34 protein-coding genes (1 of these 34 cut by a window edge) are annotated in these 46,932 nt (G+C 28.9%); 14 read left to right on the top strand and 20 right to left on the bottom strand.

From position 1 onward, the window contains the following. From R7X45_RS01275 to R7X45_RS01235, 9 genes are all read right to left on the bottom strand, one after another. Positions 1-316 (bottom strand): P110/LppT family adhesin N-terminal domain (locus R7X45_RS01275; protein ID WP_318055622.1); only part of this gene is annotated, 316 nt, incomplete at its 3' end. 22 nt (positions 317-338) lie between these two features. Beyond that, complete coding sequence (locus R7X45_RS01270; protein ID WP_318055621.1) at positions 339-3,239, bottom strand: P97 family adhesin; 2,901 nt, start codon at positions 3,237-3,239, stop codon at positions 339-341. 367 nt (positions 3,240-3,606) lie between these two features. Next, positions 3,607-5,451: a dihydrolipoyl dehydrogenase gene (gene lpdA, locus R7X45_RS01265; protein ID WP_318055620.1), complete on the bottom strand. Its 1,845-nt coding sequence runs from the start codon at positions 5,449-5,451 to the stop codon at positions 3,607-3,609. Further along, a complete protein-coding gene (locus R7X45_RS01260; RefSeq protein ID WP_069099451.1) occupies positions 5,451-6,380 on the bottom strand; it encodes a 2-oxo acid dehydrogenase subunit E2 in 930 nt (309 codons plus the stop codon). Before R7X45_RS01260 ends, lpdA begins: the two co-directional genes overlap by 1 nt. Positions 6,381-7,243: 863 nt before the next feature. Then, positions 7,244-9,574, bottom strand: coding sequence for an ATP-binding cassette domain-containing protein (locus tag R7X45_RS01255; RefSeq protein ID WP_318055619.1), 2,331 nt, complete (start codon positions 9,572-9,574; stop codon positions 7,244-7,246). Beyond that, positions 9,574-10,614, bottom strand: coding sequence for an ABC transporter ATP-binding protein (locus R7X45_RS01250; protein ID WP_318050895.1), 1,041 nt, complete (start codon positions 10,612-10,614; stop codon positions 9,574-9,576). The genes R7X45_RS01255 and R7X45_RS01250 overlap by 1 nt, the downstream gene beginning before the upstream one ends. Beyond that, entirely contained in the window at positions 10,614-11,771 is a 1,158-nt protein-coding gene (locus tag R7X45_RS01245) for an ABC transporter permease (RefSeq protein WP_318055618.1), read from the bottom strand. Before R7X45_RS01245 ends, R7X45_RS01250 begins: the two co-directional genes overlap by 1 nt. Further along, entirely contained in the window at positions 11,758-12,804 is a 1,047-nt protein-coding gene (locus tag R7X45_RS01240) for an ABC transporter permease (RefSeq protein ID WP_318055617.1), read from the bottom strand. Before R7X45_RS01240 ends, R7X45_RS01245 begins: the two co-directional genes overlap by 14 nt. Before the next feature lie 2 nt (positions 12,805-12,806). Then, on the bottom strand, positions 12,807-15,617 hold the full coding sequence (locus R7X45_RS01235) for an OppA family ABC transporter substrate-binding lipoprotein (protein WP_318055616.1): 2,811 nt from the start codon (positions 15,615-15,617) through the stop codon (positions 12,807-12,809). 1,228 nt (positions 15,618-16,845) lie between these two features. Between R7X45_RS01235 and R7X45_RS01230 the strand changes: the two genes are divergently transcribed. The 7 genes from R7X45_RS01230 (at position 16,846) to R7X45_RS01200 (ending at position 23,352) form a co-directional block, all read left to right on the top strand. Then, on the top strand, positions 16,846-17,514 hold the full coding sequence (locus R7X45_RS01230) for a 3-keto-L-gulonate-6-phosphate decarboxylase UlaD (RefSeq protein ID WP_252262882.1): 669 nt from the start codon (positions 16,846-16,848) through the stop codon (positions 17,512-17,514). Continuing rightward, positions 17,489-18,385, top strand: a complete 897-nt coding sequence (locus R7X45_RS01225) for an L-ribulose-5-phosphate 3-epimerase (RefSeq protein WP_303438236.1) — start codon at positions 17,489-17,491, stop codon at positions 18,383-18,385. The genes R7X45_RS01230 and R7X45_RS01225 overlap by 26 nt, the downstream gene beginning before the upstream one ends. Then, complete coding sequence (locus tag R7X45_RS01220; RefSeq protein ID WP_318055615.1) at positions 18,369-19,091, top strand: L-ribulose-5-phosphate 4-epimerase; 723 nt, start codon at positions 18,369-18,371, stop codon at positions 19,089-19,091. Before R7X45_RS01225 ends, R7X45_RS01220 begins: the two co-directional genes overlap by 17 nt. Beyond that, positions 19,075-19,953, top strand: a complete 879-nt coding sequence (locus R7X45_RS01215) for an HAD family hydrolase (RefSeq protein WP_318055614.1) — start codon at positions 19,075-19,077, stop codon at positions 19,951-19,953. The genes R7X45_RS01220 and R7X45_RS01215 overlap by 17 nt, the downstream gene beginning before the upstream one ends. Further along, complete coding sequence (locus tag R7X45_RS01210; protein WP_318055613.1) at positions 19,946-20,476, top strand: MPN499 family protein; 531 nt, start codon at positions 19,946-19,948, stop codon at positions 20,474-20,476. The genes R7X45_RS01215 and R7X45_RS01210 overlap by 8 nt, the downstream gene beginning before the upstream one ends. A gap of 96 nt (positions 20,477-20,572) precedes the next feature. Then, positions 20,573-22,120: a hypothetical protein gene (locus R7X45_RS01205; protein WP_318055612.1), complete on the top strand. Its 1,548-nt coding sequence runs from the start codon at positions 20,573-20,575 to the stop codon at positions 22,118-22,120. 5 nt (positions 22,121-22,125) lie between these two features. Continuing rightward, positions 22,126-23,352 (top strand): YbhB/YbcL family Raf kinase inhibitor-like protein, encoded by a 1,227-nt coding sequence (locus R7X45_RS01200; RefSeq protein WP_318050524.1) that lies wholly within the window; start codon positions 22,126-22,128, stop codon positions 23,350-23,352. Positions 23,353-24,100: 748 nt separating this feature from the next. On the opposite strand, the gene mnmA is transcribed toward R7X45_RS01200, so the two are convergent. Together mnmA and R7X45_RS01190 are read right to left on the bottom strand one after the other, a co-directional pair. Continuing rightward, positions 24,101-25,216, bottom strand: a complete 1,116-nt coding sequence (mnmA, locus tag R7X45_RS01195) for a tRNA 2-thiouridine(34) synthase MnmA (protein ID WP_318050525.1) — start codon at positions 25,214-25,216, stop codon at positions 24,101-24,103. A gap of 17 nt (positions 25,217-25,233) precedes the next feature. Then, complete coding sequence (locus R7X45_RS01190) at positions 25,234-26,106, bottom strand: MAGa3780 family membrane protein (protein WP_318050527.1); 873 nt, start codon at positions 26,104-26,106, stop codon at positions 25,234-25,236. A gap of 296 nt (positions 26,107-26,402) precedes the next feature. Here R7X45_RS01190 and R7X45_RS01185 point away from each other — a divergent pair, with 296 nt between their 5' ends. Beyond that, a complete protein-coding gene (locus R7X45_RS01185) occupies positions 26,403-26,831 on the top strand; it encodes a DUF3899 domain-containing protein (RefSeq protein WP_044285954.1) in 429 nt (142 codons plus the stop codon). A gap of 153 nt (positions 26,832-26,984) precedes the next feature. Continuing rightward, a complete protein-coding gene (locus R7X45_RS01180; protein WP_318050528.1) occupies positions 26,985-28,895 on the top strand; it encodes an Mhp366/Mhp367 family surface (lipo)protein in 1,911 nt (636 codons plus the stop codon). A gap of 58 nt (positions 28,896-28,953) precedes the next feature. Here the strand turns inward: R7X45_RS01180 and R7X45_RS01175 are convergent, their stop codons facing one another. Together R7X45_RS01175 and nadE are read right to left on the bottom strand one after the other, a co-directional pair. Then, complete coding sequence (locus tag R7X45_RS01175; RefSeq protein ID WP_044284181.1) at positions 28,954-29,682, bottom strand: YebC/PmpR family DNA-binding transcriptional regulator; 729 nt, start codon at positions 29,680-29,682, stop codon at positions 28,954-28,956. Next, the gene (gene nadE / locus R7X45_RS01170; RefSeq protein WP_318055611.1) at positions 29,683-30,423 is read right to left on the bottom strand and encodes an NAD(+) synthase; all 741 of its coding nucleotides are present in this window, start codon (positions 30,421-30,423) and stop codon (positions 29,683-29,685) included. A 93-nt stretch (positions 30,424-30,516) separates the two neighbouring features. On the opposite strand from nadE, the gene R7X45_RS01165 reads away from it, so the two are divergent. Further along, positions 30,517-30,984 (top strand): hypothetical protein, encoded by a 468-nt coding sequence (locus R7X45_RS01165; protein ID WP_318055610.1) that lies wholly within the window; start codon positions 30,517-30,519, stop codon positions 30,982-30,984. 858 nt (positions 30,985-31,842) lie between these two features. Here the strand turns inward: R7X45_RS01165 and R7X45_RS01160 are convergent. Together R7X45_RS01160 and R7X45_RS01155 are read right to left on the bottom strand one after the other, a co-directional pair. Next, positions 31,843-33,027, bottom strand: coding sequence for a hypothetical protein (locus R7X45_RS01160; RefSeq protein ID WP_318055609.1), 1,185 nt, complete (start codon positions 33,025-33,027; stop codon positions 31,843-31,845). A 1,401-nt stretch (positions 33,028-34,428) separates the two neighbouring features. Then, a complete protein-coding gene (locus R7X45_RS01155) occupies positions 34,429-35,280 on the bottom strand; it encodes a hypothetical protein (RefSeq protein WP_252262868.1) in 852 nt (283 codons plus the stop codon). Between the two features lie 123 nt (positions 35,281-35,403). Between R7X45_RS01155 and R7X45_RS01150 the strand changes: the two genes are divergently transcribed. After that, a complete protein-coding gene (locus R7X45_RS01150) occupies positions 35,404-36,099 on the top strand; it encodes a hypothetical protein (protein WP_318055608.1) in 696 nt (231 codons plus the stop codon). Between the two features lie 251 nt (positions 36,100-36,350). Here the strand turns inward: R7X45_RS01150 and R7X45_RS01145 are convergent, their stop codons facing one another. From R7X45_RS01145 to R7X45_RS01135, 3 genes are all read right to left on the bottom strand, one after another. Next, entirely contained in the window at positions 36,351-37,469 is a 1,119-nt protein-coding gene (locus R7X45_RS01145; protein WP_303536079.1) for a hypothetical protein, read from the bottom strand. A gap of 59 nt (positions 37,470-37,528) precedes the next feature. Further along, a complete protein-coding gene (locus tag R7X45_RS01140; RefSeq protein ID WP_318055607.1) occupies positions 37,529-38,398 on the bottom strand; it encodes a hypothetical protein in 870 nt (289 codons plus the stop codon). A 255-nt stretch (positions 38,399-38,653) separates the two neighbouring features. Further along, the gene (locus tag R7X45_RS01135; RefSeq protein WP_252262864.1) at positions 38,654-39,772 is read right to left on the bottom strand and encodes a hypothetical protein; all 1,119 of its coding nucleotides are present in this window, start codon (positions 39,770-39,772) and stop codon (positions 38,654-38,656) included. Between the two features lie 270 nt (positions 39,773-40,042). Between R7X45_RS01135 and R7X45_RS01130 the strand changes: the two genes are divergently transcribed. From R7X45_RS01130 to R7X45_RS01120, 3 genes are all read left to right on the top strand, one after another. Beyond that, a complete protein-coding gene (locus R7X45_RS01130) occupies positions 40,043-40,237 on the top strand; it encodes a hypothetical protein (RefSeq protein ID WP_318055606.1) in 195 nt (64 codons plus the stop codon). 180 nt (positions 40,238-40,417) lie between these two features. After that, a complete protein-coding gene (locus R7X45_RS01125; protein ID WP_318055605.1) occupies positions 40,418-41,611 on the top strand; it encodes a DNA cytosine methyltransferase in 1,194 nt (397 codons plus the stop codon). Positions 41,612-41,628: 17 nt separating this feature from the next. After that, complete coding sequence (locus R7X45_RS01120; RefSeq protein WP_318055604.1) at positions 41,629-44,652, top strand: DUF262 domain-containing protein; 3,024 nt, start codon at positions 41,629-41,631, stop codon at positions 44,650-44,652. 182 nt (positions 44,653-44,834) lie between these two features. Here the strand turns inward: R7X45_RS01120 and R7X45_RS01115 are convergent, their stop codons facing one another. Then, on the bottom strand, positions 44,835-46,208 hold the full coding sequence (locus R7X45_RS01115; RefSeq protein ID WP_318055603.1) for a leucyl aminopeptidase family protein: 1,374 nt from the start codon (positions 46,206-46,208) through the stop codon (positions 44,835-44,837). Positions 46,209-46,379: 171 nt separating this feature from the next. Then, positions 46,380-46,932: the 3' portion of a tRNA (guanosine(46)-N7)-methyltransferase TrmB gene (trmB, locus tag R7X45_RS01110; RefSeq protein WP_318055602.1), read on the bottom strand. The gene runs 53 nt beyond the window's last position; the window shows 553 of its 606 coding nt (coding positions 54-606); the start codon falls outside the window, past its right edge; its stop codon occupies positions 46,380-46,382.

Here is a 46,932-nt window from a genome sequence, read left to right as displayed (position 1 = left end):
AGTCAATTGCATTATTTAAGTCAAAATTATATGCAGTATCAAAATGCAAATTTAGCGCATCAGAAGCACTTAATTTTTTAGCAAATTTTGACTTAAGTTTTAAATTAGCAACTAGGCTGTCGAATTCGGTTGTGTTAAATTCTGAATTAACATTTAGATTTGTAGCATTAGCTAGTTTTTCGTCAAATTCTGATAATTTTGAATTATAATTTTTTGACTGTAAGGAGATTAGATACGGAACACTGGCAGAAATACTAACGACCGCGCTAACTCCTATAATCGCAAAAATTATATGATTTAATTTAAGTTTTTTCATAATAATTCCCTTTATAAGTTTATTATTTTAACAATAAAGAGCTTGTGTGCTCCATGATAATAACGCGGATAGGCTGACTTGAGAGAATTTTAGGATTATTTTTATCATAAAGATATAAAAATAAATTATATTGCACCCGGTTTCCAGTGTTAGTAATTTTCTCAATTACACCGTTAATGTCACCGTCGGTAGTAGTTTGCATTGATGCGTCTGCTGTGCCTGTTGTTTGATTCTGTTTTGCTTTTATTGCATAGCCTAAATCTAAATCTTTGTGTTCAAAGGCTAAATAACTGGTAAAAGGTAGTTTTTCTACTTCTTTATCAACAGATACTAGCTCGTTTTCCTTTGATTTTGAGGTCGCGAGTTTGATTTGAGCTTTAAAATCCTCAAGATCTTTGCTTGACAAGAAAACTATTTGTGAATTTGGTGAAAAAGTTGAGGCAATTTCATCTAATTTATCAACTTCATCACTTAAAAGTTTATTTTCAGAATTGATTTTTAGTTCAATTTCTGATTTTTTTGTTTGATAAATAACGCTAGCTAGGTCACCTTTTTGATCAACTGGACCAATATTGTACCAATATTTTACTTTTAATTTTTCGGCATCTGGTTTTTCTAAAGCATCAACATTTGTTAAATTAGGTTCCAGGCTAAATTGAATTTTGTAATTAAAATCCTTTCCAAAATTACCAGTAAAAAGTTTTTGGCTCTTTTGTTTTGAATAAGCTAATGAATAAAAAGCTGCAAGAAAATCGGTAAGATTTTCAATATTATTTTTACCTTCTGTGCTTGAAAAATCAGGTTTAGTGATTTTATTTGATTGTAATTCGATTTGTTTTATAAAATATTCTGGACTAAAAGATGAATTTGTTTTCATCAAATTAAGAGTATTTTTAAGCTCATTACTAATGTAAAAACCATTTTCAAATGGTTTATTTAAATCTAAAAAACCATAGTTAAATGAAAAAAGTCAAACTGTTGGCTCGGAATTTTCATTATCAATTTGACCACGTGGTTGTTTTGTAGGCTTAATTTCAATTTTACTTAATTTTTTGAATAATTCATTACTATTAGAATTTTCTGGCCAGTTTGTTTCAGAACCTATTAATCCAAAATGTTTAAGATAATTAAACCAATATTTTGCGACAAAACTAATGTCCTTTTTTGATAAAAATGACAAAAATTGTGAAATTTTCTCGTCGCTATTAAAATAATTAGAATAAATTGATGTTATACCTTTTGAGGCTGCATCATCAACATTTGAGTTTTTAATTAAATCTTCAACAGTCGGTAAATTATAACTATCAACCATTGATTTTAATTGGGTTTCGTCAAATCTAAAGCCATAATAACGGGAATTTTGAAGAACTTTTTTTAATTTATCGAAATTATTTGACTGAATTAGTGCTAATAATTCATCTTTTGGAATTCCTTTTTGACTATTTATTGGAACAGATTGTTGGAGATTTGGTTGAATAACCAAGCTACTTTTCTTAACTGAAGCTGCAAAATCAGGATCATTTTGAGCTAATATTTCAAAATTTTTAATACTTTGAGAAAATTTTTTTGTAGCAACAATTTTATCATTTCTTTTATCTTTTATAACAATATCACCATTAATTTGCGCAACAACATTGTTATCTTTGAAATCTAAATTGACTTGTTCAGTATCCAGTTTGATTTGAACATCTAAAAATTTTGAAATTTGACTAAAATTTAAATTTTCTAGTTTATTTTGGAATCTAATTTTTGATATCAGGGGTGTTTTTACAATTTTTTCAATAAGTGAATTAAGAAAATCAGCGCGATTTTCTTTGGTTGCAAAAATTTCATTATTGTAATAATTTAGAAAATCTCACCCTGTAATTAAAGTTGAATTATTTTGACTAAAATTATTTATTGCAAAATAATCACTGTCAGAAAATTCACTTAAAACAATATCATCACTAATTGACTTATCAAGGAAAGAATCACTTAAATTGAGTTGAGTCGTAAGGAAAAATTTGGAATCCTTGTTGATATCAGCAGCAATTTCCTTTGAAAAATCAGAAGAAAACTGGGCAACAAAGGTCAATTTATAAACCCCGGGCGTTGCTGTTTTTACTAAATATCGATCAGTAATAATTTGGTCTTTTACCAAATTTATATCATAGCGAGGTTTTTGAATACCACTTTCAGACTCAAAGTAAAAGCTTTTATTGCTAAAAATTTGTGAAATTATCTCATCAAGGTTGAAATATTTGCTAATAATTTCTCTAGCCTCAGTGTCATTTTTTGCGCTATTAACTTCTTTTTGGAAATCTTCAACTGAAATTAACTTTGTTAATTCTTTTTTAAAAGAAAAATTAACCTCACTATTTGTGTAAGGTCTTAATTTCTTGAGCTTGTCTTCTGAATAAGTTGAAAAATTAGAAAGTGAATAATCTGGAACATAATTATAGGCAACTTTTTGTTTAAATAAGTCAGAAATTGCTGTTTTATTGTCATCTAGTTTTTGTGAAACTCGCCAAAAAACCTCGAATGTTTGCTCATTATCGTCAGGTTTGATATCAAAAATTTCTAGTTTGAAAGGTTTTCAATTATGATCGGTTGAAAAATTAACGGGAATGCTAGAGTTATTAGTCTGGTAAAAATCAAAAAAATCTGCTAAATCAATGTCAGTTTTTTTGGTATTATCGTCGTTTAAAAGTTTCTTTTTTAGATCTAAATAGTCTGAATTAGCATTTGAATATTTATCCTTTATACTAATGAAAGAAATTGATTTTGCTTGGTTTTGCACATCAATTCGCGGGTTTTTTAGTTCTAAATTTGCAAAAACAACTAGCGGAACAGCAATAATTGCTCCACCAGCAAGAGTGCTTAGACCTAAAAGAAAAATATTTTTTTTAGTTAGTAGTTTTTTAGTGATTGTACTCTTCGACACACTTCCTCCTAAGTTTTCTATAAAAAATTCTAGCAAAAAAAAAAAAAAAAAGAAATTTAGTAAAATAGCATATTTATTCCAGAATATTTCAAAAATGTCTATCAAAATGAAACAATGCAAATTTAGAGTTGAAGACAAATTTAAATAGGTAAAAAATTGACAATCTAAAGGTTAAAAATTAAAATTTTGCATTTTGCACAAGAATTTGGGCAAATTTACAAAAAAACAACAATAAAAAGATAAACAAAAATCAAAACGGCTTAAAATTTTTGGTTTTTTTGCATTAATTTAAAAAAAAGGAAATTAAATCAATAATTTCCTTTTTTTGATGTTTTGAAGAAATCAATTGAGTTGACTGATTTTGATTTTATCTTTTTAGTTTTGCTTGTGCAGCGCGAGCTGCTTCTCAAATTACTTCGCTATAAGTAGGGTGTGGGTGAATTGCAGCTGCAAGTTCATGAATTGTTACTTCAGCATCCATTGAAACGACAATTTCTGAAATCATATCAGTAGCTACTGGACCGATAAAGTGAGCACCAAGAATTTCACCATATTTTTTATCAACAATTAATTTAGCAAATCCGTGGGCATCTCCGGCAGCAATTGCTTTACCAATGTGAGCAAAACTAGCTTTTCCAACTACAAAATCATAACCTTGTTCTTTTGCTTGTTCTTCAGTTAGACCAACTGAAGCAATTTCAGGGTGAGTATAAACGCAAGCTGGAACGGTTTTATCGTTATATTTTTCACCTTTTCCGGTTATTGTACTTACTGCAACAACAGCATGACGATAAGCAACATGGGCTAGCATTGCTTTTGCACTAAGATCACCAATTGCATAAACTCCGTCAACATTTGTTCTGCATTGGTCATCAACGATAACACTTTTGCGAGCATCAAGTTCAACTCCAACTTCGCTAAGACCTTCAGAATTTGGCTCACGACCGATGCTTACTAAAATTTTATTAGCGCTAATTTGTTGTCTTTTGCCGTCAAGTTCGTAAATAATACTATCATTTTCATAACTAATAATATTAGAATTTAGGACAACATTAACACCACGGTCAGTTAAGTTTTTTGTAATAATTTGTGAAATTTCACCATCAAGGTTTGCTAAAAGTCTTGGAAGATTTTGTAAAATTGTTACCTTAACTCCAGCAGCGACAAAAATTTGGGCAAATTCAACACCAATAACACCGCCACCAATTATTACAATTGAACTAATTTTTTCTTCAAGATTAATTGCTTCTTTTGAAGTTAAAATTTTTCCAGATTGGTAACCTTGTTCAAAACCAGGTAAATTCAATTTACGGTCACGTGATCCAGTTGCAAGAATAATATGTTTTCCACGATAAACTTTATCTTCAACTGAAATTTCGTGCGCACCTAGGAATTTGGCTTCGCCAAAAATGCTTGTAGCTCTTGCAGATTTTACAATTGCCTTAACTCCGCCAACTAATTTGTTAACAACTTCAGTTTTTCGTTGGTGCATTTTCTCTCAGGAAATTTTTACATCAGTTTTTCCTTCAAGACCATAGTCACTAAAGTGAGTTACATAATCAAGAACTTCGGCAGTTTTTAACATTGCTTTTGTTGGAATGCAGCCAACATTTAAACAAACACCACCTCAATATTCTTTTTCAACAATTAGAGTTGATAAACCACTTTTACCAGCCTCAGCAGCAGCAAGATATCCACCAGGTCCTGAACCGATAACAATTACATCAAATTCTTGGTCAATTTTACCTTGGTAAACTTTGCCAGTATTTACAGAAGAGGCAGGTTTTTCAGGTGCTTTTTCAGCTTTTGGCGCAGGAGTTTTGGCTGGTTTTGCTGTTGATTTTTTTGGACCAAAATCAAAACTTAAAAGATCATTGCTTACTTTTACTTCACCAACAACACTTGCTCCACTTGCTTCTTCTTCCTTTTTCTCTTCAGTTTTAACTTCTTTAACTTCGGCAACATCGCTATCACCTGATCCATCATCAATATAATAAATTTCTTGACCAACGTGAATTGTGTCACCTTCAGCCATTAAAACTTTAACAATTTTTCCGGATTTTGGCGAAGGTATGTCAGCCGTAATTTTGTCAGTTTCAACTGAAAACAACGAATCACCTTCATTTACTTGGTCGCCTTCTTTTTTGTAAATTTGGGCGACTACTCCTTCATGGAGCCCTTCTCCAATGTCAGCAAATTTAAATTTATACATTATAAAATTCCTAAAATTTCTGGTTTTTCTAATAATTCTTTAACTCTTGCGGCAAAACGACCAATTGTTGCTCCATCAATTCAACGGTGATCGGCTGCAACTGTTAGATGCATAATTTTGGCTGCAACAATTTGTCCATCTTTAACTTCGGCAGAATCAATAATTGCACCAACTCCAGCAATTGCTAGTTCTGGATAATTAATTACCGGAACACCATAAAGAGAACCAACAGATCCATAATTAGTAATAGTGAATGATCCGCCTTGCATTTCGCTTGGTTTGATTTTACGCTCACGAGCTGCTTTGGCTAGTCGAACAATTTCACTGGCAATTTCAACGATTGAAAGAGTTTGGGCATTTTTTATTACTGGAACCATAAGACCAGCTTCAGTATCAACGGCCAAACCTAAGTTTATAGTATCAGGATAGACAATTTCATTTGCAGCTTCGTCGTATTTTGCAGCAATAATTGGGTATTCACTAAGTGCAATTAAAATTGCTTTTGCAATAAAAGCTAAAAATGTTAATTTTATCCCAGTTGTTTTTTGTACTGATTCTAAAACAGATTTACGAAGTTTTCAAAGATCTGTTACGTCAATTTGGTTTACTAAATTAACGTAAGCCACAGAATTTCATGAATTTGTCATTGCTCTTGCAATCGCTTTACGGATTGGAGCAATTTTTTCGCGTCTTCCATCTAGTTTTGATGTTGGACTTACTGTGGTTGTTGAGGCTGGTTGGGTTTTTGGAGTAGGAGCCTCAACTTTTGGAGCTTCGACTGCAGGAGCAGGCGAAGATTTTAGAGAATTTAGATAATTCTCAACATCGGATGACTCAATTTTTCGTCCTTCAATTTTAAGGTCAGCAAGATCGATATTTGCTTGCTTAGCCATCGCTCTTGCTTTTGGGGTTGCTAAAATTTTTGACATATAATTTCCAAACTAATAATTTAAAATATAAAGATTTTCGGGTTGTCTAGATAAAAAAATAAAGATACTTAATTAAAAATACAACAATTAATTATACATTAAAAATTGGCAAAAAAAAGAATTTTTTCAAATTTTCCAGCATAAAAGTTTTTTATTAACAAAAAAGTTTAGTATTTTAAATTTTTAGACTAAAAATCACTTATTTTTGGTTAGTTTTACCTTAAAAAGCAAAATTATGAAATTTTTAAACTACTTTTTTAGCTAAAACACCGGCAAAAATCAATTTATGGACTAAATAACAAAATCATGAAAAAATACAACTACTATTTAAACTCAATGCAAATAGAGAACTCTTTTTATTTAAATTGAGCCTAAAAAAATATGTGAAGTTTTGAAAGAACCAAAAGAAAAAGCCTTAAATTTAAAGATTTCTAAACGGGTAAATTTAAGGCATTGCATCATATTTAAAAATATGATGGAAAATTCGCAATATTTAATTTTTTCAAACTAAAAACATAATCAAATCCTCCCTAATTCAATATCAATTTATCAATTCATTCTTAGTGTTGTTTATTATAACATATTTTTTTCTTAGACCAAACATTTTTTTTTTTTTTCAAAGGGTTAATTTTAAAATAATAAAAATCCCCTTGGTTAAAACTCAAGGGGTAATTAATTTGTTTAATTAATCTATCTATTAAGGTTTCTTTTTGTGAATGTTAAATTCTTTGAAGATTTTCCAAAAGCACTGCTAGTAAATCCGCGGTTGCGGGCTTTTTTAAGATCTAAAGGGTCAAAAATAATGTTAGCAAAGTTTAGTATTTTAAATTTTTAGACTAAAAATCACTTATTTTTGGTTAGTTTTAACTTTTTTTTAATGTTCAAGAATCAAGTTGTTTTTTTGTGCCATAGACAAAATGGTTTTGGGTCAGTTTTAATTCTTCAATAACATTCGGAAATTTTTGCTCTTCAAGGTAAACATTATTAAATAAAATTGGACTAAACGGAATGTGCGCGTTTGAAATTTTCGGGATTGAATTTAATAAATTAATTGTATAAGGATGAGTTGGATTTTGGAAAATTTCGTCAGTTTTACCTTTTTCAACAATTTTGCCAGCATGCATAATTAAAACTTCATCAGCAAGATATTCAACAACAGAAAGATCGTGGGCGATAAAAATTAAGGAAAGATTTTTTTCTTTAACTAATTTTTTTAACAAGTTAATAATTTGTGCCTGAATTGAAATATCCAGCGAAGCAATTGGCTCATCGGCAATTATAACTTTGGGCTCAACAATTAAAGCCCGGGCAATTGCAATCCTCTGACGCTGACCGCCAGAAAACTCGTGCGGATAACGGTAGGCAAATGAGCGTAAAAGTCCAACATTTTCAAGTGCTTCATAAATTAGTTCGCTCAGAATAAATTTCTTAATTGAACGCTTTAGTAAGAAAAATGTAGGCGCTTTTTTGATTCCATAAAAAAGTTGAATGTTTTTATAAACATTCCTAATGTTGATTTTTTCAACATTAAGCGTCTTGATTATGGCAATTTTTTCATTAAAACGGTTGTCAATGTTTCGAATTTGGTCGCTGAATTGACCAGTAGATTTAATTTTTTCAATAAATTTTTGGTGAATTGCAAGAACTTTTTTCTCTAAGAGCGAAATTTTGCTAAAAAAATCAGTTTGGGTCTGTTTTTGAAAGTTTATTTCTTTGATTTGCTCGCTAAGTCAGTTGTTGTAATTTTGAATAAATTCGTTTTTAATTGTATCATATTCGACTTGTTTTTTGGCCAAAATTTCTTCTAATTTTGCAAGTTTTTCAATATTTTCAGTGCTGGAATTTCCCCTTTCTTTATTAACAGTGTAAATATTTTTAAATTGGAGATATTTTGTTCTAAAGTTGACTTTTTGGCCAAAAATTTGCTTGTTTTTCTTTGCGCTCTCAAGGAAGCTATTTAATTCAAGTTTCAAAAGATGTTTAGAAATTTTAGCACGAAAATCTTTTGTGCTCATGTAATTTTTGGCATTAGTTTTGTCAAAAATTACGTTTTTATAAGTTTCTGACATCGTTTTTTTGAAATTATTCAAAATTTCAATGATTTTCTCAATTTGGCTGATTTCCAAAAAGGAAAATAAATTTTTTTCTCAGATTTTTCGACTGTGATGAGCTAAAAACTTGCTAATTTGGCGGTTAATTATTGCTTGTTTTTTATAAAAAGAATATTTTTGCAAATCCTTTGAAGTTAGGGCATTATTATTTGCAATTTTGTACTCATAGAAAAATTCGGCAATATAAGATGAAACAAGGTTGTTTTGATTTGTGAATTTAAATAGTTCTTGGGCGGCCTCTTTTTTTAAATTAATCCCTAATTCATTGAGTGTTTTTTTGAAAAATGATTTTTGTGACTTAATTAGTGATCTTAGGTCTTCGACATCTTTGAGTGCCTGGCGATATTCGGCCTCAACTTTTGCCTGCTCTTTTTTACGGTAAATTTTTTGAATTTCGTAAAAATAATCGTGTAATTTGGCCACATTTTCATAAGCTAAATTATAAATACTTGCCAAAAGTTTTTGTTTGCGTTCAAAATAAAGTAAATATTGGCCAAAAAATTCGTTATTTAAATTTTGATTGCCACTTTCTGGACTAAATTTTTCAAGTTCATCTTCAATTATTTTAATTTGATCTTGTCAGTAGGCAAAAAATTGCTCGAGTTCGTGGTTTTGGCCTTGGAGCATTAAAAGCTCAATTTCAAGGTATTTTTTTTCAAGAGTTCGCTTAAAATGAAAAATTAAATCATTTCAGTCAAGAAAAATATCTTTCATTTTGGCTTTAATTATGCCGTTAATTACGAGTGTTTCTTTTAAAATTGAGTAAATATTTTTTTGCTTATTTAGCGAAGAAAAAGGATCTTGAAAAATCATTTGCATGTTTTTTCTCAAAAACAGGTTTTGTTTGCGGGATAGTTTTTTACCGGAAATAATTTGACCCAAAAGTTGAACTTGACCACCAAAGTTTTCATAAAGTCGAACAAGACAGCGACCAATCGTTGTTTTTCCTGAACCTGACTCGCCAATAATGCCTAAAATCTGGCCTTTTTTTAGCAGTAAATTAATTCCATCAACTGCTTTGACGGTTGCAAATTTGTTTATAAAATATTTTTCTAATTTTTTTGTCTGTAATGCAATTTCCATTATAATACTTCTTTAAATAATTTTATTCTCATTTTTAATTCAGGATTTAGTTCAACTTTTGGTGCAGACGGATGTAAAAGTCAAGTGGCGGCATAGTGGCTCTCAGAAATTTTAATAAGTGGCGGCTCTTTTTCAAAATCAAGTTGCAAAGCATATTCATTTCTTGGGGCAAAAGGGTCTCCGGCTGTTAGATGTCTTAAATCGGGCGGGCTTCCACTAATTGTATAGAGTTCTTCTTTTTTGGAACCCTCAGGAATTGCCGAAATTAGCGCTCAGGTATAAGGGTGTTTTGGGTTTGTAAAAATATCTTGGCGAGTTCCTTTTTCAACAACACGGCCAGCATACATTACATAAATATAGTCACAAAATTTCGCAACTATTGAAATATTATGGGAAATAAAAATAATTGAAACTTTATATTGATGGCGAATTTTATCTAAAAGCGCCAAAACAGAAGACTGGACTGTTGGATCAAGGGCGGTGGTTGGCTCATCGGCGATAATAATTGAAGGTTGAGCGGCGACTACCATTGCAATTACTACCCGTTGTTTCATTCCACCAGATAAAGTATGAGGATAAGAATAAAAGCGGTCTTTTGCATTTTCAAGTCCAAAAGATTCAAGCAGCTTAATTAAAAAGTCAATTTTTTCTTGTTTTGACTTAAAACGCTTGTCCTTTTTAAGACCATCAAGCAATTGTTTGCCAATTGTCCGAGTTGGATTTAGGGCAACCAAAGGGTCTTGAGGAATATAGCCAATTTTGTGACCGCGAATTTGGCGTCACTGATAGTCTTTTTTGAAATTTGCGACATCAAGGCCGTCAATTTCCATTTTTGTAGCAGTAGTTTTTGCAAAGTTATTAATTCCTAAAAGTGACCTTGAGCAGACAGACTTTCCTGAACCTGACTCGCCAACAAAGGCAACAATTTGACCTGAATAAACGCTAAGATCAATGCCTCTGATAACTTCAAGATACTGTTTTTTGCCGGTTTTGAAACTAACACGAAGATTTTTTACGTCTAAAATACGTTTTTTTTCCATTATTTTCTGCCTCCAACACGAGGATCAAGTGCATCATGAATTCCGTTGGCAATAAATCGACTTGTAACCGCTAAGGCAACCAAAACCATTGAAGGTAAAAGCAGTGCAATTGGATTTTTGTCAGCCAGCGGAACTGAAGAGTTAATAATTAGTCCTAAATTTGCTGATGACTCAGGTCCTTCTTGTAAAAATCCAAGGAAAGCAAGTGATGCGATTGTTGAAATTGATGAAAAAATACTTGCAATGAAAGTTGAGAGTAATTTTCCGAGAATATTTGGCAAAATGTGTGAATAAATTTGTCTGAATTTTGAAGCTCCAATTACTTTTGCGGCATAAATATATTCTTCGTCTTTGACAATAACAGTATAGGACCTTGCTTGATAAGTTGGAATTGTCCAGCCTGTAAGCGACAAAAGAATAATAATTGTGATTGTATAGGGTCCTCAGATTGCAATGAAAATAATAAAGATTATAATTCAAGGAATTGCGCCAAAAATGTCAATAATTCTAAGCACAATATTGTCAATTCAGCTTCCAATGTGATAGCCAAGATAAGTTCCTAGCACAATTCCGATTAAAAATTGAATTAAGGCAATAAGTACTGAAATTCCAAGTGCATTCAGGGTTCCTTGTCAAGTTCTGAGTCAAATATCTCGCCCAAATTGGTCAGTTCCAACTAGTGAAATAAAATTTTTACCATTTTCAAGTGCACTCATGACTTGATAAGGATTGACGTTAATTTCTCAACGGTTTGGGAATAATTCTTTTGTTGAACCTTGAATTAAAGTGATATTTTTTTCAACCTCAATTGCCCGGATTTTCTCGAGAATATCGGTTGAAATTGTTGTTTTTATTGTCCCTAAAGTGCTTGGCAGCTGTTCATAAACTAGCGAAGGATCGGCACTTGAAATTGGCTTATTGACACTGTACGGGCTAAAAATTATTGTAAAAATCGCAATAATTAAAACACTAAGAAATAAAAGCGTGGAAATAAGTGAGATTTTTGATTTAAAAAATTTTTGGACTGTATCTTTTCAGAGTTCAACAATTTTTCCTGTTACTTGGTAGTTTTTTTCTGAAAAACTCGCTAATTTAAGGAGTTTTATCTGGTTTTCTTTCAGATTATATTTTTGGTTAAATTCTTTAGGATCGAGCATTTTTTTCCTCCGCAGGTCGATAATTACGTGCTTTTCAATTTTTAAGTCGTGCTCAATAACTTACTGGTGAGTCTTGGCCAAAAGAAATTCGCGGATCCATAAAAACATAACTTAAATCACCAATAATATCAACAACTAATGAAAGCGAAGTAAAGAAAATAATTGAAAACATTGAAATATTAATCTCACCATCAAAGGCAGCACTAACTAAAATAGTCGAACTACCGGGAATTCGGAAAAACTGCTCGAGGACAATTGAACCTGAAAGGAGAATAATATAAGAAAAAATCAAAGATCTTACAAGCGGAATTGCTGCGTTTTTTAGGACATATTTGAAAAAAATGTCCAGTTTTGAAAGCCCTTTTGCCTTTGCAATCAAAATGTATTCAGAAGACAGAACACTAATAACTTGGTTTCGAACTAAAAAAACATAGCCTGCAATTGAAGTGATCGTAAAGACAAAAATTGGCGGCAAAAGTGAGGCAAATGAAGTTAGACTCCCGTAGGTTTCGGCATCTTTAAATTCAAAAGGAAGTCCAATTTTAATTGCAATTAATACAACAAAAGGTGCAAGGACAAACGATGGAATTGCAACAAAAAAAGTTGAAATTCCCGAAATTGCCGCATCTTCAAGTCGATCACGCCGATAAGCAGCAATTGTTCCAAGAACTAGTCCTAAAGTGCTACTTATTAAAAAAGAAGGCAAAGAAACTAAAATTGTATAGCGCAGTGGCATAAAAAATAATTCAGGAATTTTGCCATCTTCGCCAGTTTTAAAACGGGTACCAAAGTTTCCTTGAAAAATATCGGCCGTATAATAAGCTAGTCTTGTCAAAGTCGGCTGGTCAAAATAATATTTTGCGTGTAAATCAGCGATTTTTTTGGCCTGATCGGTCCCTTTTGCGCCTTTATCTATAACATCACCAAAAGGATCAGGCGAAAAATTAGCAAGTAAAACAAAAACTAAAACATAAATTGCCACAAAAGTTAAAAGCGCAAGTCCTAACCGTTTGAGAGAATATTTTAATATCATTTTTAATTGGTTCCTTTTTTATTAAGGTTTTGGAATTTTTCTTTGAGTGGCTTAATTGTAATCATGTCCGGCGGAACATAACCTGAATAAGTATTGTTTGAATATGGAATTGAAATATTTGGATTTTCTAAAAATGCATATGGCGTTGAGGATGCTACATTCAAAAGATCATTAAGTCCAAATCCTAAAAGTGAGGTTAATTCGGCAGTTAATTTAATCAGTTCTTCGTCAGAATTTTCTTCTTGGTAGGACAGGTTAAAAATTGCTGACTGGGCGCTAAAATCAAAAGAAACCTTGTCTTTCACGTCCTTTTTTTCGTTAATTTGGTCAACAAAAGTCTTGTATTTCATAACTTTTTTAGTTGCATCTTTTGGATCAGGTCCTTCTTTGACTTCACCAGTAAAAAAATAAGTAAGATCAGGCGCCAAATGCTGATCTGTTGCACCAAAATCTGGCGCATTTGGCGCATCTTTTCAGTCTTTAAATTCTCTTATATAACCTTTTTGGGCAAATTTGTCAAAAAAATCTTTAACAGCAAGGGCATAACGATAAATATGTGGATAGGATTTTGCAATTTTGGACTCTGGACCTAGGGCATAAATAGCTGAGAGCATTGCATAACCCACGCCATTTCGCTGAATTTTACCGTCTAAAACTGTACCAATTCCGTCATAATCATAATGCCAACCACCAAAATCAAGCCCGCCAGTTCGTGTTAGTAAATAATTTAAACGGCGAGTTCTGTCTGTCACTGGCCAAACTACCTTAATTTTTAGCCGCGGATCAAGATCCATTATCGCCTTTACGCCGTTATTAATTGCGGCAATTTGTTTGTCGGAAGAATTTACATAAAAACTGTGGTTAGTTCATTCAACCTTTTGGTCAGCAGGAATGTTATTTTTGGCATAAAAATCATCAAGGAGCGCTTTCATACGTGCTTTTAGCACTTCGAATTGAGGCGCCTGGAATTGTTTAGCGGCATCATTGACATTTTCAAAATTTTTTTTCTTCTCATCTTCGGGAGTTTTGGTATAATATATTTCCCCTGTTTGATCAACGAGTTTAATTGTATTTGCTTCTTGGTAAAAATCGCGGGGCGTTTTTGAATCTGGCTTTGAGGTAATTTTGTTGTCAGCAGAAACAAAATTGTATCAAGCCAAACTTGAGTTTGAAATTGATTGGGCTGTTGTGTATAGATTTCAGGCATTTGCAATTATTTGCCGAAATTCAAGACTTGGACCTGAAATGAGATTTTCAACAATTTTGGCATTTCCTTTTGCAATGTCAGCAAGTGAAACGCCAAAATTTAATTTTGCAAAATTATCATTGAATCCATAGTATTTTTCATCAAAAGCCACGCCAACTTCCGGTCTAAATTCTTGTTTTAGCGAACCTGGAACAAGTATAGAATAATACCATTTGTGCAAATCATCTTTACTTTCTGCTTTTTTTAGTTTTCAGCCGTATGTTTCTTGATCACCTGAGACTAAATTTTTAATTGAATCATTTAGCGTGTCAAAGCTGATAGCCAATTGTGTCTGTTCGCGATAAGAGTTGAATTTTGCATTTTCAAACGCCGAAGGACTGCTATATTTAGAATAAAGAGTAGTAATTTTGTTGAAAATGTAAGGTAATTGCTCTTTTCAGCCAGTTCGTGGGTAATATTTGTTGATTTTTCAAGTCTCACGATGAGTTTCCTGACTAAGTTGGGTATAAGGTGAGACAAAAAGCTGATCTTTGCGGAAATCTTCGCCATACCAGTAGGCTCCATATTTAAGTGCTTCGCCAGTTTCGCCAAAACGACCTGAAGGTTTTCCGTCTTTTATAGTTTGAGTTTCACTGTTTCGTTTGTCGATAAATCCAGAAGGCGCCGGATAAATCATCCCGCCAAGTATTGACTTTTGGTAAAATCCGTTAAAAAATACTTTGTCTTTTGAAGCACCTTTGTAAAAACTTACCGATTTTTGTCCTTGAAAATTAGCGTTTTTGCCTTTGTATTGTTCAATATATTTATTTTCATCGTCCAAATCAGCCAAATCTAGTCCAAAAAGATCTAATAAATACCAGTTAATAAGAGTATTTGTAAAATATGTTGACTTTGGATCAAAATTAGGAATTTTTTTCTGAGCTTCTTCGTCAATTTTTTTGCTTCCGCCAACGCTTGCCCGGTATTGTGGATCTGAGAGTCTTTGGGCTTTAAATCCGTAGTAATAATCCTCAGGTTTTAGCGTATATTGGCTTGGATTTCCTTGATAGTCTACCCATTTTACGTCATTTTTTAAGAAAAAATGAATTGATTCAGCCTCATCAAGTGCCTGAACAAAAAAGTCAGAATTAATTGAATTTTTTTGGTCTGATTTTAATTTAATAACAAGCGAATTGGTGGTCTGACCAGGTTCAAGATAGCCTTTTTCATGAGCATCACTGTCAAAAACTAGCTCGCTACCGTCTTTTTTTCGTACTACAATCGCGGCGGCATTAACAAAAGACTCATAACTATATGTCGGCTTTGTAATTGAGTAATTAAAACTTTTGTCTTGTTTTTCTTTTGATTCATCACTGATTCCATCTTGTTTGATTTCAACGCTATTTTCATAAACAGTTTGGACTAAAAAAGAAGCCGTATAATACGAACTAGCAATTGAAGGCGAGGTAAAAGTGTTAGTTCAAGTTTTAAAAGCGCCAGGAGCTGAAGTTTCAGAATTAACAGTCGTAATTCATTCTTGCCTTTCTCAAGCGGGTTGAATTGAGCATGAAACAAAAACTGCCGTGCTGAAAACACTAAGTACTGAACCGATAAAAAGTTTTTTCATTTCCCTCCTTTTTTAAAAACAAAAACTACTATCTTTTTCGATAGTAGTTTTTGTTTTTTTATCCTATATAACTTAATGTTATGAACAAATTGAGTCAAAAACTACTATTTCAAAGAAAATGGAAAACTTAACATTAAAATTATTAATAATGTTAATTTTGTTTTCTCATGCTTTTTTAATAGAGTTTTTTGATTGCATTATTTTTCCTTGCTAGAAATTATACACTTTTTTTAAAAATAAACAAACAAAAAAATATTTTTTTTGTTGAGCATAAAATCTAGATACATATATAATAAATATAAATTATATATATGATATTTTTGACTTTACTGTTTAGCAAATCTGCCTGTAAAAAATTAGTTAAAAAAATACTTTAGTCAAAAAACTAACCACTGCGTTTTTAATGATTAATAAAAAATTGCTCTAATGTTTCAAAAATTTAAATCGTGATTGATTATTTTCCGAGTTTGGCGGTTTGATGCCAAAAATTCACTTTTTAGTGAATATAAATATGCAAAAATACCAGTAAATCCGTGCTTTTTCGCCCTAAAATCTAAGTTTTATTATTTTAAAATTAAGCATTTTGCAAAAAAAAAAAAAAATGCTTGGTCAAAAATAAAATTATGTTATAATAACATTCACTTAAGAATAAATTAATAAATTTTGATATTGAATTAGGGGGAATTAATTATGTTTTTTGTCTAAAAAATCAGACATTGCGAATTTTGCATTATATTTTTAAATATGATGGTATGCCTTAAATTTGACCGTTTAGAAATCTACAAATTAAGGCTTTTAATTATGGCTCTTTCAAAACTTCACATATTTTTTTAGGCTCAATGTAAGTAAAAACGAGTTTTCTATTTGCATTGAGTTTAAATAGTAGTTTTATTTTTTTGTGTTTTTGTTATTTTATCCATAAGTTGATTTTTGTGAGTGTTTTAGCTAAAAAAGGTAGTTTAAATATTTCATATTTTACTTTTTAAGTTAAACAAGCACCCAAAACCGGACATTTTTTTAAGATTGTCTCATCAAACTGGCAAACTCGGGAAATTAGTTTAAAAAAATACTTTAGCCAAAAAACTAATTAGTATTTTTAATGACCGACAAAAAAATGGACTAATTTTTCAAAAATTTGAATCACTATCGATTGTTTTGCCAAAAATGATCTAAAAATCATAAAAAAATGTATAATTTATATATAAATTTATAAGGAAAGGAATAAAACATGGCACTACCACTTTTACAAATTGCTCTTGATAATCAAACTATTGAAGAGGCGATATTGTCTGCAAAAAAAGCAGAAAAATATATTGATGTTATTGAAGTTGGAACAATTTTACTAGCTGCTGAAGGTAAAAAAGCTATTTCTGAACTTCGAAAAAATTTTCCTGATAAAATAATTGTTGCTGATGGTAAGATCGCTGATGCTGGAAACATTTTTGGAAAAATGTTTTTTGACTCAGGTGCTGATTTTACAACTGTAATTTGTGCAGCTGAAACTCCGACGATCAAAGATTTAGTCAATCTTTCTCATGATTATAGTCAAAAAATGGGCAAAAACCTTGAAATTCAAGTAGAAATGACAAATAATTTTACTTGAGAACAAGTTCAAGACTGAAAAAACGCAGGTGTTCCTCAGGTTGTTTGACACCGTCCGCGCGATTCGCAAGCAAGCGGGGTTAAATGAGCCCAAAAAGATATTGATATTGTAAAAAAACTCGCTGATTTAGGCTTCAAAGTTACAATCACTGGCGGAGTTGAAGTTGAGGATATTAAATTATTTAAAGATATCCCGATTTACATTTTTATTGCCGGCCGTTCAATTCGTGATGCTGCAAATCCTGAAGAAAAAGCAAAGGAATTTAAGGATGAATTTAAAAAATACTGAAATTAATTTTCCTTTAGGAATTTACGAAAAAGCGATTGATAAACGTTTGACATTTGTCGACAAAATTAAAGTAGCAAAAAAAGCCGGATTTGATTTTATTGAAATGTCTGTTGATGAAAGTGATGAATTTGCTGCTCGTCTTGATTTTTCTAAAAATCAAATTAAAGAAATTCGTGATGCTTTATTTGAAAATGATTTTTATATAAATTCTTTGTGTTTATCATTGCACCGAAAATTTCCTTTTGGCGCAAAAGATGAAAAAATTCGCCAAAAAGCGCTCGAAATTATGGAAAAAGCGCTAATTTTGGCAAAAAATCTCGGAATTAGAATTATTCAACTTGCTGCATATGATATTTATTATGAACAGCCTCATCCTGATTCTGAGATTTTTTTCATTCAAACAATGAAAAAAATTGTTCAATTAGCAAAAAAATATAGTGTCACAATTGCTTTTGAATCAATGGATACAAAATTTGCCGGAACAATTTCAAGACTACTTTATCTTCAAAAACAAATCGGCTCAGGCGTGCTTTTATACCCGGATTTAGGTAATTTATCCCGTTTTTCAAATGATTTAGAAGCAGAAATCAAACTAGGAAAATCAGAAATTGTTGCCTTTCATTTCAAAGATACTCTTCCTGGAATTTTTAAAAATCTTGAGTTTTCCCAAGGTGATGTCGATTTTGTTTCTGCTTTTAGCTATATTTTAAAAGCCCAAATTGCCGTGCCTTTTGTAATTGAAATGTGACACAAAGAAGAAAATTTTGACCAAAATTTGCCACTTTCTGAGAATATGGCAAAACAAAGCCAAATTATCGCAAAAGCACGTGATTTCTTTATTGAAAATTTAAGGATTGCTTATGAAAATCAAAGATAGGGAAGAATTAGTTTTACTGCAAAAACAAGTTTTAGAGGCTAATCTTTTATTATATAAGTCAAAATTAGCGCTTCACACTTGAGGAAATGTTTCGGCCATAAGTTCAGATCGCTCATATTATGTAATTAAACCTAGCGGAATTTCTTATGAAAAAATGAAATATTCAGATATGGTTCCTGTTGATCTTGAAAATAATGTTCTCGAAACTGATTTAAATCCTTCAAGTGACACACCAACTCATTCACTTCTTTATAAGGCAGATCCGCGAATTAAGGCTATCATCCATACTCACTCACCTTTTTCAGTGGCCTGAGCCCAAGCTGGCAAAGAAATCCCTGCCTTAGGAACAACGCATGCTGATAATTTTTATGGTTCAATTCCCTGCACAAATTCATTAACTGACGAACAAATTAATGGTCAATATGAACACAACACTGGTGTTGTTATAGTTGATCATTTTAATAAAAATAATATTGATTTTATTGCAACTCCGGCCGTTTTAGTAAAAGAACACGGGCCTTTTTGTTGGTCTAATAAATCTGCAGAGGACGCTGTTAAACTCGCTATGACTCTTGAAGAAGTAGCAAAAATGGCGTTTTATACAAAACAAATAAATCCTGATCAAAGTCAGGCTAATATTGTTTTACAAAAAAAACACTATAACCGAAAACATGGTAAAAACGCATATTATGGACAAAAACAATAATACTATCAAAGAAAAATTAAAAAATATCGAAAATTTTGTTTTCGATCTCGATGGAACTCTGTTAAAATCTGATCACCAAATCAGCCCAAAATCTATTGAAACAATAGAAAAATTAAAAAAAGATGGCAAAAAAATTATTTTTTGCTCAGGAAGACCTTGATATTTTATAAAAAAATATTATTTTGCGCTAAAACCAGATTTTCCGATAATAAGTTGCAATGGTTCGCTGATTTATGACTATAAAAATGAATCTGTTGTTTTTAGTAAAACTTTTAGTCCAAGTCAAGTTTTAGAAATTTTTAAGAGCCTAGCCAAAAATCAAGTATTTTTCTTGATTTATACAACCAAAAATATGCTAGCTTTTAGCCAAAAACAAACAACATGCCCGTGATTTTCTTTCCTTAAAAACGAAAATGAAAGTTTTTCTGAAGCTGAAAAATTGCCTTTAGAATTTTACGACTATGAAAGTTTATCTCAAAGCGAAATTTCTAGCCTTGACGTGGTAAAATTTTTGCTCATTAAACGAGATAGTAACCCTGAACTTTTTGAAAAATCAATAGAAGAACTTAAAAATGTTGAGGGAATTTATTTTGTTCAGTCGCAATCTTCAGTAATTGATATTATGATTTCTGGTTCAAACAAAGGTCAAGGACTAAGTTATTTAGAGCAAAATTATGGCCTAAATCTCGATAAGACTTTATCTTTTGGCGATGCAAAAAATGATATTTCAATGTTTGGCCAAACTAAACTGGCTATTGCAATGGGCCAAGCCGGCCAAGAAGTAAAACAACATGCTGATTTTATAACAGATTCAAATGATGCCGAAGGAATAGCAAACTTTTTTTCAAAATATTATGGCTAATATCCGATTAAGAGAAAAAATTTCAAAACTTATTAAAATAAAAGTTAACCACTTATCAGATGGATATTGACTTGTTCCTAGTTTTACTAAACTTTTCTCGCCAAGAATGACGGCTGTTGTTATAAAAAAGGCAAAAACCTTGGAAGAATTAGTCGAATTTAACGACTTTTATAAAAAAGAACTAATCTTTAGTTTTAACGGCGATTATAATTTTTATAATTTTAATATTCTGATGAAATTACGTAAAATTGATTTTCGTCTTGATATAAAAGCTGTTTTAAAAAAACCTGATGATGCTATTTTTATTTTTTTTCCTGTTCCAAATTGCAAAATAGTTTTAGATAAAAAATCATTAAAACTAATTTATAACGGAATTATTCCCTTTTTTTCAAAAGAATATTATTCAAATTTAGCTCTTTATCAACGCGAAAAATCCGCAAAACTACAAAATAATAATGTTTTTAAAGGGTTTTTTTGAAGGCGAAATGGCTTTGAAGAAATTTATGTAAAAAATGAAGCATAAATTGAAAAATATGGTATCATTTTACAAAGTGAAAAAACTAAAAGAATATCTTTTTTCTTTTAGTTTTTTATTTAAGGCTTAGAAGTAGGTGTAAAAATGAAATTAAAATTTAAAAAATCTTTGGCTTTAATCCCTTTGTCTTTCCCACTAATTGTTGTTTCATGCATCGAAAATCAAGGCCAAGATGTAAAAAATTTTTCAGATAGCCTTAGCGCAGAAAAATATAAGTTATTAACCGAAATTTTGAATGTACCCCTATCAATTGAAACTCAAGAGATTGCAAATACTGCTTTTGCGAATTTAATTTACAATTATAGCGGAGAGTTAAATTTTCAAAATTTTCTTCCAAACGAATCTAATGATATAATTAAAAAGAAACTTGAACAACTGGCTAAAACTCCTAATTTTCCTGAAATTGTTAAAAAATATTATCAAGGCACCTCTTATTTAACAGCTTCTGAATTTTTAAAACGATGAAAACAGTCGCAAGAAAAATACCTAAAATCCACAGATTTAAAGGTATATCCCGAATTTTTACCCGAAAATTTTGGATCAGGTATTGCTGTAAATAATTCTGAATTAAAACAAGAATATGTATCCTATAAAGTAATCAAAGCCCTTGCTAAACTAGCTCTTAAAATGAAAAGAGAGCAAGAAGCTAAATCCCAAAACCAGCAAGCTCAAGGAAATTCAACCCAAGAAGATGACCAAGTTACAATCGGTCTTACCGGAATTCAATTAATCGCTAGCCAAATAATAGCCGCAACCACGCAAGCTCTTTCAAATTCCTATTGATGAAATTATGACTATAAAATCTTGAATAGACTTAATAAAATTATCCAAGATAATTTTAAAACTAATTTAGATGTTCCTGTTTTGAATGATAAAAATTACCAAAAAAAAGCAGAACTGACTGAAAAATTAGAAAAATATACAATAACAGGCGAAGATGGGCGAAAATATAAAGTTCAACCGCGTGCTTTTTTTCTCAATGACCAAAAAACACATGTAGATGAGTCAACTAATACAATAAAAGATGGCATTTATCGTATTTATTGAATAATTGACCAAAATCCTGATACCCCTGAGGCTAAAAGTCAACCTGAAAATCAAGGTGAAAATCAAAATGAACCTAAATCTACAAGCCAAAAAAACTTGATAGATCAAAAACCAAGCTTTTTTTCACAAAATTCATCCCAAAAAGTCGTAACTTTCCAACAAAATTCACCTTTGCCAGTCCAAGGTCCTCAAACTAGAGAAGAAGCCGCACCTCAACAAATTGGGATGATTAATGATTTTGATAAATATAAATTCACTGACAAAATCCAGAAATATCCTTTTGACAATTCTAATAATTTCCATCGAGGCGGACTTTATAGTGCGAGTTTGCTTCAACTTGAAGATGAAATTAAAAAACAAAACCCTGAAAATCCAAAAATATTTTACGTTGAAAGACGAATAAATATTAGTGGTTTTCTTAAAAGCGGTAACCTTTTGCCTTTCCAACCTATTGATCTTGAGCAAAATTTAAAAAAACTATCAGAGCCAGACAAATATGTCCAATTTCTTAAAGCAACTCCTATCCTAGGTCCACCAACACAAGAAATTGTAATAATTAATGCAAAAAATATTGATAAAGACTAAAAAATATGATAAAAATTTATATCCCTGATGTTAAAAATGGCGTTTTAGACACCCAATTTGGTAATGGCAATTTAGGAAAAAAATACCCTAATTCGGTAAGTTTTCCGATAAAATGAGACAAAGTTAAAGGCGCAAAATCATATGCCCTGACTTTAATTGACTATGAAGCAACTGCTGAATTAGGTTTTGTTTTTATTCACTGAGTTGCGGCCAATATTAAAAAAAACAAGCTAAAATGAGATGATTCCTTTTCGCGACAGGATAAAATGTATCAATTTGAAAATTCAATGACCCGTCATGCAAATAATTATTTGCTTGATTCATTTTATCGACCACATCCTGATGGAGTTTATTTTGGACCGCTGCCACCAGCTAATGATCATAACTATCGACTCGAGGTTTTTGCCCTTGATGTTGAAAATATAATTCCTGAAGATTCAAAAAATAAACCTCTGTTTTATGATGATTTTCTTGAATTAATCAAAAATCATGTTATTGATTTTGGAATTAGTTCATTTTTATACCGTTCTCATGGAAAAGTTGAAAATAATTTGCTTGTCAAAAAACAGATTTCCAAAAGTGAGCTAAATGCACCTTTGCCCAAAGAAGAGCAAAACTTTTTTCTTGATTTTTTACCGATAAATTTTAGCTCATCAGCACTAATTGCCAGAGAAAATGATTATCATCTTTTAGATATTGAATTTTTAGGCAAACAAGGCACAAGTCCATTTTTTAGCGCCCGTAATTTTGACATTGAAATTTATTCTGAATCTGATAAAATTAAAGAATATGCTATAATTATAACTAGTTTTGCCGAAAATTTTTCGCTCGGAGTTGGACTAAATGTCTGAAATCGCGTTGGAATTATCAAAAAAACTGATGATTATAAAACGACTTTAAGTGCTGGAAAAAACAGTTTTGACCTTTTTGATAGCGAAATTCCTGTTTTTAATAGTTTTGGTTCGTTTTGCGCTGATTCAATTGCTAAAAAAATTAATGTAGATTCTTCAGAAAAATTTGAATTTATTAAAGCAAAATACGGAGTTATTTATCTTCCTGGTCTTACAAACGGCCAAGGAAAATACCAACTTGAAATTTTTGGCCTAAATCAAGTAATTGACTGGAGTCAAATTGCACGAAATTTAAATAAACCTTTGACATCATTTGAGGTTCTTAGCGCAATAAAAGGCAAAGTTATTGGCTATAATCGTACTTTTTTTAAATTAATTTAATTTTTTTAACCTAAATAATCAAGTTTTTCCTGAGTTTGCCAGTTTGATGGCAAAAATTCACTTTTTAGTGAATATAAATATTCAAAAAGACCCGGATTTACGGGTATTTTTTACGCTAAAATCTTAATTTTTATTATTTTAAAATTAACCATTTGCAAAAAAAAAAAAAAATGCTTTGCCTAAAATAAAGTTATGTTATAATAAGACTCACTTAAGAATAATTAATAAATTTGGTATTGAATTAGGGAGGAATGAGTTATGTTTTTTGTCTAAAAAAATCAGACAGCGCGGATTATCCATTATATTTTTAAATATGATGGAATGCCTTAAATTTACCCGTTTAGAAATCTTTAAATTTAGGGCTTTTGGTTATTGTTCTTTCAAAACTTCATATATTTTTTTAGGCTCAGCGTAAATAAAAATGAGTTTTCTATTTGCATTGAGTTTAAATAGTAGTTGTATTTTTTTGTGATTTTTGTTGTTTTATCATAAATTGATTTTTGGCAGTGTTTTAACTAAAAAAGCTAGTTTAAAAATTCATATTTTGCTTTTTAGTTAAAACTTTTGCTTTTTTAGTTTGCTTTATTTGGTTAATAAGTAGATTTTTTTGTGATGTTTAGATTTAGAATTTAGCGTTCTTGCTTTGATAGTTATTTTTCGTGAGTTTCCTGGTCAAAAAAGTTAAAAAAGTCCCAAAACCGGACACTTATTTAAGATTATCACATGAAACTGGGAAACTCGTGATTTTTTAACTTAAATAATCAAGTTTTTTGCCATCACGGAAAATAAGTGATATTTCGCCAGCTAAAACAACTTGATCTTGAGAATAAATCACAACTTGTTGGCCAGGTGTTACTGCAGTATAATTTTGATAATAAACATAAAAAGAATTTTGGTCAATTATTTTAATATTAACCTCAACAAATTCTTGACGGTAGCGAAATTTGGCTTTTAAATTTTCAAGTGGAAGATTTTCTGTCAAAAAATTAGCATTAATTGCTAAAAGCTGGTTTGATTCAAGTCAAATTTTTTGACTTGAAGGAGCAACGTACAAAATTTTTTCCTGAAGATTGTGACCAACAACAAAATAAGGTTCATTCATTCCGCTTAGGCCAAAACCTTTTCGTTGCCCAATTGTAAAATACATAATTCCAATATGTTTTCCGATAATTTCATTTGTGGTAATATCGACGATTGGACCAGGTTGAGCAGGAATATAATTTTGGAGAAAATCAGTAAATTTTCTTTCACCAATGAAGCAAATTCCGGTTGAGTCTTTTTTTGTTGCATTCATTAGCTCTAAATTTTTGGCAATTTCTCTAACTTCACTTTTTAAATAATCGCCAAGCGGGAAAATTGTTTTTTTTAGCTGATCTTTTGAAAGTTGTCCTAAAAAATAAGTTTGATCTTTATTTTTGTCTTTTGGAGTAAACAAATTTCCATTTTTTGTTTTTGCATAGTGACCCATTGCAATAAAATCAGCTTGATGAACATTAATTGCATAATCAAGAAAATGTTTGAATTTTATGTTTTTGTTACACAAAATGTCAGGATTTGGAGTTAAACCGGATTTGTACTTTTGAATTAGATCGCTAAAAACTTCATCTCAATATTGTTTTACAAAATCTACACGGAAAATTGGCAAATTTAGTTGCTCTGCCACTTTTTTTGCATCCTGCCAATCTTGCTCTTGCGGACAAATATGATTGTCGCCTAAATTTTTCTGACCTAAAAAATCATTGTTAAGGTCAGAATCTCAATTTCTCATAAAGACACAAATAACTTCATGCCCTTGTTTTTTTAGAAGGTATGCGCTAACCGCAGAATCAACGCCACCTGAAAGACCAACAACAATTTTAGCCACTTTTTAACAAATTGCTCCTAATTTTTTGGTTTGGAAACTCAGAAAAATGCTTTTAAACGATTATAAATCGATTTTATTTCTCGAGTCAATCGCCAATTTGTTGCTTTAATTCCAAAAATATTAATATAAAAAAGTGAAATCATATATGGAAGAAAAACAACCGAAGAAGCCATTAACAGGTTTAACAAAATTACGACTGAGTGGCTGTTTCCTGAATAAAAAAATGGATGTAAAAAATTTACAAATGGATAAATAGTTAAACCTGTGTAAAAAAATACCATATTTTTTATCTCTTGAGCTCCGACTTTTTTAATTTCAGGCGCAACTCATTGTCTAAGTGTGAAAAAATACAGAAGCACACAAAAAATATAATAACAAACTGAATAAATAACCCCAAAACCTAAACCTAATTTACTAACTGAAAATTGTTTTCGATACCAAAAGAGTACAAATATTGCAAAAACTGGATGGAAAAAATGGACAGTTGATGTTGTTGCTAAAACTGATCAAGTCAAATTTAAATTTCAAGCCAATATAGATCAAAAAACAATCAAAACAATTGTTAAAATTACTGTAAAAACAAATAAAATTTGAAATTTTCGCTGGGTTGCGTTAAGGACGAACGTAAATAAGGTAATTCCGTAAATTAAGTTTGACTGGTAGGTCAAGTAAAAAAAGGCACTAAAATTTTGGAAATAATTAGTAAAGCTTATAAAATAATATCTGTCAAGAACAAATTCGCTACGGTTTTCAATCATTGAATATCCGATTAGCGAAATTGTAATTGAAATAATAAGTAAAGAAAAAATTAATGAAATCTTTCGTTCTTTTTTTCAATTGGAAAAATGATCAAATTTTGTTGCTAGGTAAGTATCGTTATTTTCTATCATGACTAAATAATATATAAAATTATATTATAATTAGTAAAAAATGGTTAAAAGTTTTTATAATTTTTTAGCATTTTACCAAATTATAAAATTTGTTATTGTTTAGACTATAAATATATAAAATATATAATTTTATTCAGTTTTTCCTAAAAGACTGAGCACTAAAACTAAAATGATACAATCATTTTGCAAAAATGGAAAAAAAATAATTTGACTATTAACCGTTTAAAAATAAAAAATCAATTTTTAGTATATAATATATTTAAAATTATTTTACTTAAATTCGACGGTTTATTATCATGTTTATTTTTTCGTTTTTTTACAGCGCTATTTTCAGACGGAAAATCCAGAAACGTTCAATTTTAGCTTTGATTCTTTGAGCACTATTTTTAGCTATTATTGGTTTTGTGATGGGTTTTGTTCAAGAAAAAGTTTGATATGACGTAGTTTCAATTTTGGGACTTTTATCAATTTCAATTTCAGTTCTTGCGACGGTATTAAGACTTGGTTTATTTAGTAGTTTTTCAATTTCTTATCATAAATGGCGAATTCAATCGCAAAATAGGATGTTAGAAAAACGAGGATTTAAACCTGTTAGTCCAAAAATTGATTATAATTTTGTCAAACAAAAACAAAAAGAGCTATCTATTCTGCCAATTTTTCTGGGATTTGTTGTTGGTTTTGTGCTTTTAATTATCACTTTACCGTTTTTAATCATTAACTCTTAAAAATTTAAAATCCTTTTTAATCATTTTTAACTAAATATCGAATAATCTTACCTTTAACGTCAAATATAATAATATTTATTTTTTTGACATATTTTTTGTTATAATTTTATATTATAAAATTGATTGTCGAATAAGGAGAAAGGCGGTTTAGTTATGAAATTTAAATTTTTCAAATCCTTAGCACCTTTGCTTTTGGTTAATTTTTTTGTAATTTCATGCACTAATTTTATACCTTTCCAAGATAGAAAAAATAAGGATGAAAGTGCTAAAAATCCAGTAATTACTGAAGAAAATCAGCCAAAAAATCAAATTTTACCAGAGTTAGAAACTCCAAAAAATGATTTGGCACAAATTACTCAAAATTTGAATCCAATTGGAAATATCAGAACAATAAATGATTCAAATAATGATTCACCATTAACCCGTGAAAATAATAACCATATCGCTGAAAATTCCACTTCTAAAAATAATCATAATTTAGCAAATTCATCAATATCAACAATTCAAAATCCGTCTTTAAATAAAAGTCAAATCGACAATTTAAATTTTTCATCATTAGAATCTTTAGTCAAATCAAATCAACCTAAACCGAAACCAAAACCTGAGGCAAAGCCTGAGCCAAAACCTGAACCTAAAGTTGAGCTTGATCCAAAACTTGAGCAAATACTTGAGCAAAAACCTGAGCCAAATCCCGAACAAATTCCGCTGGTAAATTCAGAAATAAGCCAAGTTGTTGAAGATTTACCTGTTGAAAAAGCACCGATAATAAATGAAAAGTTAGAATTTTCAAAACTAAGCGATTATGACAATAAACCTGCTCAAAAAATCGGATTTGATGCAACTAATAAAGCTCGAGGTAATACTTATTCATATGAACCTTTTGGCCTAAAACCAAATGTGATAAAACAAGAAAATGATGATCATTATCTTGGCGAAAAAAATGAAAACTTGAATATTTATTGGCTTGATAAAATAAATACAGGCAGTCTTTCTAAAAACGAAGATGCAAGAAAAACTCTTTTTGGTTACTTCAATCCTCGTTTTCGAAAAAATAATTTTAAACCAGATTATTTTGGTTTTAGATCACTTGACTATTCAGATAAAAGATACAAAGATATTTTTCAGAGAAATGTAAGATTTTCAACCGGAACTGCCATATTGCTTGATTCTCATGAAGGTGAAAGTGTTTTTTTAACAAATAAACATGTTTTATATATTAATCAAAGACCTTTTTGAGAACTAATGGCTTATCCTTTCATGCGTTTCTATTTTAATGATAATGTTAATACCCTTGGTTCTTTAGCTAATTCTGGAATGTTAAGTTTATTTTGAATAAAAAATGAATATGACAAACAAATTGAGCAATTAAGGAAAGCAAATAATAGATTTCGAAGAAATAATTCAATCTATATCAGACCAGCTAACGTAAGAGAATTAAGTCAATTTAACACTAATTTGTACAAAAGATATTTCCGAGAAGAAAAAAAATTCAACAATTTTGGCAAGGATGTAGCGATATTTTACTTTAACCACGCTAAATTTAGAAAAGATATTAAAGGTATATTTGATTTTTACCAACAACACAAAAAATGACTTTTATCTTCTTTCCGTTATTCAAATGGTAAAACTGTTGAAGACGATATCAATAGATTTACCAAACAATTTGAAAAATTTTCTAATTTCTGAGATCATGTTCAACAGTTTCCACCACTAAAAATTAGTGAAAAATCATGAAAAAATGGCGAAATTGACTATACAACTAAAATTGGCGGCTTTTGACCTGGGTCTGCATTTTCAAAAAACATGTTTAAAGGTGTTTATATTAAAAATGGCGCCCCTAGTTTTTTTGTAACAAACGGCCCTGGTGCTTCTGGTTCTGGAGTTTATAACACAAATGGCGAATTAATTTTCATAAATCAGTTAATTACTCTCGCAAAAGATCAAAAAAAACTTTACTACGATCAAAACAATTTAACATCACATATGACTACGGGAATTTTATTCCGAAATGATAAAATCGATTTAGTCTCAGAAATTAAAAAATTTTATTATAATAAAAAATAAAATTTTAAAAAATAGGAAGCTTGTATGTGCTTCCTATTTTTGTCTTAAAAAAATTTTTTTAAACTTTTAGATTGTGATAAACATTTTGAATATCGTCATCTTCAAGAAAATTATCAATTTGATTTAGTATTTTTTCGGTGCTTTCTTGATCAAGTTCAACTCAAGAATCAGGAAAATAACTAATTTCAACAGCGCTAAAATTTACACTAAAATTATTTTCAATTGCTGATTTTAAGTCCTGAATTGCACGTGGTTCACAATATATTAAGTAACTTTCTTCATCTTCTTGAAAATCATCACCACCATTTTCAAGAACAAACATCATAAGATCATCGCCATTTATTTGATCAGTTTTGTCAATTTCAAGATAACCTTTTTGTTCAAATAAATAAGGAATTGAATTTTGTTTTCCAATTTGTCCATTTGCACGCCGAAAAAGTGCTTGAAGTGATGAAACTGATCGATTAACATTATCAGTTAAAATTGTGACAATCAGACTAATTCCGTTTGATAAAGTTCCAGAATAAATTATTTCTTTAAAAGTTTGACCTTCGCTAGTTGCTCCTTGGCCTTTGGCAATTGCTTTTTCAATGTTTGATTTTGGCATTGATTTTGCTCGCGCTTTAGAAATAATAAGTCTTAAAGACGGATTAGAATTAGGATCCGGCCCACCTTTTGCTACTGAGACCATAATTTCTTTTGAAAATTTGTTAAAAATCTTTGCTTTTAGGGCATCTTGAGCACCTTTTCGGTGCTTTATGTTAGCTCATTTTGAATGACCAGCCATTTAAAAATCTCCTAATTTCTTTGCAGGTCTTGGCACTGGATTACGTTTGTGGGCGCTTAAATTGTGTAATTTTTCAATTTTTTCTCTTACTTGATCACTAACCAAATTTGGATCTGTAAAAAATAAATCTAAATCTTTATAAGTAAATCCTAATTCATCTTCATCTTTTTGGTTATCTCAAAGATTTGCGCTTGGGGATTTTTGAATTATTGACTCTGGAATTCCAATTTGTTCGCTGATTTGGTAAACTTGCATTTTTGTTAAATTAACAATCGGCAATAAATCCACGCCACCATCACCGTATTTTGTAAAATAGCCAAGATACATTTCAGAAAAATTATCAGTTCCAAGAACTAAATAATCCAATTCTTGAGCAAAAGCATATAAACTAACCATGCGAAGGCGAGGTTGGATATTGTAATTTGCCAGTTGATTTTTAAGACTAAATAAGTCTTTTAAGTTCTGGAAAGTTGAACTTAAGTTAATTTCCTTAGTGGCAATTTCAAATTTTTTAACTAATTGGTCAATATCATTTTTATCGCTGCTCATATCACGAATCGGCATAATAAGACCTAAATGCGAATTAGGGAAAGCTTCTTTTCCTAAAAACGCAACAAGTGCAGAGTCAACACCACCGGAAATACCAAAAATCACGCCTTTTTTATTTGCTTTTTTTACTTCTTGGCGAATTCATTCTATAAGATAATTTATATAATTATTTATTTGTACATTATTTTTCATAATTAGAATAATTTCTTGTATAATTTTATCACAAAAATAATTTTTTAGTATAAAATTTCATATAAAATATACAATTTTTCTAGGAGGATATAAATGGCTTATCATAACGATGCCGCTCAATTATTAAAATCAACTAAATCATGAACAAATAAATTATTAATTGTTCGTATAGTTAAATTTGCTTTAGGTGTTATAACACTTATTGTATTTTTTGCTGGAATTACTGCTTCTGTAGGTGAGATTGCCGCCAATCCAGGAGAAACTAGAAAAACATTCTCATTATTTTTTGGAGCAACCACGTTTGCAATTGTAATGTTTGTTTTTTGGGCTTTATTATCACTTGCTTACTGAATTTTATTAATTATTTCCCCTTTTAAATTGCATGACCTACCAAGACGAATGAACCTAAAAAATGTTCACTTTGTTTCAAAGTTTCAGGGAATTTTTGTTCTTTCTATTGTCGCAATTTTTATTATTTGAGTTGATATAATTTATCTTATTATGCTTAGATCATTTATTTCAAAGTCAGAAAAAGAAATGATTGAAGATTCTCTTGATTAAGTTTTTATAATACATAAGACAAAAATTTTTTTTAAAATTAAAATAAAAAGGTGCAATTTCACCTTTTTATTTTAATTGAATAATATTGGAAATTACTTATGTCTTATTAAATCTAAAGATTCAAGATATTTTACTACTTCACTTTCGGTATCCCGGGTTTGATAGTTTGATGGAAAAAATTGGTTTTTTAGTGAATCTAAATATGAAAAAATACCAGTAAATACGGGTTTTTCCCGAGTTTCCCAGTTTTAAGACAAAAATTCACTTTTTAGTGAATTAAAATATGAAAAAACACCCGTAATAAACCAGGACAAAAAAAATTAACAATAAGTTGTTGGCTTCTTTGTCCGAGTTTAGATTTAGTTATCGATAATATAAAGACATTTAGGTCTATTGATAAAGATTTTGTTATTCATTCAGACCATGGATTTCAATACACTTCAAAAATCTATATTGACAAAATAAATAAAATGGGAGGAACTGTTTCGTTGTCCCGTGTAGGAAATTCATTAGATAATAGGTAGGCCGAATACTGATTTTCAACTATAAAAAGTGAATGCTTAAACGAGTTAGACTACAGTAAAATAACTTTAGGAGATCTGAAAAAAATAATTGCAGATTATATATTTATACAACAACTATAGAATTCAATCGATTTTAAATTGAAAAACACCACAGCAATATGCTATGATGTTAAAATAATATTAAACTATTAATTTTTTTGTCCTAGTTTAAACCGGACACTTTTTTAATATTATCTCATTAAACTAGGAAACTCGCAATATTAGAAATTCAGACAGGCTAACTAAAGCCTGTCTGAATTTTATTCTAATTAATTAAAACAAAAAATACTAAAATTTAAACTAAAATACTCTTATTTTGCTTATATTTTATTAGGTTATAAATTGAAACTATAGGCACAAAAATGTCTAAGATATATAAAATTATATAAAAACCATTTTCTGTTAGACTTGAAAAATTCGCAATATAACGCGGCACTATGTAAAAAAAATAAAGTGAAAATGCAATACTAAATAAACCAAACAAAATGCCAATACTGGCTTTTTGGCCAATAAGTTGATTAGTAGGCACAACTAGTAAAACTATGCCTGCTATCATAAAAAGGATAATAAAAATAAAATGGAATATATTTTTGATAATTGAGAATTTGTAAAATTCTAAACTAGTTTTGGTTTTGGATTCTTCTGTGATTATTTCCTCTTTTGTCTTTAATTCTTCTTCTATAAGCGATATTTTCCAATCAACACTTACAGTTTTGGTGTTTCTGTAAAAGAACCGACCATAGCTTCCCAAAAAACTCGCAAAAAAAGCTAAAATATTAGATGTTTGATTCGCCTCTTCAGTTTTATCGATTGACTTATATATTTTGAACAAATAAGAAGCTAATGAAAAAACTAAAATTAAGACAAACCAAAATGTAAAAGCAAATATTGGCCGTAGAACATCTGCAAAATTTGTAATAAAATTATTATCAATTGCCCTAATACGACTAGAAGATAACGCATATGCAAAAATGAAAAGCAGTAATGCGGCAAAAAATAGAGTCAATAAAACAAAACGATTAATAATTTTCCATTTAGTTATTTGTTGTCCGGTAGTTCAATGATTGGCAATTGTATTTTTTGGACTAAACGAGTTATTAATTAATAAAATCGACACAGTTAAAGGGAAAAGTAAAAAAGCATTTGAAAATTGTTTAAGATTTATACCAGATTGTTTAAGAATTTCATCATCCCTTAAATTTCAAGCTAAAGAAATCCGAAAAAATAATGAAATGAAAAACAAAAAAATAGCTATTAAAAATATCACCATTAATACTCTTCTGATTAAAGAGTCTAGGCCAAAATTATTTTCTCTATGCGAACTCAGTCTAGGAGTATGCTCATATGAACTAAAATATAAAACAAATAACGAAACAAAAAACATTGTTTTAATTATTGACAAAACAAACAAAATTCAAAATTTTCTAGAATTTTTATCATTTAATTTTTTTTCTTTTATTAGATTAATTAAATTGGTCATATTTCAATTATTTTTAGCTTTACCAGCTAGGTAGTTTGATATTTTTTAGTTGGTTGGTTAGTTAGTATAATTTGTCTAAACTCTAAGTTTATAAAACCAGTATATGTAAAAAAGTATTTAAAATAAGATATTTTTACAATTCCTTAATAAAAAATTAATAGTAGGATATAAAATTATGATAAGAACTAAACTAAAATAGTCTTGTTTTGCTTATATTTTATTAGGTTATAAATAGAAACTGTAGGCACAAAAATGTCTAAAATATATAAAATTAGTGAAGTTCGTTTGGAATGTATTTTAACAAAATCTACTAAATAACGTACAACAATGTATATAATGTATATAAAGCAAACCAATAGCCGAAATGCTAGAAAAAGTAAACAAAATTACACTAACAACACTGTTAGAAAGAATTTCATTTTGAGCTATAAATAGCGACGTTGTTACTATAAAAACTATAACGAAAAATTAAATGGAATATATTTTTTAGAATCGTAAATTGATAAAATTGTCGACTAATTCTGTTATTAAATACTTGTGTTTCTACTTCATTTTGACTTGCTAGTGTATTTTCTGCAATTTTTAATTTTTTAAAAAGTCTCAAAACATTTTTTCAAGCATTGAAGTAAAAAAGGGCATGAAAAAATCTTAACTAGCTAACCTCCAATAGGTTTTTTCTCCTTTGTTGATTAATCTGTATATTTTAAGAGAATAGGAAGCCAAAAAATAAAACGGAATTAAAAAATATAAAAGCCCAATAAAGATTATTATAATCAGGACGTAATTTAATTTTTCAAATATTGTATTTTCTGTGCCAAAACTAAGATAAAGAATTCACCAAACAATACCAATTACAATCGAGGAAAGCCAAAGAACCACAATCACATCCTTGACAAAGTTAATGATTTTTAATTTAAGTATTAATTGCCTTGTAGTTCAATCATTACTAATTGAAATTTTGTCTCTAAGTCACTTAGTAATTAATAAAATTGAAGTATGTAAAGGAATAAGCACAAAACCAATCGAATATTGTTTAACATCTAGACCAGTTTGTTTAAATATTTCATCATCCCTTAATTTTCAAACAAAAAAGATACACATAACCAATGTGGCAAAAACTAATATTCAAAATATGCTACCTATTAAGGATTTCAATCTTCCAATTGGTGTTGCCAAATCCAATCCAGTTGTTTGTTTGTTTGTTTCTCATTAGAATCACTAATACTAATTAAAATAGCAAATACAATCAAAATTATTGTTTTAAGAATCGACAACAAAAAAACAAATATAAATTTTTATGAAATTATTATCATTAAATTTTCTGTTCATTTTTAAATTAATTAAATAACGGATATTTAGCCTTTTTTAATATACATTTATGAATATTAATTAATTTCCCATTTACCCTCAATATAAATTGTAATAATAGAGGTAATTTGCTCAAATTTTAACTTTGCTAAAGCTAATTATTCCTCTAAATACACTAATAGCTTTTTGTATTAACGGGTTAATATGATCAGAATATATATTCGCATATGTGTTAATACTGAAGCTGATACTAAAATTTTTAAGAACATTATTCATCATTTTATCTAGGTCGCGATTTAATACAAGATCATTAACAAGAGCAATTTCTGTTTCACCAATTGACTTACGAATAATATCTTTTTCGTCCGTATACATCGAGGATAGTAATCTAGTTATTAGAATAAAACCATTTACAGTTGCTGTTACATAGTCACCGGATAATGCGCTTGCAACAATTAGACCTATATCTACAAAGGTAGGTAGGTGGTTGAATAATTCGCCTAGCACAGCTAATCGAAGGTCAGCATAAGTAGCAACTCCATAAAGACCATATCAAAATGCCATTGGAAATCAATGATATCAGGCTTCTTCGAGAACTTCTTTATCATTAAAATGATCTTTAGTAAAAGAAATTAAATTTTCAGCAAATTTATTTAGATCATTTTCTGAAAGATCATCGAGTTCATTTGATTTTACGAGTTTATTTAGTTCAAATTTGATAGAATCAATGTTTTTTTTATCATTTTCAAAAACATATTCAATAACATTATTTTTTAAAATCTCTGTGCTTGAAAATTCATTGCTTTGAATTTTGATTTCTGGAGCAATTTGTTTTTGTTGTATTGGAGCGATTGAAGTAAATAACAATGGACTGGTCAACGTTGTTAACATTAATCCTGATGAAAAAATTTTAAATTTATTGGATTTTATAAATGAGTATTTCATAATTTCCCTCCAAATATTTTGTATAATTTATTATACCATAAATATGTAGAATTATACAGTATGAAATACTTTAAAAAAATCCTTATTTTTACTAGATATTTTAGTATTATAAGCCCTTTGTTTTTGGCTGTTTCTTGCACAACCATTATAATCAGCAAATCTGAATTATCGAAAATAGAAAGTAATGTTTTTAATTTTATAATAAATGAAAATGAAAAAAATTTAACTAGATTTACCGCAACCTTAGTTAAAAAAACTAATAATAGCTTGGCTTTTGTCAGCACTTTTCATTCGTTAAATTCAATAAAAAATAGTATACAACAACAAATTTTTGATATTTTTTTAGAACAATTTAGTGAAAAAAATTTAGAAACTAAATTAAAATCAAAAATTAGAGTTGAATATGAAAATAAAGAAAAAGATATCGTAGTTTTTTCACTAAATACAAAAGAACCCTTATTGTTAAAAATTTCGGATTCTATTGATTTTCAGGTTCTCGAGGATTTTACAAACACAAAAAATAGCCTATATAGCTTAGGTTTTCTCACGGTCTTAAACGAAGATTTTAAGCCTAAAACATTAAAAACATTATTTTATGTAAATGACAAAGTTGCTGAATTGGATAAGGAAAATGTTTTTGTTCAAGATATCAGCTACAGGCAAGGTTCGTCAGGTTCTCCTCTATTTTACAAAAACAAAATTGTTGGCTTGTATAGGGGTAAAAAATTAAAAAACGGCAAATTAACCCCGTTTTTTAGAGTTATTGATTTAAATACTTATCAAGAAATTAAATCTGTAGTTTCAAAAATTAAAGATTAGAATAAAAATGTTAATTATTTACTAAATTAGTATATTAATTTATTAATTTCTTAGTTTTATTAGAATAGATTTGACCCAAATACTTTTAGTTCATAATAAAAAATATTTGATATTAGGCTATTTTTCCAAAAAAGTTCAATATACTAGTATATTTTACTAATATGATAAATATTTTCAATTTGGGATTTAGACAAGCTAACTAAATCCTGTCTGAATTTTATTCTAATTAATTAAAACAAAAAAACTAAAATTTAAACTAAAATAGTCTTATTTTGCTTATATTTTATCAGGTTATAAATTGAAACTATAGGAACAAAAATGTCTAAAATATATAAAATTAGTGAAGTTCGTTTGGAATGTATGTTAACAGAATCTGCTAAATAACGGGGTCCAATGTATAAAAGGTAAGTCATAGTTGAAATATTAAAGACATTAAACAAAATTATACTAACAGCAGTGTTATAAATAATTTCATTTTTAGTTATAACTAGCCACATTGTTACTATAAAAACTATAAGAAAAATTAAATAGAATATATTTTTTACAATTGTAAATTGATAAAATTGTCGACTAATTTTGCTATTAATTACTTGTGTTTTTACTTCATTTTGACTTACTAGTGTATTTTCTCTAATTTTTAATTTTTTAGAAAGTCTTGAAACATTTTTTCAAGCTTTGAAGTAAAAAAATGGTATAAAAAAAACGTAACTAGCTGATTTCCAATAGGTTCTTTCTCTTTTCTTGATTAATCTGTATATTTTAAGAGAATAGGAAGCCAAAAGATAAAACGGAATTAAAAGATAAAAAAACCCAATAAAAATTATAATCAAAGCGTCCCTTAATTGTTCAAATATTGTATTATCTGAACCAAAGCGAAGATAATGAATTAACGAAAAAATAGCAAATACAATTGAGAAAACCCAAAAAAGAACAATCAAATCCTTAACAAAGTTAATGATTTTTCATTTAAGTATCAATTGCCTTGTAGTTCAATCATTACTAATTGGATTTTTATCTCTATGTGACTTAATAATTAATATAATTGAAGTAATTAAAGGGATAAACTTAAAACCATTCAAATATTGCTCAACATCTAACCCAGATTGCTTAAAGACTTCATCATTCCTTAAATTTCGTACAAAAAAGATACGAAAAACCAATGACAAAACAAACAAACCTCCAAATATAAGAAGCATTGTATTATTTGGTCTTCCAGGTGTTGTCGAATCCACTCCAGTTGTTGGTTTGTTATCAACGCCGTTAATACCATATAAAATAATATTTGCAATAAAAATTATTGTTTTAAAAATTGACAATAAAAAAAGTAATATAAATTTTATGGAATTATCATAATTAAATTTTGTGTTCATTTTTAAATTAATTAAATAACGGATGTTTAGCCTTTTTAATACATGCTTATGAATATTAATTAATTTACCCTATTTACCCCTCAATATAAATTGTAATAATAGATGTAATTTGCTCAAATTTTAACTTTTAGAAAGCTAATTCCTTCCCTAAGTAGGCTAATACCTTTTTGTATTAACGGGTTAATAATATTAAAAGCTGTTTCCAAAACAAAGTCAGCAGATATACTAATACTTAAATTTTTAAGAAAATTTTTAAATATTGTTTTTAGGCTCTCCCCTGATATTAAATCATCAAGAGAATCAATAATTTCACCAGTAATTGAGTCACCAATAATATCTTTTTCGTTTGTATACATCGAGGATAGTAATTTAGCTATTAGAATAAAGCTATCTACGACCGCATCTTTATAGTTGCCAGTTAATGTATTTAAAGCAATTTTAACCATATCTAAAAGGTTACCACCCAGGAGGTTAACTGCTTCGCCTAGGGAATATAATGCAGCGTCAAACACACTAGCAACTCCATAAAGCCCATATCAAAATGCCATTGGAAATCAATGATATCAGGCTTCTTCGAGAACTTCTTTATCATTAAAATGATCTTTAGTAAAAGAAATTAAATTTTCAGCAAATTTATTTAGATCATTTTCTGAAAGATCGTTGAGATTATTTGATTTTACGAGTTTATTTAGTTCAAATTTGATAGAATCAATGTTTTTTTTATCATTTTCAAAAACATATTCAATAACATTATTTTTTAAAATTTCGGTGCTTGAAAATTCATTGCTTTGAATCTTTATTTCTGGAGCAATTTGTTTTTGTTGTATTGGTGCGATTGAAGTAAATAACGATGGGCTGGCCAACGTTGTTAGCATTAATCCTGATGAAAAAATTTTAAACTTATTCGATTTTATAAATGAGTATTTCATAATTTTCCTCCATAAAATATAGAAAATTGTATAATTTATTATACCATAAATATATAAGAATTATACAAGCATCAAATGCTTAAAAGAATCCTTATTTTACTGATATTTTGGTATTATAAGCACTTCGTTTTTTGCCTGTTTTTTGCCCATCATCATAACCAGCAAATCTGAATTATCAAAAAGGGATTCTGACAGGATTTAGTTACCCTGTCAGAATTTTATTTTAATTGATTTAAGCGAAAAAAATCTACTAATTTAAACTAAAATAGTCTTGTTTTGCTTATATTTTATTAGGTTATAAATTGAAACTATAGGCAGAAAAATGTCTAAAATATATAAAATTAGTGAAGTTCGTTTGGAATTTATGTTAACAGAATCTGCTAAATAACGTGGCCCAATGTATATAAGGTAAGTCATAGTCGAAACATTAAATAAGTGAAACAAAATTAGAGCAACACCAGGGTTACGAAAAATTTCATTTTTAGTTATAGCTAGGGACATTGTTATTGTAAAAACTATAACAAAATTTAAATAGAATATATTTTTTACAATTGTAAATTGATAAAATTGTCGACTAATTTTGTTATTAATTACTTGTGTTTTTGCTTCATTTTGACTTGCTAGTGTATTTTCTGCAATTCTTAATTTTTTAGAAAGTCTCAAAATATTTTTTCAAGCATTGAAGTAAAAAAATGGCATGAAAAAAACGTAACTAGCTGATTTTCAATAGGTTCTTTCTCTTTTGTTGATTAATCTGTATATTTTAAGAGAATAGGAAGCCAAAAAATAAAATGGAATTAAAAAATAGAAAATCCCAACAAAGATTATTATAAGTACAATCTCATTAAATTCTTCAAGCATTGTATTGCCTAGGACAAAGCGAAGAATTAGCGAAACAATAGCAAGTACAATCGAGGAAAGCCAAAGAAGAACAACCAAATCTTTAATAAAGTTAATGATTTTTCATTTAAGTATTAATTGCCTTGTAGTTCAATCATTACCAATTGAAATTTTGTCTCTAAGCGACTTAGTGATTAATAAAATTGAAGTAATTAAAGGAATAAACTTAAAACCAATCGAATATTGCTTAACATCTAGCCCAGTTTGTCTAAAGACTTCATCATTCTTTAAATTTTGGGCAAAAATGATACGCAAACCCAATGAGATAAGAAACAATAATCCAAATATACCAATTATTGTATTTTTTAATCTTCCAATTGGTGTTGTCGAATCTAACCCAATTGTTTGTTCGTCACCAACACCGCTAATACTAGTTAAAATAATATATATAACAAAAATTATTGTTTTAAAAATTGACAATAAAAAAACTAATATAAATTTTGTGGAATTATCATAATTAAATTTTGCATTCATTTTTAAATTAATTAAATAACGGATATTTAGCCTTTTTTCAATATACGCTTATGAATATTAATTAAATAACCCTACCCACAGTTATAGAAAATTGTATAATTCATTATACCATAAAAATATAAGAATTATACAAACATCAAATACTTAAAAAATCCTTATTTTACTGATATTTTAGTATTATAAGCCCTAGGTTTTCTCACGGTCTTAAACGAAGATTTTAAACCTAAAACATTAAAAACATTATTTTATGTAAATGACAAAATTGCTGAATTGGATAAGCAAAATGTCTTTGTTCAAGATATCAGCTACACACAAGGTTCGTTAAGCTCCCCTCTATTTTACAAAAACAAAATTGTTGGCCTGTATAGGGACAAAAAATTAAAAAACGGCAAATTAACCCCGTTTTTTAGACTTATTGATTTAGATACTTATCAAGAAATTAAATCCGTAGTTTCAAAATTATAAACACTCACAGCTTTGGTTCATAATAAAAAAATATTTGATATTAGGCTATTTTTCCAAAAAAAGTTCAATATACTGTGTATAATTTACTAATATGATAAAAATTGTTAATTTTGGAACTAACTATATATATATATATATATATAGTTAACATTAATAAAGCCCGAACAAAAAGGATTTCTAATGTCTAAGATTAAGGTATTAGAAACCTTTTCTGGAATTGGGGCGCAAGCAAAAGCTATTGCTAATTTTCAAAAAGGTAAGAAAAAATTTTTTGAAATTGTTGCCACAGTTGATTGAGATGCTCGATCAATTATTACATATGCTCAAATCCATCTCAATGTTTTTCCTGATGTTGATAAAATTTTAAAAAAAAATCAACTTACTTCACCAGAAAAAATAAATTTTTTTTTAAAAAATTTTGAATTGTCACTAGATTCAAAAAGACCTTCACAAATAACAAGAAAAGATTTAACTTTTAAAAAAATTCTTGTGGCTTCAATTATAAAAAGTAATAATTTAGGTTCAATTACAAATTTAAATGTCGATGAAATTAATCGCTTAGCGCCTGATTTTGTTACTTATTCTTTTCCATGTCAAGGTCTTTCGATTGCTAATATGGGCCGTGCTAATGGTATTTTTGATAAAAATTCAACAAGTTCTCTTATTTGAAATGTTTATTCACTAATTAAGGGAATGAAGACTAAGCCAAAGTATCTTTTAATGGAAAATGTACCTAATTTAATATCAAAAAAATTTATTAGTCAATATGAAAAGTGAAAAGAAACTTTGGAAAACGAAGGTTATAAAACTTTTACTGCAACTTTAAATGGACTCAATTTTGGCTCAATTCAAAAAAGAAATCGAGTTTTTGCTGTTAGTTTTCTAAAAGAAATAAAAACACCTTTTGAAACCGACTTAGAATTTAAGAAATATATCTTAAATTTAGGTCAAGATATTTCTGACAATTTGGATAAAAGGAAACAAATTTTTCAATCAATTTTTAACTTTGATGCAAAAAATAGCGAAAATGCTAGGTTTTTAATTAATGCGACTCCATCACGAATTAGGATGGTCGAAAAAGTTGAAAAAATTAATGAGTCAAAAAATTTTATTATTAGAACCTTGACAACCAAGCAAGACAGAAATCCAAACACCGGGATTATTAAATTTGAAAATAATTTAGAAAAAAAACTAAACTATCGTTTTATCTCAAATCGTGAAGCTTTTAGATTAATGGGTTTTGAAAATAGTGACTTTGAAAGGCTCGGTCTTTTAATTTCAAAAAATATATTAACAAAAGAATCATTATATCGCCAAGCCAGGAAATTCTATTATAGTAACAATTTTAGAAGCGCTAATAAATTTAATTTATAAGATCGACAAGGAGAATTATGGCGAAGAAAAAAGCTAATCAAAATGGAAATATTGCAAAAAATAATAACTTAAAGCCATGAAAAATTGGTACTGCTATATTTATATATATCCAACCTTTTATAGAAGATTTACCCCAAATAATTAACAAAAAGTATTTAGATTATAAAGTGGAAGATAATAAGAAAATAGTTCCTTGCTCACAATTTGCACACAAAAAAATTACTACTAAAGATTGAGAACGAGAAAAATACATATCATGGTCAACATTTCGTCAACGTGTTGAAATACTTGAAGTTCTTCAAATTGTATCTAAAAATGAAAAAAATGATCCTCCTGTTATTAGACTTAAGATTAACAAGGATTTAGCCCATTTTTATAAACAGAATCGTGATCAGTGGGATGGAAATTCAACTTTTAGGCATAATCATATTAAAAATATCACTTTAGATTTATTTGAAAAATTTATATCTTCATTCAAAAAAGCAAACAAGGCAATTGATAAAAAATTAAATTTAATTTGTTTTAATTTACTTTTATCTTTTGATGGTTTGTATCTTAATAGCAAATATAAAGAAATTTTAGTAAAAAATAGTGGTAAAAATGATGATGTTATAAAAGGTGCTATTGAAAGTTTCGGTAGCTTTTGAAAACCAATAATGGAAGATATAAAAAATGATCAAGAAAGAAACAACCTCATAAGCAAAATAGAAAATTATCTACAAAAAACAATAGAAATTTTAGAAAATGGTGAAATTAATAATTCCCAAAATTTAGTAGCTAGCAATAAAATAAAAAATAATGAGTCTAAATTCATTAACACAGAAGATTTAGTAATAAATGATGAAAAACTAAATAAAAATAATAGCGAAGTCCTTGATATGAAAGATGAATTTGAAGTTGTTGATGTGAAAGATGAAGATGAAGATGATGAACCAACAAAAAGTAAAACTTCTATAAATAAAAGTTGGATTAATAAAATAATGAAGGCTAAAATAAAAGAAGATTACAAAAAAAATGATAATAATATTAATTTAGTCAGAGAAAAAAGCAAAAATGTGTCTTCAGAAACAATAACAGTACAAGAATATTTACAAAAATTTCATGAATACAAAATCTATTTACCTTTTTTTCAAAGAAATTATACTTGAGATACTGGCCTAATAGCGAATTTTTTTGACCTAATTTTCAAAGAGTTTGATACTAAAGAAGATTTTTTGTTTTTAAACACGATTATTTTTGCAGAAAAAAAAGTAAGCGAAGGGTTTTGAATTGTTGATGGGCAGCAAAGAACTGTTTCTATTATCTTAATTTTGATTAGTATACTAAAGATGGCAAGCCATCCTGACGAAAATATATTTTTAGAAATGCCGAGCATTTATCAAACAATAAGCAAAATATTAGAAAACTTTTCTAAAAACAATAGCCAATATACCCCTTTGCTAAATTTTTTTAAAAATAATGAAAAAATGGACAACACTATTTTTTCCAGAAATATACAAAAAATTTTAGAAAAATTATGAGAAATTAAAACTAATAAAAACTTAGTAGACTGAATAAATGATTTTACAAATTTTATTCTGAAGAAGATTTTATTAACATTAATTAGAATTTCGGAAATTAAAGATGAGCAATTTGCAAAACTTTTTATTAGTATAAATGTTCAATCAAAACCAATTGATGTGGTTGATTTAATTGCCTCTAGGGTAAATGAAGAATCCCAACAAGAACAAATTCCATATGTCAAACTGATACAACAATATTTTGGTGGAGAAAAAGAAAATAAAAAGAAACTAGGGGCATTTTTACAAAATCAACAATATTTTATTGAGGATGAATTCAATACCCAAAATACAGAGAATAATTTATTTTCCTTATACCAACAACTTGATAATTTATTAAATAAATGAACAAACAACAAGGCATTAACTAAAGAAACGCTAGAAGAATTTGTTAAAAAGATATTAGTTTTTGAATATGCATATGTCGGACATATAAATGTTTTATCAAGTAAGAAAGATATAACTGACAACGACGGCATAAAAGTTTTAATCCAAAAATTTAAAGAAATAATTCATAGAAATGAACTAGCGTTTATAAATTTACAAATCAATACGATTTCAAAAAAAGGTGCTAACAATCCGTATTCATTAATAATACAAAGTGCAATAAAGGAATTTGAGATTTTTGACGGTAACCTAGACTTGACCGAGAAAAAAGAAAATTTAGAGTTATTTAGTTCTGTTTTATTTCAAATTGAAAAGTCTAAAATTATTTATTACAGTAATTTTCGTGGCCAATCATTAAGAAAAGGAATCTATACGATGTTGTTGCAACAAAAAAATAATCCAGGTTTTTTAAAAAACGACAAAGAACTTTATCACAAATTAGTAGAATCGCTAACAAACGAAAGTGATAAAGTTAACATTAACGATTTTAGAAACTACATAGAAAATGATGGCAATAATGATAGAAATTTTAAAAAAAATGTTATTTTGAGAGTACGAATTAGCCTTAGAAATAATGGAGAAATTCATCCAAAATATAAAAAACATTTTGAGACTGAATTTACAAGTCAATTAACGAATTTATACAATAACACAGACGATCCTATTTCAGTTGATCACTTTTTTCCACAAAAACCTAGCAAGGATTATAATATAGGATTTTTGATAAATAACGACAAAAGTTACGAAGAAAAGTATAATAAAATAGTACAAAAAATCGGAAACTTAATACTTCTTCATAAAGATACTAATTCAAGAAAGCAAAATAAAAATTCTGAACCAATCTGCCAAAATATACAAGATGTTTTGATTCAAGGAGTTACTGATATAAAAGGAAATTATATATTAGAAAGTCTTTGTCCAAAAGATAACACTAAAGGTCTTTATTATAAAATTGACCCCGCTGATAAAGATTACAAAAATCTTGAAAAATATAAAGAGGATTTTAAAAAAATTGAAAAACTAATTGATAAAAGAACTGAGCAAATATTCGAGATTTATTTTGAAATTTTCTTTGGCAAAAAGAAAAAAAACTAAATAAATTAAAGTGTTTTTTAGAGTTCTAAAATTCTATTTTGGCCTTGGTTTGCAGTTTATTAGCAAGAATATTTTAAATTCAAACTATTTTTAACAAGTTAAAACTAATTAAAAATAGTTAAAAAAAATATAAAAAAAATAGCGAGTGCTATATTTTTTATAATAAAACTAATTTAGAATTTTTATTTTGTTAAAATGTACTCAACAAGTGTTTTAACCATTACACCAGTTGGAAGATTGCGAACAAAGGCAGTTGCGGCAATATCTAAATGAAGAAATGGTTTGTCTTCGACAAATTCAGCAATAAACATTGCAGCTGATGATGAGCCAGCCTTACCGGAAAAATCAGTGTTTTTTAGATCTGCGACTTTGGAATCACGAATATTTTGGGCAAAATCTAGATGAAGTGGCATTCTTCAAATCAATTCGCCAGCTTCTTTCGATGCTTCATTGAAACTTTTTCAGATTTTGTCATCATTAGCAAATGCGCCAGTAAAAGTTTCACCAAGAGCAACGCGAATTGCACCTGTTAGAGTTGCCACTGAAATAATTTCGGTTGCATTTTCTTCACGAATTGCATATGTTATTGCATCCGCTAAAATCAGGCGACCTTCGGCATCAGTGTTGTTAATTTCAACAGTTTTACCATTTTTTGATTTTCAAACAGAATCGGGTGTATTTGCATCACCATTTAGGCGGTTGTCTGTTAGTGGTAAGACAGCAACAACATTAGCTAGCGGATTAAATTGTGAAAGGGCATCAATAGCAGCAGCACAAATTATTGCACCTGACATGTCGTATTTCATGTCATTCATATATGTACCAGTTTTTATATTATATCCACCAGAGTCAAAAGTTATCCCTTTTCCAACAAAAGCAGTTTTATATTGACTTCCTGGTAGCCCATCATAAGAAATAACAACAAGTTTAGCATCATAAGTTGAGCCACGATTTACAGCTAAAAGTAAATTCATCCCTAATTTACGGATTTCTGACTCGCCAAGAACTTTGACAGTTAATTTAGGGTTTTGGGAAATTTTTTTCTGGATTTCAGCGGCTAAAAACTCTGAAGAGGCAATGTTTGGCGGGATATTTTGGTAATAGCGAGCATAATTTACAGCATTATTGATTATTTGGTATTTATTAATTATTGGTTTTAATTCTTCTAAATAACTTGAGACAACTAAAATATCACGGTATTTTGTTCGCTGTTTATCATATTCTGCTCTTAGGGAAAAAATATCAGAACGAACAAAGGCAACAACTTCAATTAAATAACGAAGGAAGCTATTTGGAAATTTATCAAAATCAATTTGGATATCTCGTGGGTAATTAGCTAGTTTTTGTGCAATTTTGCGAAATCTTGAAGGTGTAAATTCTTTTGTGCGCGAACCTAAATTAATATATGCTTTATTTTGGCCAAGATATTCAGTGATTGCAAGGTCTTCTTTTAATAGCATTGGGATTTGCGAGTCAAAATAGACAGGTTCGATTGTTATCCTATTTGATTCAAATTTATTGGAGTATTTGACAAAAATTTCTGAGAATTTTTTCATTTTAAATATGTGAGCCTTACTAAATTAATTATATATAGCTTAAAAGTTTGGTTATAGAAATTATAGCCTAAAAACTATATTTTTTTGAAAAATAAATATAAAAAAAGTTATCTTAAATTAATGCACTAATTTGATAAAAAGCAGTCTAAAAAATATTAGAAAAATACTGTTCTAATTAAAAGTGGCTTCTAAATACTGGATTTTATAACCAAGTCCAACTCATTTTTCTTCATAGGAAGTCATAACATTTTGACTAACTCGTGAAGAATTTAGTAAATCATTAGTTTGGTAGATTATTTTTCAACCATTTTGTTCTAAGGATTCAATTGAGTACTCGAAAAATTTTTGGTTATCTGTTTTTAATTTTAGAAGACCATTTTTTGTTAGTATTTCTTTATAAATATCAAGAAAAAGTTTGTAAGTAAGTCTACGCTTATAGTGTTTTTTCTTTGGCCAAGGATCAGGAAAAGTAAGCCATAGCTGACTTACTTTTCCGTTCAACATTGACAATAAATTTTTTGCATCACATATAATGATGAAAAAATTTTTTAAATTATAAGTATCAACATATTTTAAAGATTTAACAGCAGCAGAGGGAAATTTTTCAACACCTAAAAACTTTTTAGAAGGATTTTCAAAAGCAAGTTTTGTAATCATTTGCCCTTTACCCATTCCTACTTCTATTATTCAAGAATCATCAACAAATATTGGATTTTCAACTAGT

It is taken from the genome of Mesomycoplasma ovipneumoniae (assembly GCF_033343935.1).
GTDB lineage: Bacteria > Bacillota_I > Bacilli_A > Mycoplasmatales > Metamycoplasmataceae > Mesomycoplasma > Mesomycoplasma ovipneumoniae_G.
Note: the sequence above shows the minus strand (reverse complement) of the source record. Positions and strands in the feature narration are given on the sequence as shown.